Origin of the sequence: Marininema halotolerans, from assembly GCF_900116235.1 — a bacterium.
GTDB classification, from domain to species: domain Bacteria; phylum Bacillota; class Bacilli; order Thermoactinomycetales; family DSM-45169; genus Marininema; species Marininema halotolerans.
The window spans coordinates 1-57,671 of the sequence record NZ_FPAA01000013.1; the positions used below are offsets into that span (position 1 = coordinate 1).

55 protein-coding genes and 2 other annotated features (1 of these 57 running past the window's edge) are annotated in these 57,671 nt (G+C 44.7%); of the genes, 44 read left to right on the plus strand and 11 right to left on the minus strand.

What is annotated here, in order from left to right; genetic code table 11:
- The first annotated feature begins 159 nt into the window (after positions 1-159).
- The 9 genes from CHX35_RS14730 to CHX35_RS14775 all read left to right on the plus strand — a co-directional run bounded on the left by CHX35_RS14730 (position 160) and on the right by CHX35_RS14775 (position 8,238).
- A complete protein-coding gene (locus tag CHX35_RS14730; RefSeq protein WP_091838764.1) occupies positions 160-579 on the plus strand; it encodes a hypothetical protein in 420 nt (139 codons plus the stop codon).
- A gap of 334 nt (positions 580-913) precedes the next feature.
- The gene (locus CHX35_RS14735; protein WP_091838767.1) at positions 914-1,642 is read left to right on the plus strand and encodes a DUF1259 domain-containing protein; all 729 of its coding nucleotides are present in this window, start codon (positions 914-916) and stop codon (positions 1,640-1,642) included.
- 228 nt (positions 1,643-1,870) lie between these two features.
- Complete coding sequence (locus tag CHX35_RS14740) at positions 1,871-2,704, plus strand: DUF1259 domain-containing protein (protein WP_176392109.1); 834 nt, start codon at positions 1,871-1,873, stop codon at positions 2,702-2,704.
- 41 nt (positions 2,705-2,745) lie between these two features.
- Positions 2,746-3,588 (plus strand): DUF1259 domain-containing protein, encoded by an 843-nt coding sequence (locus tag CHX35_RS14745; protein ID WP_176392110.1) that lies wholly within the window; start codon positions 2,746-2,748, stop codon positions 3,586-3,588.
- A gap of 156 nt (positions 3,589-3,744) precedes the next feature.
- The gene (locus CHX35_RS14750) at positions 3,745-4,059 is read left to right on the plus strand and encodes an ArsR/SmtB family transcription factor (protein WP_091838776.1); all 315 of its coding nucleotides are present in this window, start codon (positions 3,745-3,747) and stop codon (positions 4,057-4,059) included.
- Between the two features lie 102 nt (positions 4,060-4,161).
- Positions 4,162-5,097: an NAD(P)-dependent alcohol dehydrogenase gene (locus CHX35_RS14755; RefSeq protein ID WP_091838779.1), complete on the plus strand. Its 936-nt coding sequence runs from the start codon at positions 4,162-4,164 to the stop codon at positions 5,095-5,097.
- A gap of 79 nt (positions 5,098-5,176) precedes the next feature.
- The gene (locus CHX35_RS14760) at positions 5,177-6,193 is read left to right on the plus strand and encodes an aldo/keto reductase (protein WP_245838863.1); all 1,017 of its coding nucleotides are present in this window, start codon (positions 5,177-5,179) and stop codon (positions 6,191-6,193) included.
- Positions 6,194-7,192: 999 nt separating this feature from the next.
- Positions 7,193-7,672, plus strand: coding sequence for a VanZ family protein (locus tag CHX35_RS14770; RefSeq protein WP_176392111.1), 480 nt, complete (start codon positions 7,193-7,195; stop codon positions 7,670-7,672).
- Positions 7,673-7,914: 242 nt separating this feature from the next.
- Entirely contained in the window at positions 7,915-8,238 is a 324-nt protein-coding gene (locus CHX35_RS14775; protein WP_091838786.1) for a DUF3969 family protein, read from the plus strand.
- Between the two features lie 365 nt (positions 8,239-8,603).
- Here CHX35_RS14775 and CHX35_RS14780 read toward each other — a convergent pair whose 3' ends face one another.
- The gene (locus CHX35_RS14780) at positions 8,604-9,821 is read right to left on the minus strand and encodes an MFS transporter (protein WP_176392112.1); all 1,218 of its coding nucleotides are present in this window, start codon (positions 9,819-9,821) and stop codon (positions 8,604-8,606) included.
- A 387-nt stretch (positions 9,822-10,208) separates the two neighbouring features.
- Between CHX35_RS14780 and CHX35_RS14785 the strand changes: the two genes are divergently transcribed.
- Positions 10,209-11,459 carry a tetratricopeptide repeat protein gene (locus tag CHX35_RS14785; protein WP_091838791.1) on the plus strand — a complete coding sequence of 417 codons (1,251 nt, stop codon included), beginning with the start codon at positions 10,209-10,211 and terminating at the stop codon, positions 11,457-11,459.
- 48 nt (positions 11,460-11,507) lie between these two features.
- On the opposite strand, the gene CHX35_RS14790 is transcribed toward CHX35_RS14785, so the two are convergent.
- Positions 11,508-11,744 (minus strand): hypothetical protein, encoded by a 237-nt coding sequence (locus tag CHX35_RS14790; RefSeq protein WP_091838794.1) that lies wholly within the window; start codon positions 11,742-11,744, stop codon positions 11,508-11,510.
- A gap of 276 nt (positions 11,745-12,020) precedes the next feature.
- Here CHX35_RS14790 and CHX35_RS14795 point away from each other — a divergent pair, with 276 nt between their 5' ends.
- Complete coding sequence (locus CHX35_RS14795) at positions 12,021-12,998, plus strand: beta-propeller fold lactonase family protein (RefSeq protein WP_091838797.1); 978 nt, start codon at positions 12,021-12,023, stop codon at positions 12,996-12,998.
- 29 nt (positions 12,999-13,027) lie between these two features.
- Here the strand turns inward: CHX35_RS14795 and CHX35_RS14800 are convergent, their stop codons facing one another.
- From CHX35_RS14800 to CHX35_RS14820, 5 genes are all read right to left on the minus strand, one after another.
- Complete coding sequence (locus CHX35_RS14800; RefSeq protein ID WP_091838799.1) at positions 13,028-13,321, minus strand: hypothetical protein; 294 nt, start codon at positions 13,319-13,321, stop codon at positions 13,028-13,030.
- A 3-nt stretch (positions 13,322-13,324) separates the two neighbouring features.
- Positions 13,325-14,188 carry a hypothetical protein gene (locus CHX35_RS14805; RefSeq protein WP_091838801.1) on the minus strand — a complete coding sequence of 288 codons (864 nt, stop codon included), beginning with the start codon at positions 14,186-14,188 and terminating at the stop codon, positions 13,325-13,327.
- Positions 14,181-15,635, minus strand: a complete 1,455-nt coding sequence (locus tag CHX35_RS14810) for a hypothetical protein (RefSeq protein ID WP_091838804.1) — start codon at positions 15,633-15,635, stop codon at positions 14,181-14,183. The genes CHX35_RS14805 and CHX35_RS14810 overlap by 8 nt, the downstream gene beginning before the upstream one ends.
- The gene (locus CHX35_RS14815; RefSeq protein WP_091838807.1) at positions 15,610-16,353 is read right to left on the minus strand and encodes an ABC transporter ATP-binding protein; all 744 of its coding nucleotides are present in this window, start codon (positions 16,351-16,353) and stop codon (positions 15,610-15,612) included. The genes CHX35_RS14810 and CHX35_RS14815 overlap by 26 nt, the downstream gene beginning before the upstream one ends.
- Before the next feature lie 78 nt (positions 16,354-16,431).
- Positions 16,432-16,644, minus strand: a complete 213-nt coding sequence (locus CHX35_RS14820; protein ID WP_091838809.1) for a hypothetical protein — start codon at positions 16,642-16,644, stop codon at positions 16,432-16,434.
- A 595-nt stretch (positions 16,645-17,239) separates the two neighbouring features.
- Here CHX35_RS14820 and CHX35_RS14825 point away from each other — a divergent pair.
- The 8 genes from CHX35_RS14825 (at position 17,240) to CHX35_RS14855 (ending at position 27,845) form a co-directional block, all read left to right on the plus strand.
- Positions 17,240-18,601, plus strand: a complete 1,362-nt coding sequence (locus CHX35_RS14825) for a LysM peptidoglycan-binding domain-containing protein (protein WP_091838812.1) — start codon at positions 17,240-17,242, stop codon at positions 18,599-18,601.
- Between the two features lie 24 nt (positions 18,602-18,625).
- The gene (locus CHX35_RS14830; RefSeq protein WP_091838815.1) at positions 18,626-19,768 is read left to right on the plus strand and encodes a phosphotransferase; all 1,143 of its coding nucleotides are present in this window, start codon (positions 18,626-18,628) and stop codon (positions 19,766-19,768) included.
- A gap of 330 nt (positions 19,769-20,098) precedes the next feature.
- Entirely contained in the window at positions 20,099-20,254 is a 156-nt protein-coding gene (locus CHX35_RS17635; RefSeq protein WP_176392113.1) for a hypothetical protein, read from the plus strand.
- A gap of 161 nt (positions 20,255-20,415) precedes the next feature.
- Positions 20,416-20,641, plus strand: a binding site (T-box leader).
- A gap of 46 nt (positions 20,642-20,687) precedes the next feature.
- Positions 20,688-23,348, plus strand: coding sequence for a valine--tRNA ligase (locus CHX35_RS14835; protein WP_091838817.1), 2,661 nt, complete (start codon positions 20,688-20,690; stop codon positions 23,346-23,348).
- A 75-nt stretch (positions 23,349-23,423) separates the two neighbouring features.
- Complete coding sequence (locus tag CHX35_RS14840) at positions 23,424-24,773, plus strand: bifunctional folylpolyglutamate synthase/dihydrofolate synthase (protein ID WP_091838820.1); 1,350 nt, start codon at positions 23,424-23,426, stop codon at positions 24,771-24,773.
- Between the two features lie 27 nt (positions 24,774-24,800).
- Entirely contained in the window at positions 24,801-26,177 is a 1,377-nt protein-coding gene (gene murC, locus CHX35_RS14845; protein WP_091838823.1) for a UDP-N-acetylmuramate--L-alanine ligase, read from the plus strand.
- A gap of 171 nt (positions 26,178-26,348) precedes the next feature.
- The gene (locus CHX35_RS14850; RefSeq protein ID WP_176392114.1) at positions 26,349-27,158 is read left to right on the plus strand and encodes a GNAT family N-acetyltransferase; all 810 of its coding nucleotides are present in this window, start codon (positions 26,349-26,351) and stop codon (positions 27,156-27,158) included.
- A 42-nt stretch (positions 27,159-27,200) separates the two neighbouring features.
- Entirely contained in the window at positions 27,201-27,845 is a 645-nt protein-coding gene (locus tag CHX35_RS14855; protein WP_176392115.1) for an SCO family protein, read from the plus strand.
- A 41-nt stretch (positions 27,846-27,886) separates the two neighbouring features.
- On the opposite strand, the gene CHX35_RS14860 is transcribed toward CHX35_RS14855, so the two are convergent.
- On the minus strand, positions 27,887-29,092 hold the full coding sequence (locus CHX35_RS14860) for an ABC transporter permease (protein WP_091838830.1): 1,206 nt from the start codon (positions 29,090-29,092) through the stop codon (positions 27,887-27,889).
- A complete protein-coding gene (locus CHX35_RS14865; protein ID WP_217895891.1) occupies positions 29,089-29,823 on the minus strand; it encodes an ABC transporter ATP-binding protein in 735 nt (244 codons plus the stop codon). The genes CHX35_RS14860 and CHX35_RS14865 overlap by 4 nt, the downstream gene beginning before the upstream one ends.
- A 151-nt stretch (positions 29,824-29,974) precedes the next feature.
- Here CHX35_RS14865 and CHX35_RS14870 point away from each other — a divergent pair, with 151 nt between their 5' ends.
- From CHX35_RS14870 to CHX35_RS14935, 14 genes are all read left to right on the plus strand, one after another.
- Positions 29,975-31,855, plus strand: a complete 1,881-nt coding sequence (locus CHX35_RS14870) for a terpene cyclase/mutase family protein (protein ID WP_176392116.1) — start codon at positions 29,975-29,977, stop codon at positions 31,853-31,855.
- Positions 31,856-31,963: 108 nt separating this feature from the next.
- Positions 31,964-32,602: a prepilin peptidase gene (locus tag CHX35_RS14875; protein WP_176392117.1), complete on the plus strand. Its 639-nt coding sequence runs from the start codon at positions 31,964-31,966 to the stop codon at positions 32,600-32,602.
- A 94-nt stretch (positions 32,603-32,696) separates the two neighbouring features.
- A complete protein-coding gene (locus tag CHX35_RS14880; RefSeq protein ID WP_091838838.1) occupies positions 32,697-33,755 on the plus strand; it encodes a hypothetical protein in 1,059 nt (352 codons plus the stop codon).
- A gap of 211 nt (positions 33,756-33,966) precedes the next feature.
- Entirely contained in the window at positions 33,967-34,578 is a 612-nt protein-coding gene (locus tag CHX35_RS14885; protein ID WP_091838840.1) for a Maf family protein, read from the plus strand.
- 68 nt (positions 34,579-34,646) lie between these two features.
- Complete coding sequence (gene radC / locus CHX35_RS14890) at positions 34,647-35,348, plus strand: RadC family protein (protein WP_245838865.1); 702 nt, start codon at positions 34,647-34,649, stop codon at positions 35,346-35,348.
- A 34-nt stretch (positions 35,349-35,382) separates the two neighbouring features.
- Positions 35,383-36,489, plus strand: coding sequence for a rod shape-determining protein (locus CHX35_RS14895; RefSeq protein WP_091838843.1), 1,107 nt, complete (start codon positions 35,383-35,385; stop codon positions 36,487-36,489).
- Positions 36,490-36,504: 15 nt separating this feature from the next.
- Positions 36,505-37,398: a rod shape-determining protein MreC gene (gene mreC / locus CHX35_RS14900; protein ID WP_091838846.1), complete on the plus strand. Its 894-nt coding sequence runs from the start codon at positions 36,505-36,507 to the stop codon at positions 37,396-37,398.
- 3 nt (positions 37,399-37,401) lie between these two features.
- Complete coding sequence (mreD, locus tag CHX35_RS14905) at positions 37,402-37,932, plus strand: rod shape-determining protein MreD (protein ID WP_091838849.1); 531 nt, start codon at positions 37,402-37,404, stop codon at positions 37,930-37,932.
- Positions 37,933-38,056: 124 nt separating this feature from the next.
- Entirely contained in the window at positions 38,057-38,734 is a 678-nt protein-coding gene (locus CHX35_RS14910) for a septum site-determining protein MinC (RefSeq protein WP_091838851.1), read from the plus strand.
- Between the two features lie 35 nt (positions 38,735-38,769).
- A complete protein-coding gene (minD, locus tag CHX35_RS14915; RefSeq protein ID WP_091838854.1) occupies positions 38,770-39,567 on the plus strand; it encodes a septum site-determining protein MinD in 798 nt (265 codons plus the stop codon).
- Positions 39,568-39,684: 117 nt separating this feature from the next.
- Positions 39,685-39,837 carry a DUF1540 domain-containing protein gene (locus tag CHX35_RS14920; protein ID WP_091838856.1) on the plus strand — a complete coding sequence of 51 codons (153 nt, stop codon included), beginning with the start codon at positions 39,685-39,687 and terminating at the stop codon, positions 39,835-39,837.
- A gap of 144 nt (positions 39,838-39,981) precedes the next feature.
- Positions 39,982-40,749: a M23 family metallopeptidase gene (locus tag CHX35_RS14925; protein ID WP_176392118.1), complete on the plus strand. Its 768-nt coding sequence runs from the start codon at positions 39,982-39,984 to the stop codon at positions 40,747-40,749.
- On the plus strand, positions 40,742-41,602 hold the full coding sequence (locus CHX35_RS14930; protein ID WP_091838861.1) for a M50 family metallopeptidase: 861 nt from the start codon (positions 40,742-40,744) through the stop codon (positions 41,600-41,602). The genes CHX35_RS14925 and CHX35_RS14930 overlap by 8 nt, the downstream gene beginning before the upstream one ends.
- 158 nt (positions 41,603-41,760) lie before the next feature.
- On the plus strand, positions 41,761-42,159 hold the full coding sequence (locus CHX35_RS14935) for a hypothetical protein (protein ID WP_091838864.1): 399 nt from the start codon (positions 41,761-41,763) through the stop codon (positions 42,157-42,159).
- 149 nt (positions 42,160-42,308) lie between these two features.
- Here CHX35_RS14935 and CHX35_RS14940 read toward each other — a convergent pair whose 3' ends face one another.
- Positions 42,309-43,181, minus strand: a complete 873-nt coding sequence (locus CHX35_RS14940; RefSeq protein WP_091838866.1) for an aminoglycoside phosphotransferase family protein — start codon at positions 43,179-43,181, stop codon at positions 42,309-42,311.
- A 262-nt stretch (positions 43,182-43,443) separates the two neighbouring features.
- Positions 43,444-44,682 (minus strand): MFS transporter, encoded by a 1,239-nt coding sequence (locus CHX35_RS14945; protein ID WP_091838869.1) that lies wholly within the window; start codon positions 44,680-44,682, stop codon positions 43,444-43,446.
- 358 nt (positions 44,683-45,040) lie between these two features.
- Between CHX35_RS14945 and CHX35_RS14950 the strand changes: the two genes are divergently transcribed.
- The 11 genes from CHX35_RS14950 to CHX35_RS14995 form a co-directional block, all read left to right on the plus strand.
- Positions 45,041-46,045: a hypothetical protein gene (locus CHX35_RS14950; RefSeq protein WP_091838872.1), complete on the plus strand. Its 1,005-nt coding sequence runs from the start codon at positions 45,041-45,043 to the stop codon at positions 46,043-46,045.
- A gap of 115 nt (positions 46,046-46,160) precedes the next feature.
- Positions 46,161-50,237, plus strand: a complete 4,077-nt coding sequence (locus tag CHX35_RS14955) for a non-ribosomal peptide synthetase (protein ID WP_176392119.1) — start codon at positions 46,161-46,163, stop codon at positions 50,235-50,237.
- 14 nt (positions 50,238-50,251) lie between these two features.
- On the plus strand, positions 50,252-51,493 hold the full coding sequence (locus CHX35_RS14960; protein WP_091838879.1) for an MFS transporter: 1,242 nt from the start codon (positions 50,252-50,254) through the stop codon (positions 51,491-51,493).
- A gap of 183 nt (positions 51,494-51,676) precedes the next feature.
- Positions 51,677-53,431, plus strand: coding sequence for an ABC transporter substrate-binding protein (locus CHX35_RS14965; RefSeq protein ID WP_245838873.1), 1,755 nt, complete (start codon positions 51,677-51,679; stop codon positions 53,429-53,431).
- Positions 53,432-53,560: 129 nt separating this feature from the next.
- Complete coding sequence (locus tag CHX35_RS14970) at positions 53,561-54,886, plus strand: helix-turn-helix transcriptional regulator (protein WP_091838885.1); 1,326 nt, start codon at positions 53,561-53,563, stop codon at positions 54,884-54,886.
- Positions 54,864-55,013 (plus strand): hypothetical protein, encoded by a 150-nt coding sequence (locus CHX35_RS17640; protein ID WP_176392120.1) that lies wholly within the window; start codon positions 54,864-54,866, stop codon positions 55,011-55,013. Before CHX35_RS14970 ends, CHX35_RS17640 begins: the two co-directional genes overlap by 23 nt.
- Positions 55,014-55,303: 290 nt before the next feature.
- Positions 55,304-56,158 carry a matrixin family metalloprotease gene (locus tag CHX35_RS14975; protein ID WP_091838888.1) on the plus strand — a complete coding sequence of 285 codons (855 nt, stop codon included), beginning with the start codon at positions 55,304-55,306 and terminating at the stop codon, positions 56,156-56,158.
- A 254-nt stretch (positions 56,159-56,412) separates the two neighbouring features.
- Positions 56,413-56,482 (plus strand) — a sequence feature (ribosomal protein L21 leader region).
- A gap of 13 nt (positions 56,483-56,495) precedes the next feature.
- Positions 56,496-56,807, plus strand: coding sequence for a 50S ribosomal protein L21 (rplU, locus tag CHX35_RS14980; RefSeq protein ID WP_091838890.1), 312 nt, complete (start codon positions 56,496-56,498; stop codon positions 56,805-56,807).
- 9 nt (positions 56,808-56,816) lie between these two features.
- Entirely contained in the window at positions 56,817-57,158 is a 342-nt protein-coding gene (locus CHX35_RS14985) for a ribosomal-processing cysteine protease Prp (RefSeq protein ID WP_091838893.1), read from the plus strand.
- A 14-nt stretch (positions 57,159-57,172) separates the two neighbouring features.
- The gene (rpmA, locus tag CHX35_RS14990; RefSeq protein ID WP_091838895.1) at positions 57,173-57,469 is read left to right on the plus strand and encodes a 50S ribosomal protein L27; all 297 of its coding nucleotides are present in this window, start codon (positions 57,173-57,175) and stop codon (positions 57,467-57,469) included.
- A gap of 122 nt (positions 57,470-57,591) precedes the next feature.
- Positions 57,592-57,671, plus strand: the start of a protein-coding gene (locus tag CHX35_RS14995) for a Spo0B domain-containing protein (RefSeq protein WP_091838898.1). The gene runs 640 nt beyond the window's last position; 80 of the gene's 720 nt are visible here — the first part of the coding sequence; the start codon lies at positions 57,592-57,594; its stop codon lies beyond the right edge, outside the window.

The window sequence follows — 57,671 nt, forward strand, 5'->3', positions numbered from 1 at the left end:
GACGACGGTTTAAGCTTGGATTTGATCCTGTCAGTCGATGGGAGCTTCCAAGAATCCCCCACCTCTTAGCGTTAGCGTAGGTGGGGGAGGTTCAAATCAATTAACCACGGGATGAAATAAGTGAGCTACGAATAGGCAGTGAGCAAGGGAGCCTATTTGATGAATATGAGAGCTATCTGTGAAATTGAGAAGGAATATTTCACGATGGATGTGTATGTTCCACTGGATATACATTGGGGAATAAGGCGCTATGGGAGACCGGTTAGCTATTGGAGAGTTAGAAGTCATAATAAAAACTCATTAGTTGAGTTCGGGTTCGATGCAGAAAATGGTGATCTCCGGTCTTTAACCATCCCAATGCTCGATGAAGTAACGGAATGTGATAGCATGAGCATCACGAATGAAGTGAAGGAAGGAATAGATGTTATTGTATGTGACCGCATGGATGTAAAGGATGCGTTAATGGACGGGAATCTGGTGTGGAGAGGGTTGCTCACTTTTGATGCGTCTTCAGATTATGCGATAGATGAAGTTGCTGACTTGACTATCTATCTTTCCCTTATTAAAAGACGAGATTGAAATCATTAGGGAAAGCCTAGCGCATCAAATGCGTTAACCATATGACATCGCTTGGGATGAATACGGCTAAAACCGCGATTGTAGAGACAATAAATCGCGGTTTTTAGTTATGTTCTTGGATGAATGAACGATTGAAACATAGTTTGTGCGATCTGAAATTGGAACAAGGAGGCTACAGGGGCCATTGATACAATCCGATGGGGTTGGTTTGTCATATTGTAATGTGTCATAGGAAAAGGAGGGTAATCAAATCGGTATAGCAGCGTCTTGCCAAGTACTGGCCGGTATTTTAAAGGGGAAGGCTTCTTCCCTATCGACACCAAACACCTGTATTGTGAGTAACCTTCGTACCTTTACTGTCAGGGTTTTTGGACGTAAGACCACCGAACCGATCAATAATCTTTTTTTAATGCAGCCGAATGTGAAAAATCCACTGAACCTGGGTTTCTTTGCTCTCTTGCCACGGGAAGTAACCGGGGTAGTTAATGCCCTTAGCCAACAGAAACTTCAGGTGACATCTATAAGCCCTTTTAGCTTATATGCTCACCCGAATGTGGTGAATGTGTACATTCAATCACAAGAATCAGCATTGATTTTTGCTAAAAAAGTAAGAAGGGTCTTAAATACGTTGACCATGTTAGTACCATCGATTCCTGAGCCACCACCACCACCTGCTTTTCGCCTTCTATGCCAAGCCTTTAGTCAAATTATCGGTGCGCAAACCGTAGGTATTATTGGCGAATCGTGTGAAGTGCTTCGTTTTCGCAACATTCCCTTTCGCGTAAACGGTAAACCGGTATCCACGGATGGGCTGAGCTACTTTAACCTTGGTTTTGAAAATGTCGACAAGCAAGGAAAGGCTTTATGTACAGGGACAGTCGGGCTTTTAAGACGAGAAGTGTCTCCCTTTATCAATGTGCTACGTAAGCAAAAAAGCATAAAGTATTCGCCTCTCTTTACACGTTACTTTACGAATCCCACTCTTCACTATCTAAATTACACAGCAGTTGAGCGTCCTTTGGATTTTGCAAAAATCAGCCGTCAAGCCATTTCTGTCTTATGAAAAAATCGATGGTCCATGTGCCTTATGGGTATTGCGGATAACTGCAATACCCGTTTATTTATTCAATGCTCAATGGAAGTGGATAGGATCAATGATATTTTCATAACAATCGGGGGAGGTACCTTAGCACGGCGATTCTATCACCCTCATAACATAATAAATACTTTCGATGGTAGATCGGCATGACGAATGCTGGCACTACATTTGATTTCATGGGGTGAGATGACGTTGAGAAATGGACAACAAGCCTTTGAGTTTTTGTGCAAGCGCTTTGGACAAATTATTGGTGGAGCGGGCTTTGGTGTGTTTAACGGGTTTTGTGATGCAGGAGTACAACGAAAGATCCCCGTCCGTGTTCTGGGTCGTTCAGCGACAGGGGCAGGGCAAGTAACAGGATCGTTCTTTAATTTTGGTAGTTTTGATAGACAGGGACGGGCACTAAATTTAGGTCAGATTGCGGTGCTACCCGAGGAAGTAAACCCGCTCATAAAAATTTTGCAGTCAAAAGGGGTCCTGATCGCATCGATCAACGATTCCTTTCTCTCGACGACACCGACGATGTTGGATGTAGGGGTTGTCCAAATTGAAAATCCGCTGATCTTTGCCAGGCATATTGCTGACGCGTTTCAAACGCTTTCCATTGAAACAATCCCGATCACACAAAAGAAATCAGCACTTTGTGATCGCTATGCCAATTTGATAGGGGCGACAAGCTTTGGTATCATTAATGGTTTTTGTGTTGCGGGTCGATTTCGCAATATCCCCGTTGAAATACTGGGTCGCTCGGCAAATGGAGGCAATGAAGTAACTTCCTCCTTCTTTGATGCAGGCCCGATTGACAACCAAGGAAGGTCTTTAAATATTGGTCAAATTGCAGTTCTCCCTCAAGAGGTCGACCCCTTCATTCAAATTCTCAAGTCAGTAAATATCCCCGTCTCAACGGTGGATACGCCCTTCATCTTTGCGAAACCGTTAATTCGCCTGGTTCGAGTCGAGGCCGTAGAAAATCCCCTTGTGTTTGCTAGGAAGATTGGCATTGCTTTTAAAAGATTGCTCGGTTAACGCCTTTCTTACAGGACAATTTAAAAAATGGTGAGATGAGAATGAGAAACCAACAAAAACAACAAAATATTGTGGGTCGGTTATGTAATCGATTTGCCCAAATCATTGGTGGTAGCAGCTTTGGGGTGTTTAACGGTTTTTGTGATGTCGGTGTACAACGAAAGATCCCCGTCCGTGTTCTGGGTCGTTCAGCTTCAGGGGCCAATATGGTTACAGGGACGTTTTTTAACTTTGGTAGTTTCGACAAGCAGGGTAGAGCCCTCAATTTAGGCCATATTGCTGTGTTACCCGAGGAAGTTAATCCACTCATTCGGATGTTACAGTCGAGGGGTGTGCTAATTTCTTCAGTAAATGATTCCTTTCTCTCTGAGACACCTTCAATTCTCGATATTGGTGTCCTTCAAATTGAACATCCATTGATCTTCGCCCGGCATATTGCCCATGCGTTTCGCGCGCTATCGATTCAACCAATGCCCATTGTATTTAAAAAATCAGCGCGATGTGATCGCTATGCCAAGCGTATCGGTGGGATAAGTTTTGGCACGGCTCAGGGATTTTGTGATATGGGTCGCTTGCTCAATATCCCCGTTAAAATATTGGGGCGTTCAGCAAGGGGAGCTAATGAGGTGACGTCGTCATTTTTTAACGCTGGCCCCGTTGATCAACAAGGAAAATCGTTGAATTTCGGACAAATTGCGGTTCTCCCTGAGCAAGTAAATCGGTTAATCAGCATTCTCCAGTCGGAAGGGATTCCAACCTCCACGGTGGATACGCCTTTTATTTTTGCAAAACCACTGATTCGCTTGGTTCGAATGGAAGTGGTAGAAAATCCCCTCGTGTTTGCCAATCAAATGGGATTCGCTTTTAAAAGGTTACTGAGTTAGCGCAAATTAAAATACGGACACCCTTGTCCGTGGTGTCATAGGAGACAAGCCTACAGAGATAAAAAAATTCCCCTCATGCTCTTGACATGAATACAAAACCATGATAATCTCCTATTTGTAAACGCGTTTAAAATTATCTACCAATGGAGGTTGCCCATGGAACCCTCGAATATCGACTTAAATGATACCAAAACGATCACCAAATTCTTTACCGCTCTGGGTGATCCCACTCGTTTGCAAATTGCGCAGTTCCTCGGCAATCATGGCAAATCCAATGTGAGTGAGATAGCCAGCCAATTTGATATCAGTCGGCCGTCGATCTCTCATCATCTTAAGATCCTCAAAGAAGCGCGCATTGTTGATAGCAAAAAGTCTGGTCAAGAAGTATACTACTGGCTCTTATTTGATGTCGTATCGGCCAATCTACAAGTGATTGCGGATGCACTCCGATCATTGAAGTGTCACGACTAATTTTTTTACGCAATAGATAGATAGGTTTAAAAATATCTAAATATAAGGATTAAGCAGGGCAGACGGGTCATATACTAAATCCGATAGAATGGAGTGTTGAAGATGAAAGCTGCATTTGTTGATGGGAACAAACAATTGGTGGTAGGGAACAAACCAAAGCCAAAACCAAAGTCCCATGAATTGCTCGTGAAAGTACAGGCAACCAGTGTAAACCCCTCGGATTGGAAAATGCAAAAGACCTTTTCTAAGCTGGGGCTCTCATACCGTCCTGGGGCAGACTTTAGTGGTGTCGTCGAAGAAGTAGGGAGCAAGGTTACTCAGTTTAAAAAGGGCGATGCTGTGTTTTCAATGAAAGGACCGGGGGGTGGCACGGCAAGTGAATATCTGACCGTACATGAAAAGCGTGTCGTTAAGAAACCCGACTCCGTATCCTTTCAACAAGCGGCGGGGGTTCCGACGGCAGGAATTACAGCCTGGCATGGACTCACCACTTATGGTCAATTGCAGCCGGGTCAAAAAGTTCTGATTGTTGGTGCATCGGGTGGTATGGGAACCTTTGCCGTACAGATGGCCAAAGCATTAGGTGCTGAGGTGACGGGGGTTTGTAGTACACGCAATGTGGACCTGGTTAAAGAACTTGGTGCCGATGCGGTGATTGACTATACCAAGGGGAGTGTGATTGATCCGGCTTTATTTGGTCAATTTGATTTAATTTTAGACACGGTGACCACAGACGGGTACAAAAAATACTTCCCTCTCCTTACGAAGAAGGGAGTGTATGTCACCTCTGTCACGACAGCGCACAATTTTATGGGCAAGATAAAGGGATTCTTTTCATTCGGTGGAAAACGGGCAACGGTGATTTTAGTCCCGTCGTTGGGGATCAAACAGCTTCAAGAAATTAGTCAGTTAATGGCCCAAGGCAAACTACAGACGCATATCGGGGAAGTATTTACCCTCGATAAAATAAAGGAAGCCTTTGAGCTAAGTAAGACAGGGCGAACAAGAGGAAAAATCGTCATACAAGTGTCTCCATAGGGTCTAGTTGTGAGTAGCTAATTTCTGGCTTTCCTAGGATTGTGTAAGATAGAAAAAAGGGAGGTGAATCTCCACTACGATGGGCAGGGTTTTTGGGAATGCTTCTCGTAGTGGACGATGTATGATACCAAATCGAAAATTGGGAAAATCAAGTCTAGAGATTTCGGCATTGGGACTCGGGTGTTGGCAATTTAGTAAAGGCAGTGGAATTGTGGGGAAATATTGGTCGGCCCTTGACGACCAAGTGATTACGGACATTATCAGAACGTCATTAGAAGGCGGAATCAATTGGTTTGATACTGCGGAAGCCTATGGGAAGGGAGAATCCGAGAAAGTACTGGCACGGGTTCTCAATGAGCTAGATAAAGAAGATGAAAAAGCGCTGGTTGCTACCAAGTGGTGGCCGCTATTTCGGGGCGCTACTTCCATTACAAGTACCATCGATCAGCGTCTTGCATGCCTTCAGAATCGCACCATTCACCTATATCAAATTCATCAGCCCTTCTCCTTTTCTTCAATAAGTAAGCAGATGAAGGCGATGGCGGAACTTGTACAGCAGGGGAAGGTTGTTACCGTAGGGGTCAGTAACTTCAATGCGAAGCAGATGCGTGAAGCGCATCAGGTTTTAGCAGAGTATGATATCCCACTCGTATCCAATCAAATGAAATACAGTCTTTTGGACCGGAAAATTGAACAAAACGGAGTAATGGAAGCCGCAAAGGAATTAGGCATCACGATTATTGCCTACTCTCCCTTAGAGCAAGGACTCCTAACTGGCAAATTTCATAAGAATCCTGAACTTTTGCAAGCATCCTCCCGAATTCGTCGGTTAACCAATCGCAAGAAGCTTAATAATCTCTCCCAAACGCAACCCCTGATTGACACCTTGGAAGAAATTGCAGATCAATATCAGGTCTCTGCTAGCCAAGTGGCACTCAACTGGCTGATTACGAACCATGGGGATACCGTTGTCGCGATTCCAGGTGCAACCAAGGTCCAACATGCGAAGGATAATGTAGGAACGTTAACCTTTACGTTAAGTGAAGATGAACGGGGTCAAATTGACCAGGCTTCAAAGCAAGTCCTAGGGATTTAAGCCATCCATTGCAATGATTCTCCTACTTCATCGAGAAGGTCGATATACAAAAGCCCTAATCTTTGTAAGATTAGGGCTTTTGTTATGGAGGTTTTCTTTATGTATTATTGCCAATACATTTTAGGTAAAATTAATGCATCGGGCTCCGAAACTTCAAGTACAAGCATCGGAAGGAATGGATGTTCAAGGCTTCTACCAGGGATATGTTTCCGATGAACCATCACAGTGGTTAAGAATACGTCTCTTCCTTCTGTAAGAGCATATGGAATTTTTATGTTAAACTCACGCCCGTATTCGTTTGCTAAAAGATCAGCAAAATCTTGTTCATGTCTGGGTAAATCTATTAGTCCCTTTAATTCATACAAATAAAGGGCTAACTTATAAAAATATATAGGATATTGGTAGTAAATCGGATCATTTTAATATAAAACAGAAGCGGGACAATCGGTTATTCCCCATTTATTATATAGCTTTACGTTTGCTTGAACAATACAACCGAAATACAACTCACCTTTCCGAAAAAAATCCTCCTGCATCGAATAGATTAATCCTAATGGATCAGTTGAACCTTTGATCCAAGAAGGCCCTTTTAATCGACTTTTTTCAAGAAATAAGGCCCTATTTTCATAAAAGTATTGCTTTGTTAATTCATAGTTGAAATACTTCATGGTGTAATCCCTCGCATATGTAAAATTTTTCATCAAATATACCTTATCATAGAGGTATATTTGAATCTGTCCATTCACTCTATAATTTGTTAGGTACCTCTTTTTTGTGTCCAAGCTGTATAATGAACTAAGAAAATAAGTCTCTTGTGCTCCCACGCCGTCTCCGAACCCCCCAACTTCTGGATAATCAACACGCGTGTTTGGAAAGAGGTGAATTAATATTCGGATAGAATTGAACTTTTCTATTATAATATTTTTTGTATTAATATTTTTCGTTTTTGAAATGAGAAAATATAGGAAAGGAAAGCGGGACCGCATTATTAATCATTTTATGAATGTTACCTTTTTTACTTATTGTTTATTATTCGTTAAGGTAGCATTTTTTCCAATTGATTTGGTCGATACTTCGATGGCGGTCGGTTTTAGACCTCATAACAATATCATTCCATTTACTAGCATGTGGGAAAGTGTAACTTCTTCCGTATCACCAACGGTCGCAATGAGGCAAGTGGGAGGGAACATCCTACTGTTTATTCCTTTAGGCTTTTATTTAAGCTTTTGGTGGAAACGAATCAATTGTGCTAGTAAGTCAATGGTGATGGGGATGGTATTTTCCCTAACCATTGAAGTAGTGCAATTCATTCTTTCATTACTGCTTAATGGGATCTATCGGGTATTCGATATAGATGATGTGATATTGAATACCTTAGGTTTTGTCATTGGATTTATCCTTTTTAAGATGGCCAGGCCTTACATTACGAATTCTTTTGCTAAGAAACAGTTGCTTAACAACAAGAATGAATCTAAATAAAATGGATCTGGGAATTCGTGGTATGGTCATGTTATTAGTTATTAGGTAATTCGGAGGGGATCATCAAATCGATGAAGAAAGAGACCACAAAACTCTCTATGAGGGAAGGACCCCTACGTTGTTTTCATGCATCATGAAGGAGATAAGAGTAATTGAATGCAAAAAAAGGCTACCCACATGAAAGAAAAAGTTCAACAACTCCAACGGACGTTATATCTTTGTACCATTAAAAGGAGAAATGGATGCGAATCGAAATTACTGAAAAGGTTGAGAGAGAGCAACTTACCTTAGTCCTTTGTATCGGGTTCTTGCATGCCTTACAAAAAGGGGCTTTAACGTTAGAAGAAGTGGAACAATATCTTTTTAGTCCCTATACTGCGACAATACTCGAAGAAATGGGATTGAAAAAAAGTATAATTGACCTGATCTGGATGGGGTGTGAACTCGAAGACATTCAAAACTTGATTCCTGAAAAGTTGGATGTAACGATGAGCGATCTGATCAATCAATCTGTTGCAGAGCTTTGCAAATTAAAGAAAACATCGCCCGAGAAATTATTAAGATAAGATATTTATGAAGCCAAGTGGTGAGGAGAATGAGCAATGAATTGGCTTGAAGAAATATATTATCCGAATCATCGAGATAGTGAGGGGCATTTGATTATAGCTTGCTAGACGATCCATATGATTTCACCCGGCTACATGATGAGTTTTGGAATGAGATCTTTTATGATTTGGAAACCGATACAAAAGTATTGGTTCTGTAAAGGATGAGAGACTGAATGGATGGGGTAGAGAATCGTGGTTGGGACTTCATTTAACGATAACAAGTTGTAAAGCCTTCCTCTTCTAAGAGGAAGGCTCTTTCCATGCATTCCAGAAAGATCATGCGGCTCATTCCATAAAGGCGATATGAAAAGAACGCTATTCTTCTATCCGGCTGAAGCTTCTTGTGAGGGTGCTTCTTCGGTTTTGCGAGCGTTCATTCGTGAGTATACCCAGTATAAGAGGAGACCAAGAAGGATCAACAGGGTGGTGGATAAGAACATGCCCCGATACCCGATGGCATTGGCGATAAAGCCAAGTACAAAGGCTCCCGATGCAATTCCCAAATCGGCTGATATAAAGTAGGTAGCTGTAGCGGCACCACGGCGCTCGGAGGGAACCGACTGGATGACCTTTGCGTGTAAGCTGGGTTGTATGGCTCCAAACCCGAGCCCGATCAATAAACCCGCCAATAAAAAGGCGATCATGGAGTGGGCTTGACTGAGCAGGATGATGCCGAGGATGCAACCAATCATGCCTGGGTAGATCACATAACTTGCGCCATATTTATCTGCGATTTTCCCTGTGATCGGTCGGGCGACTAGGATTGAGAGGGAGTAGACGGAAAAGAAGTAGCCAGCGATGGTTGCCATGCCAAGATCTTGAGCGTATAAGGAGATGAAGGAGACGATCCCGCCATATAGTGCCAACAATAGCATCGAGATGATGGAGATAAAAACCGCATTGGGTTCAATAAATTGACGCCAAGAGAAGGAGCGAGTTGTATTGGTCGAAGCGTTTTTGGTAGGTTCGTTATATTGAATGAGCGAACCGAGGAGCACACTGAGTGCGGCTAAAGTAGAGCAAAGGATAAACATCATCGAAAAATTGGATAAGTGGATTGCCCATAGACCGAGGGTAGGTCCAACCACCATGGCCATGCTGGCAAATCCACTATAATAACCAAGTCCTTCCGCTCGACGTTCGTTTGGGATGAGGTCTGCGACCATGGTTCCTGATGCAGTGGTTGCCATGCCAAAACTAAACCCATGCAGGAAACGTAGAATGAAAAAAAGTAGCAGCCCCTTCATACCCAGGTATCCGATCATAATGATCAGGAACAATAAACGACTCCATAAAAAGATTTTTTTTCGACCGATGGTATCGAGCCAACGCCCTGCGAGGGGACGCGAAAAAATTTGTGCGGTGGTAAAGAAGCCGATAATGAGACCCACTTGGTCTACGCTTCCTTTCAAGACTTTGACGACAAATATCGGCAAAGTGGGCAATAGCATATAAAAACTAGTAAACATAAAAAAGTTACTTAAGGCTAAGAGGATAAATTCCTTGGTCCACATGGGCTGGGTGTTTTCTCTACTTTTCAAAAAATTCTCCCCTTTTTGAAATTTAGTACTTGAAAAATATTTCCTGTCTAGTATAATATATCTTAAGTCGAATTGGTAGGAGGTGGCAACAATGATCAAGTTCTCCAGCGAAAACATGGTGATTTTGACCGCTGCTTTCCCTGCTTAATCCTACTACATAATGAATCCCCCACTATGGGGGATTTATTATTCTTAAGATGTACAAGCCCTCTAATTTTACATAATAAAAATATTAAACTTTTTACTCTATCAACGATTCCCTATTGATAGGGAAATCAAAGAGTTGAGTGATTATAGTGTATCCCACTGGGTTATGGCGTCCTCTCATGTGAAAAGGCAGTACCAGCAAGAAAATAAGATGAGATATCAGGAAGGGGTTGTAAGCAAATGACTTCAGAAAACGCCTTTCTTTCAGCGATCCTTCATCTAAAAGAGGTGGATCATCGTTCGAACATTTGGACAAAAAGTGTGACACGATCCTACGCATCGCACAATTTCAATCGAATACCCTATCATTTAGGGCAACTATTGGAGCCTTCGGTGTTACATGAAGTTTCTCATGAGACAGGGATATCGGTGTCGCAATTAAAAATGGTAGACTATGAAACCCAGGGGCCCATGCGAGAAATCCAGGATCGCATTGCGCGGCAGTCAGATCTGTCCCCTGTGGAAAAGCTGAATGTTGTCTACTGCCTGGTTTCCCTTTCGCGGTATGAACGAGCTGTTGATATTCTCTCTACGCTTCATCCAGATCAACTACGACAAGAGGACCAGATTTACCTTTCCTTTATTCAGTTTTTAATTAAAAACCGCTTAAGTCTTCCTTATCAATCGGACTTCATCGCGATGAGAGAAGCACTTGGGCAGAAAAACCTTTCTGATGTCATGCGACTAAAGGTATGTACCCAGGCGATCGTATGGGAATTAAAGCAAAAAGCATTAGGGGAAGAACTGTACACCTGGTTTGTGAATGAGGGCTTGAAAACGTGTGATCGTTTAAAAGAAAAGGAAGCTCTCTCTGAACAACTTGCTCTTTCTTCCTTTTATAGAGCCTATGCAATGATCCCTGCAGCAAAACAGCTGGTTAAGGAAACAAGAGAAGAAATGGAGAAGGCCCTCTATTTTGCAAAGGCAGCGAAGCCAAGCAATCCATTAGAATCCTGTCGGAAATTGGATGCAATGAAGACTTGCTTTGAATCAGAATTAAAAGAGCACTTATATCTATCAAAGGATTATGAGCAAGCCGAGCGGGCTGGCTTTGATCTGATTCAGACGGATCCGGATTGGAGTATTTCCTATCACGAGCTGGCCGAGGTGTATATGAAGGTGAATAAGTTGGAAGAGGCTCTCGCCATGTTTCAAAAATCAAAAGAGATCGGGTTGCCTCGCACCACTTTCACCCACTTTATGATGGGATATTGCCTTGGGGAGTTACATCGTGAGGATGAAGCGATTGATGCCTTTATTCATACACTAACCATTGATCCCACCAATCTTTCTGCAGGCATCAATGGCTATAATTTGGCGAAAAAAATAGGCCACGCTCAAGAAGACACATTTAAATCCTATCTGACAAAGTGGGAAGAAGCGGGAATCTTAAAGGATGAACATAAACAAGTCCTCAGCGCTGGCGTTTAATCAACGAGAGGACGAAATGAAAAAAGGTAGAAGCCTTTTAACAGGCTTCTACCTTTTTGTGGTTTGCGTATCATCTTGGCGAGGGGCAAGTCGATGTTCCATTTGGGTAATCCTTTGCTTCATCTGCTGAATTTCTTGATGGAGGGTTTCTATTCCTGGATCCATTTTAGGGGAATTCTTTCTCAACAGAGCAGCCAACAGCAAAATCACGCCTACGATTATGGCCAATACAAAAAGTACAATGACAAGTTGGGTAATCATCGTTCCAATATTGAAGCTTAACATAGGAATCCTCCGTAAATTTCCAACGTGGATGATCCTTATTAAAGTATCATCGTTGGTTGCAATAATCAATTAAAATTAACGTAAAATGCAGGTGCTTACCTTTATTTAGCCCCAGTTGCTCCAAAGTGCTTTGCGAAAAGGCCTCTCCCGATGTCAGTAATGAACGTAAAATCAAAAAAAGTTCATCAGGCATATTAATGGGTTATGATGATCTGTCGATTATACCATGTACATGGATGAAGTCGATGGGTCAATTGGAGGGGGAGTGGTTCGACGATGAAGAGAAAAAGGAAGGGGCATTCTAGAAAATCACGTGGGTACCGAGCTTACTTTACGAATTTCGGCGATGATACCATCTCCATCGTAAATACACGGACGGACCAAGTCACTGGTACGATCTCTGTGCGAGATCAACCGGATGGGATTACTACCAGCCCGATTAAACCAACGGCCTATGTATCCAATACCAATGATAACTCGGTCTCGGTTCTCGATCTCATTCGGAATACGGAAATCAAAACCATCCCGGTTGGGCAAGGCCCTGTGGGCATTGCGACTCTTCCTAGTGGGAAAAAAATATATGTTGCTAATTTTGATGACCAAACGGTATCGGTGATCGATGCCTTGACGTATCAAGTGAATCCTGTTGAGGTCGGGATGAACCCTTTTGATATCGCCTTTAGTCCAGATGGAAAAAAAGCGTATGTGTCGGTAACGGTGAGCAACTATATTGCCGTGTTAAATACCTTGACAGATGAGATTATCACGACGATCCCCATCACAAACGGACGTTTTCCCCGGGATCTTGCTGTGACACCCAATGGGAAAAAACTTTATGTCGCCAATCGAACCAGTGTGAATGACCCGAGTACAGCTTCTGTCATTGATACGACGCAAAATACGGTCATTGGTTCGATCAATGTGGGGATTCGGCCCAATGGTGTGGCCGTTACCCCGGATGGAAAGAAAGTGTTCATTACCAACATTGGGAGCAATAATGTGACGGTGGTGAATGCCCATACCGATACGATAATTACAACGATTGACGTGGGGGAGGGTCCAACGGATGTTGCTGTCACTCCAGACGGAAAAAAAGCGTATGTGACCAATTACTATTCAGGAAATGTGTCCGTCATTTTAGTAGCGAAAAATAGTGTGATTACGGCGATCCCCACTGGTACACAAACCAGCGATGGGGACATTTCCACCTTTCCTTTTCATAAACGAATCAAGCCAAAAGCGAATAGAGCATAGCTTTTGGCTTGATTCTCCTGGTTACTATATTATTTGCTGTTTGTTTGATCAGGTTTGGTGGGAAGGATCTTCTGGATCAATCCTATCACGATAAATGAAATAAGGAATACACCGATGATTACAAGAAAATAGGTGGGCGAAAAAGAGAAAGCGAGTTGTTTCGTATTTGAATTTGCGGAGACATGAACGGTCTTAAAGATGAAATCCTTTTGGCCATTGGTTGTAAAGGAATAGTAGAAGAGACAGGCGATGGTATAGAGAGGGAAAATAGCGATGCTGATGGTACTGGATAGGATGAGGTTACTGCTTAAGGAACGTTTCATACATTACCCTCCCATTCGGTTCACAAGGATTTGTTTAACAACGGATTTACCATCCCCCATGAAGGGGAGGAGATACATAAGATGTAAGGCAAATGCGGAAGAGATGACCATGAGACTATCGGTGAGAGTGGGGTGGAGTGTGGTCATTTGAAGAAGCAGAATTCCTAATAATCCCATTGTACCAGGTATGGCAGGACCTAAGAAAGTTACCCAGATTAATTTAAATGGATAGGGACTGATGGTGGGTCGTACCAAGCGGATGGAAAGAAGATCCGCCGCGACAAAACCACTTCGGTCGGGAACCATCCGTCGATAGATATAGACATGGATGGTCTCATGAAGGGCGGAACTGACGATGAGGCCCCCATACAACAACGTGAAGTAGTAGGCGAGTTGGTAGAAAAAAGGATTGGGGATGAATCCATAGGCAAGGCTATCCATCACCATAAAAAGAGCCCAGAAAATAAATAATTTGCGTAGCGTGATCCCCATCATCTGTCGGAGTAACGTAAAGAAATGGTTACTCGATAGATTAAATCGCTCATGATACCCTTTTCGGTATTGCATGAAGAATGAAAGGAGTAGGCTTATCCCACGGTTCTTTCCATGATAGGTATAGTTGAGTACATAATGTTGATTCAGATGATTAAAAAGCTGCCCTGTATCGATGGAAAGTCGCTCTTCCCCAACGGAGAAAGTTTGGTCTAAGCGGGTGACGATTGTACCCATATCCCGTTGCCCATCAACTTCTTCAATCATTTTTTTACCCACATCATTGACTGGAATGACAGCGTCAAGATGCTCATCGTAAAGACCATCTTCATGAATGTGTACACCGGATGGCAGAACAGGAACCACTTTAATCATGGCCAAACCTCCACTCCCCAAGAGTTAAAATGATGAGGCAGATAAGAAGTTCTCCTCCCAATGTCAACATGATTTTAGGGAGCAGGGTAAGATCCGTGACGGTTGATTGTAGGATGTAGGTGATGGGGATGAGTAGGATAATTAGAAAAAATATCGCCAGAAAGGCTGCTTGTGTATTTTTTTTGTGCACGGGAATGGTTAGTCCTGTGACATAAAGTATCGCCGTTGAATTTAAGAGAATGAGGAGAATATAGACAAGTGATGATAACGTATCAGGGAGAAAAAGCGTGATCCCACTATAGAGAATGACTTGGATGAACGCCAATAGTGACAGACCGCCGAATTTGGCAAGGGAAATACTTTTAGCGCCGATCAGGTAGGTTCGATATAGGGGAGCAAATTTCAAATCATTCCCGAAGGAATTTAGAGCGACAAATCCAGATAAGCCTGCAAATCCCATGAGGATCATGTTGTTTCCAGAGAAATGAAAGTGCAGCTTTGCCAAAAAGGTAAGGATGATGATCAAGAGTAGGCTCAATAAATTTTCCTCATCCCGAGCTTGGGTTTTTATCTCCTTCACTAAAACCGCACCCCACTGACTTGTTGGCATGGGGATGTTGCGGAAAAGGGTGGAGGATTTTTTAGTTCGGGAGGGTTGAGTCAAAAAGAGAGCGGCAAAGGATAAGAAGAGACCCCCCAATCCGATGCCGAAAAGGAGAAACACGTTCACATTCATTGAGGAAAGCTTTCCCGATAACCACAGGGGTAAGGGAGAGAGGAGATAAAATAGGTTATAGTCAAAGTCGGATGCATTTGCAAGGACATCCTCTATACTGATGGTCTCCAATCCGTAAAAGAGGATCGAGACGAAGAGAAGGATCAGTGTAAGCAATTTTCCGTAGGGAAGATTGCTGAAAGCGAGGATGGCGTTTGACAGATTATAGATGAATTCCAAGAGCGATACGATAAAGAGTGACTGCAAAATGAGGCCAAGGAAAAATGAAAGGGTAAACGTAAAACCGGCTTCTTCTAATAGAAAGGCAGGTAATAGAATGATGGAGAAGATCAACAGATTGATCCCAAGGATTTGCAACGTGAAGGGTAAAAAATACCCTACATTCTTCTCAAAGGGGGTAACTGGAAACCAGCTCAATTTCACAGAAAGCTGATCGCGATCCGATGTGAGTACTTTAAATATAATGAAGAGAAGACAGGTGAAGATGGAAGCATTTAAAAAGTTTCCAATGGTAAACACCAGGGTCGAATCTTTCATCATCGTGTGAAAATACATGCGTGTAAAGGTATATCCTGCAATTGATCCGAGGATGAGAAGAGAGAGAGAAATCAGCAAAGCCGATAGTTGTTTAGTACGGGTATCAAGGGTTTTTAATAGTTCCTTGCGCCAGAGAGTAAGGATTAACTTAGAAATGGTCAATGATTTTTTCAAATCGTTCCCTCCGCTCCCCTAACATGGACACTTTCATAAAGACCTCTTCTAGATTTTTGCAATCATACTGATTTTTTAATTCATTCGCATGCCCCTCCGCTACTTTCATTCCTCGAGATAGAATGGCGACCCGATTACACATCGCTTCTGCAGAGAGTAAATCATGAGTGGCTAATAAGATACTGCCACCTTTTTCTGTGTATTTTTCCATTAATCGTTTTGTCATAATAATGGCCTCAACATCAAGGCCGCGAAAGGGTTCATCTAATACGATGATCTGGCTGTTTAACATAAAGGCGGCAATGAGTTGTGTTTTTTTCTTCATTCCATGGGAGTAGGTTTCGATGGGCTTCTTGAAAGCGTCTTGCATATCGAATAGCTCAATGAGATCCTCCGTTTTTTTACCTGACTCCCTTTCGTACATCCGATTGACGAATTGAATATATTCAATCCCCGTCAAAGCATCAGGGAGAAGTAATTCATCAGGAACATAGGCCATTCGTTTCTTAAATTCCTTTGTGTGCTGTGGAAAGTCATCCAGGTGGATTTCCCCGTTAGTCGGAGAAGTAATGCCGAGTAAACAATTGATGATGGTTGTTTTCCCTGCTCCATTGGGTCCAGCTATGGCAACGATCTCATGGGGCTGAATCGTTAAGTCAAATTGGTTCACCACAAAGTTCTGATCAAATTTTTTAGATAGCTCTTGGATGGTTAGCATCGATTTTCACACTCTTTCAAAATAAAAATGGTACCTTATCATACGAGACCGTATGATAAGGTACGAAGAGATCAAAAATTAATCGCACTCAATGTTGACTTTCAAACCGTTTTCCCACTGAACTCCACCAGTGAAGTGCTTACCATGAGCATAGGCAAGGCACCATACTGCAGCACCTAACACGAGAGTTGCGCCGAGCGCGAGCAGAACTGCGACAAACACGAGGAACCACGCTTCATCATTGACCGTTTTGACAGACGAAAAATCAGCTTGAGGTGCAACATACTCCATCCAAAATCCCTCCTAAAATAGTAAAAATAAAATAAAAAATCAGAATAGAAAGTTACCTATTGCTAGGCGGAGTAGATTGATTAATGCCAATGGTAGAGCGATGAAGTGAGGTGAACTGTTTCTATTAACACCATAGTAATAAGAGTTTACCAGAATTGTCAACACCATAAATATTTTGATATTATTAAAATTACATGGATATATTTTGATGGATCCTTTTCTAATAGTGGATATTTTTATGATGATGGGAATAATTGAAGTAAATATTCAGATTTATCTTTATAAATAACGGGATGATACTAAATTAATTTTTTAAACTTGCAAATTATGTATTTTTACGAGATTGATTGAAGGGGTGCTTGTCGGAGTCCTTATCTTACTGGGTTCATGGACGTGCTTGGGTACTATCCGTCCAGACGGTGGCATAAGGTTACAATACAGTCGTAAACCTATGACTTCCCTCTCACGCCCCCGCCGGCGTGAATCGCACCCCGGATCGGCGGAGGCGAAGGGAGGAGTATTTGATTAACGCCTGCCGGAGGTTTCGGGAAGTTAGGGTTTCTTCGGTAACTTGAGTCCTGAGGGGGGATCTTTGTTGACGGCAAATTATAATCAACTCCGGTTTGATATTTTGGAGAAGGTCCGTCTCCATCCCCAGAAACCGGGGATCGGGACACTACTGGAGTTGGATTTGTATCCCGATGTGGAGATCGAAGACCAGGGAAGTCATCTGAAAATCGAAGGGTACCTTCGTTTAAATGGTACCTATCTCTCTGGTCATGGTTATCTTCTTCCTGAAGAGGGGGAAGGTGAGGCTTCTTCCCATCCTAATGGAATGATTTCTTCCCCGCCGCCACAAAAAGAAGAGATTGCGTATGTCATTCCTGTAGAAATCACTTTACCGGCAGAACGAGCGGATATTGATCATATTGCTTCAGAGATTGAGTCCTTTGACTATAAGGTCTTGTCTCCCTTTGAATTGCACATTGAGGCAGTTCTTTCGATTGATGGTCTACTGAATGATGAGCAGTCAGAGGAACCCTCTGCCGATTATGAATTGGTTGATCCTGAAAGTGCAGAAGAGCCTTTGTTACCTGCACAAGCGGAATCTCAGGAAGATCTGGAGGAAGCGATGGATTCGCCTGAGGCTGCTGAGGAAGCTCAAGAAGAGGTCAGCTTTATGGATGAGAGAAGACAAGAAGAAGATCTATCCGCGTCCGATTCATCGGATATGGAAGCATCCAATCACGAGTCAGAAACGGAGAATTACGATTTTGTACATGTTGCCCGTTATGATGGCATTGATGATTCACATGGTGTACTCCATTCTCAATCTTTCCATGATGAGGAAAGTGAAAGTCCTGAGGATACCGTTTTTCAAACCCATGAGACACCTATAGCGGAAGCATCACCCGATGTAGAAGAAGAGGTTACTAGCGAAATGGAAGCAACGAGAGCAACTGAGGCCGAATCTGAATTTGAAAAAGAAGCGGACCCTCCGCCATTATTTTCCCATGATCGAAGAGGGTGGGGAGATAATCGATATTTACGACATCCGCATCATGGTGAATTTGATTTCCAAGAGTTGGACACGGATGAACGACAAAAGTTTGGAATTGAACATTTGTCAGAAATGGCACAGAACGAAGAAGCAACGAAGGGTCAGCAATTTCTAGAGGAACGCCAGGCGAGCGATGAACCACCGTCTGCTACCGAGACCAATCAATCGGATGAGAAGAATGAAGGGAAGCCGGCTCGATTGGATTGGGCGCGCTGGATACTGGGTGATGAAGAAGAAGAGTTTGTCAAAGTACGAATGGTGATTGTCCAGAAGGAGGATTCGCTGGATACGATTGCGGAGAGATATGAGGTGTCAGCTAGCAAAATTCTTCACCTTAACCAATTGGAAAGTAACGTGTTAGAACAGGGACAAATCGTATATATCCCTCGAAGTTAACTACACGGTGACAAGAGGTCGTAGATGAAAGGAGATGAAACCATGAAGTTAGATCCGATGTTAGATGGACCGGTACTTTCAGAGGTTTTTGATCGGTATGGATGGTCCCCCAGTCGTGTTCGCTATATTCAGGGCGTGCTGCAGGTGCGTACCGAAGAAGGGGAGTTTTCGCTAAAAAAAACCGAAGCCCCTGTCGCCAAACTACGCCTTCTGAACCAGGTGAGTGAGGCATTAATCGAAGAAGGCTATGAGCATCTTCTCTCTTTTGTGAGGACCAAAGGCGGAGAGCCCTTCGCGGAGATGGAACGAGGGAATTGGTATGCCTATCCCTGGTATGGTGAGCCCTTAGGAAAAGGAGAACCGCTCTCTTCGTTGGAGCTGATGCGACAACTTGCCCGTTTTCATCGCTTAAGCCAACCTATAGTAAAAAATGCATCGATTGAAAAAGGGAAATCCTTGCCTGTTCAATCCGAGCGATGGAAAGAGTGGCAAAACCACCTTGCGGAGTGGCGGGAGATGGCAAATGAACGTGAATTTACCTCTCCCTTTGATCGAACTTTTCAAGAGCATTATGATTTTCTGGATAAATCCTTTCAATTTTCTTTACAAGGGATGGATCGGATTGCTTCGATCAGTGGCGGGGCTTTGCCGCAGCAAACCTTAACCCATCAGCGTATTCACCCGCAAAATCTGCTTGTTGGCGCAGAAGGGTGGCGCTGGATTGATTGGGACCATTGTGCGGTGGATCAGCCTGTCACGGATATTGCAGCATTTCTTCGCCGTTTCCTCGAGGTAGAGGAAGGAGAGGTTGTTGATCCTGCTGCGCTACTCGAAGCGTATGATAAAGAGTGGACCCTGTCACGGAAAGAAAAGAAGATTCTCGCCTTAACGCTTGCCTGTCCAGAGAGGCCTCTTCGTATCTTGCATGCCTATTACCAAAAGCCGCGTCGTTCGGAGGAGTCGGTTTCTGTGCGCCGATTGGAAGAAGAAGTGGATCGGCTACAGGTTTTTCAAGATTGGATTCGCTCAGAGTGGAAGCCAAGTGCCACAGGGCAAAAGAGTGGGAGCAGCAGGGGGCACCGAACAGGGAGCAAAACGGGTGCGCGTTCAAATGCGCCCCAAAAGAATCGCCGACGAGGGAACAAAGCTAAAAAACAGAAGATCTAAGCCATAGAAAACACCGGAAATCCGGTGTTTTCTATCGTTTGCGATACCCTCCAAGCCAGGTTCCAAAGGCTTTTACAGGGAGATAAAGGGCGGCTGAGAAGCACAAAGCACGTATCCATTCCATTGTTCACGACCCCTTTGTAGTGTTTTGCATATATGCAACATGTTTGCTATTGATCAAATTATATGCGCAACTAAAAGTTTGGTGTACGGACTCAGCAGAATGGGTGCTTAGAATAACAAAAAAAAGAAAAGGGGTGGACAAGATGCTAGGAAAAGAGCAAAATATACGAGAGACAAAGCAGGGGAAGTTAGGAGGACGTTAGAAGCATGGTGAAATCGACGGCGAGAAGTATGTACCGTGGTCTTTTGATTATTCTTATACTCAGTTTCTTACTCTTGAGCACGGTGCTGTTGTTGGCTTTCCTAGCGGATCCACAATTGATGTGGGAGAGCGTACAACAAGCCTTTGGAATGATTCGTTAAACAGACGATAACGATCCACTTATGGACGAGATTCTTTTTATGTTGCAACCATGCCATTATTCACCACAGTAATCGGAGTGCGAACCCATAGGGGTTCGCCTTTTTTGTTCATAAAATTTGACTCTCACCCTTCAGCAGTATAAAATAAATACACAATTATTTAAGAAGCGATGATAGGAAGAGTAGTCGGATGTGGTTCGTTAAGAGAGAGGCTCCCTGGCTGGAAGGGCCTTCTTACCTATCTGATGAACGTCACCCTGGAGCTTTTTACCTGAAATGGAGTAGGGTAAAACGCGGCCCGGCGTTACTGGGGATCCCAAGCGCATCAGTTTGCCTATGTAGGCACGATGAATAAAGGTGGTACCGCGGAGCCCATCCGTCCTTTGGATGAGGGCTTTTTTTGTTTTCTGCGGAAATGTAAAGGAGGAGTACGATGGCTGATCAGCAAAAGGAAGGGTTGCCCACTTCCTATGATCCAAAACAGTCTGAAGAAAAATGGTATCAATACTGGTTAGAAGGAGATTTTTTTAAAGCAGGTCAAGATCCTGAGAAAGAGCCCTTCACAATTGTGATTCCCCCGCCCAACGTTACGGGAAATCTTCATATTGGTCACGCATTAAACTGTACCCTGCAGGATATTATGACCCGAAGTAAGCGCATGCAAGGCTATGATGCCTTGTGGCTTCCAGGGATGGATCATGCGGGAATTGCGACCCAATCCAGGGTAGAAGCAGGTTTACGGGAAAAAGGAATTAGCCGTCATGATCTTGGACGAGAGAAATTTGTTGAACAAGTGTGGGAGTGGAAGGAAAATTACGCTGAAATCATTCGGGAGCAATGGCGTAAAATTGGGGTTTCTCTCGATTATTCCCGGGAACGATTTACGATGGATGAGGGGCTTTCCCGTGCGGTTCGTGAAACCTTTGTCCGTTTATACAAAAAAGGGCTCATCTATCGTGGTAAATATATTATTAACTGGGATCCTGCTGCTCGTACGGCGCTTTCGGATATCGAAGTGATCTATAAAGAAGTGCAAGGAAAGCTATACCATATGGAATATCCGTTGACGGATGGAAGCGGAAAAATTCGAGTGGCTACCACCCGTCCAGAAACCATGATGGGGGATACGGGTGTAGCCGTCCATCCTGAGGATGAACGTTACCAAGGGTTGATCGGTAAAACGGTGACGTTGCCTGTGGTCAATCGGGAAATCCCAATCATAGCGGATGAACATGTTGACCCTGAATTTGGGAGCGGTGCAGTTAAAGTTACTCCAGCGCATGATCCGAATGACTTTGAAATTGGAGGGCGTCATCAACTCCCTCAGATTCTCGTCATGGATGAATCAGGCACCATGAATGAAGAGGCGGGGATCTATCAAGGGCTTGACCGCTTTGAGTGCCGCAAAAAAATCGTGCAAGATCTTCAAGAGGCAGGTATCTTGATCGAAATTGAGGATCATGTTCATTCTGTTGGTCACAGTGAGCGTTCGGGTGCAGTTGTCGAACCGTATCTGTCTACTCAGTGGTTTGTTGCGATGAAACCGCTGGCTGAAGCCGCGATCAAACAGACGCGTTCGGGAGAAGGCGCCCGCTTTGTCCCTGAACGTTTTGAGAAGACGTACCTTCATTGGATTGAAAACATTCGCGATTGGTGTATTTCTCGTCAGCTTTGGTGGGGGCATCGGATTCCTGCTTGGACCTGTGAGAAATGTGAGGAGGTAGTGGTTGCAGTTGATGAACCAACGACCTGTCCTTCATGTGGTGGGCAATTAGCACAGGATGTAGATGTGCTGGATACCTGGTTTAGTTCAGCCCTGTGGCCTTTTTCAACCCTGGGGTGGCCAGAGGAAACCGAGGATTTCAAACGGTATTTCCCAACGAGTGTATTGGTTACGGGTTACGATATTATTTACTTCTGGGTTGCACGGATGATTTTCACCGCCTTGGAGTTTACCGGCGAGAAACCCTTTAAAGATGTGCTGATCACAGGCTTGGTAAGGGATTCCGAAGGCCGGAAAATGTCTAAGTCCCTTGGCAATGGGGTCGATCCGATGGAAGTGATTGATCGATATGGATCCGATGCGATGCGTTTCATGCTTTCAACGGGGTATACCCCTGGGAACGACCAACGCTTCCGCTGGGAACGGGTAGATGCCGCGCGCAACTTCGCAAATAAAATTTGGAATGCATCTCGGTTTGCCTTAATGCATTTACAAGAAATCCCAGATGAAGACCTTCAATTTAACCCGGCGGATCATTTCTCCACAGCGGATCGATGGATTCTTCATCGCTTGAATGAAACGGTAGAAAGTGTGACGCGAAGTCTAGATCGGTATGATTTTGGAGATGCTGGGCAAACCTTGTATCAATTCATTTGGAATGAACTCTGCGATTGGTATATTGAATTTGCTAAGCTCCCACTTTACGGAGAAGACGAGGCAGCGAAGGGGACGACGCGCAGGGTTTTGGTATATGTTTTGGATCAATCGATGCGTCTATTGCACCCCTATATGCCCTTTATCACCGAAGAAATTTGGCAACAACTTCCCCATAGCGGTAAGAGTATAACCGTGGCAAAATGGCCGGAGGTAAAGGATTCCTTTATTGCGAAAAGTGCGGTTGAGGAGATGGAAGTATTGATTGCCACCATCCGTGCCGTTCGTAACATTCGTGCTGAAATGGATGTCCCCCCGAAAAAAGAGATCGACTTACTCATTCGCGCTGAGGAAGATACACAGGCAGCCTTTAAAAATAATGAGCCGGCTATTCGTCGCTTATGTGGCGTGGGTAGTTTATCGGTAGATACCCAGCTTGATCGTCCAGCACGTGCAATGACGGCGGTTGTTTCAGGAGCAGAAATTTTCCTTCCCTTAGAAGGATTGATCGATATTGAGCAAACGATTGCCCGCTTGGTTGCGGAGAAGAAGAAGTTGGATCAAGAAGTAACACGGGTAGAAAAGAAATTGGCAAACCAAGGGTTTGTCGCAAAGGCTCCTGCACATGTCGTCGAGGAAGAGAAGAAAAAGGGCGACGACTATCGTGAAAAACGGAGGAAAGTAGAGAATCGTTTGCAGGAGTTGCAAGGAAATTAAAAGGAAAAAAGGGACGGGCGATTCGCCCGTCCCCACTTTTGACGAATATGATAAGATGGTGGATGTGAGTGGCCTGTGGTGGATAGAAAGGGACGAAACATGATGGTAGAGGCAGCAAAATGTACAACAGCAGAAGATGTTTTTCAGTGGATGAAACAAGGATGTTCAGAGGGAATTCATCCTGGGCTCGAGCGGATGGAGTGGATGTGTGAGCATCTTAATCACCCTGAACGCCGATTAAAAACCATCCATATTGCTGGCACCAATGGAAAGGGATCGACCTCGGCGATGGTTGCGTCGATCTTGAAGGAAGCAGGTTATCCGACGGGAATGTTTAGTTCACCGTACCTTTCCCATTGGAGTGAGCGTATTACAATGGATGGCGAACCGATCCCAGAAAGTGAGTTTGTCCGGTGGGGGCGAGAAGTGGCTCTCTTAACAGAGGAACGAGCTGCACAGGGGTTGGATCGAATCACCGAGTTTGAGTTTTGGACATTGGTTGCCCTTCTTTATTTTGCTCGTGAGGCTGTGCCTTGGTTTGTCGTCTGGGAAACGGGTTTAGGTGGTCGCCTTGACTCGACCAATGTGGTAATTCCACTCGTATCGGTTATCACGAATGTGGGACACGACCACCAAGGATTCCTCGGTGACACCCTTACAGCGATCGCAAAGGAAAAGGCGGGGATCATAAAACCCGGTGTACCTGTGATAAGTGCTTCCGAGGATGAATCCGTCCTGGCCATTCTGAGAGAGAAAGCGAAGGAAAAGAAAAGTCGCTTTTACCAGATGGGGCAGGACTTTCAAACAATAAAGCGTTCGGATGAGAAAGACGAGGGGACTTCCATTGATTTTCAAGGACCCTACCGTCATTTGAATGATTTATTTATCCCTCTAGTTGGGGAACATCAGGTGAAAAATGGTGCGACCGCACTGATGATATGCGAAGTATTGCGCCAATTTTATGCTACAGTGATAGAGGAAGATCGGATACATGTGGGATTAGCGGGTACAAAATGGCCTGGCAGGCTTGAAACCATCGCTACTAAGCCGCGTATCCTCCTGGATGGTGCCCATAACCGTGAAGGTGCCCGGGCACTTGCCAAGGCATTTGCATCCTATAAGTATGAGAAGCTTCACCTTTTGTTTGGCGCAGGGACAGACAAGGAGATCAAAGAAATGCTGTCACCACTGTTGCCCTATGTTGATACGGTAACCGTGACCCAGGCGGAACATCCTCGGTCTCAAACCGTTTTTTCCTTGGCTGATACAGTGCGATCCATCCAACCGGAATTGGAACCACAAGTTATAGCGGATCCAATAAAGGCAGTTACCCAATTACAAAACGAAGTGGGTTCACAGGATATGATCGTTGTCGCGGGTAGTCTGTTTTTAGTCGCAGAGGTTCGACGCAGTTTAACAACGTAGAAATGGGATAAAAGGTGGGTGTGTGGGTTGCTTAAACAAGAGCACGTACATTTTGTTGGCATCGGTGGATATGGGATGAGTGCGATTGCTCGCGTGTTGCTGGAAATGGGACATCGGGTAACGGGATCCGATGTTGCTGCCAATAAATTAACAGAAAGCTTGGCATCACGTGGAGCGGAGATTCATCTTGGTCATGAAGCCTCCTTGATTGAGGGAGCCGATCGAGTGGTGTACTCATCGAGTATCCATCAAAATAATGTTGAACTGGTAGCTGCACGAGAGGTGGGCATTCCCGTATTGCATCGATCCCAGATGCTTGCTACCCTGTTGAATGACAAGAAGGGGATCGCGGTGGCGGGTGCCCATGGAAAAACCACAACCTCCTCGATGATTGCACAAACCCTTGAAGAGAATGACGTAGATTCCACGTACGTCATCGGTGGTGAGGTGGTCGGTCTTGGAAGTAACGCCAAGGCGGGTAAGAGCGAATTTGTGGTTGCTGAAGCGGATGAAAGTGATGGAACCTTTCTTGAATACTATCCGCATATCGCGGTGGTGACCAATATTGAACCGGACCATCTTGAAAACTATGAAGGTGATTTTGAAAACCTGAAAAAAGCGTATCGTCAGTTTTTACGACAGGTTAAAGAAGATGGAGCGGTCGTGCTGGGTTGGGATGATGCATACTTACGCGAGATCGCCAGCGAATCCAAAGCGCAGGTGATCACTTATGCGGTGGATCGATCCGCAGATTATCAAGCGGTCGATATACGTACACGACTCAATCAAACGCGCTTTACAGTGAAAAAAGGGGAAGAAATCCTAGGGGATGTGGAGATCCAAGTTCCTGGACGGCATAATGTTGCCAATGCCTTAGCTACTTTGGTGGTCTGTCTGGAGGCCGGTCTTACCTTTAAGCAGGCATCCGATGGCTTATCCCGCTTCCAAGGAGCGAAACGACGCTTTCAAATCATTGGTGAAGTCGATGATATTCTCGTCGTGGATGATTACGCCCATCACCCAACAGAAATTCGCACAACCATCGATGGATTGAAGGCGATGAATCGCCGGATCGTTGCCGTGTTTCAACCGCAACGATACTCACGCACCTACCATCTAATGGACGAGTTTAGTCGAGCCTTTGGGGATGTCGATCATTTGATCATCACCAGTATCTACTCCCCACCTGGCGAAGCGCCTATCGAAGGGGTGACTTCCGAACGTTTAGTGGAGATGGTTAGGGAAAATAGTAATCCAAGTGCGCTATTCCTCGATACAAAGGAAGAAGTAGAGGCCTATCTACTCAAATATACGGAGCCAGGCGACCTCGTGATCACCATGGGTGCTGGGGATATTTGGCGTGTGGCACATAACCTTGTGCCTGCGTTGGAGAAGAAGGACTAATGGCAAGTCGATCAATCGCCGGATGAAATTATTCCATTATATTGTTCATGGCAGGAATCGTTATTTTCATAATTCGATTGTAAAAAACCCTGGTTAACAGGGTTTTTTTGTTGCTTATTAGTATAGCTTCCATTATAATAGATAAAATTTACGTTAATGCAGGTGATGAAGATGACGGTGCGTAAACTCGGGGAAGCCGATCGCCAAAAAGCCTTTACTTTTTTAGCAAGAGAAAGTGCACTGAATCTCTTTTTTCTCGGTAATATACACAATTATGGGATGGAAACGGACTTTTTTGATCTATGGGGGGACTTTACAGAGCAGGGTGAGTTAAGGGGAGTCCTTCTTCGTTACTTTGGCAATTGGATTCCTTATGCTCCCGGTGAATTTGATGTGGATGGTTTTGTTGCCATCATGGAAGACCATGGGGAATGGAGTGAGCTTTCTGGTGCCGATCATATCATCGAACAGTTTCGCCCATATAACAGTCTTTCTCTCGATTGGGGAAGCAAAAGAATGACGTACTTCGCTGAAATGACAAGGGAAAGTTTCCGACCGCCAGGGGGGAGTGCTACCCTTCCATCGCTAAAGCGGATGACGGTACAGGATGTGAAGGCCATCATAGAACTTACGCGCGGAATTGAGGAATTTACGGTTCGACCACAATCGGAGGGAGCATTACGCCGATCCTTGGTCTCTGGGGAATCAAGGGGATACCTTGCAGAAGAGGGGGGCCAAATGTTCAGTATGGCGCGAACTGCGGCGGAGAATCCAGCATCTGCGATGATTATTGGCGTGGGGACCTTACCCGGATATCGTGGCCAAGGTGTGGCTACTCATCTCATGGCACGCCTTTGTGAGGAAGTACTTGCTGATGGAAAAACATTGTGTCTATTCTATGATAATCCCAAGGCAGGGCAGATGTATAAACGACTTGGCTTTTGTGATATTGGTTTTTGGACTATGATGAGTAAGAAGTAAGTTGCATCGATGCATGGTCAAATAAAAAGGAGTTTGATAGGAATGAAAGGAACACGGTTCGGCGTTCTTGTAAAGGGAATGTCGATGATGGTACTCGTGGGAATCCTTTTGACAGGATGTGGCGTGACACCCGTTGATCAGGATGAAAAGGTGTCAAGCACTCCCAAGAAACAAGAGCCCCTTGGTTGGAATGTGCCTCATTTTACATTTACGGACCAAGATGGGAAGCCCTTTGATTCGAAACAATTGGCAGGAAAGCCCTATCTCGTTGATATGATTTTTACACGTTGTCCGGACGTTTGTCCCCCGATGACAGCCAATATGGTACGTCTACAGAAGCAAATGAAGGATGAAGGTGTATCCATTGACATCGTCTCTTTCAGTGTGGATCCTGCTTATGATCAACCAAAACAGTTAAAAGCCTTTGCCAAACGTTATGATGCAGATCTTTCACAGTGGCATTTTCTCACGGGTTATCCACAGAAAGAGATTGAAGATTTTGCTCGCCAAGGGTTTAAAAGCCCCGTGATGAAGCAGAAAAAGTCCACGAAGAACAGTGTCATGGTCAATCACTCCGTTTCCTTCTTCCTGGTGGATACCAATGGCAAGGTGTATGAACGCTATGATGGACTTAAGCCGGACTATGATCGGATTATCCGTGACCTGAAACAGGTGGATAAGAAATAGCAAAAAACTCTCCTCATTGAGGGGAGTTTTTTTGCTATCCATTAATGCTTTTTTGGCAGCCACACACATCCAATCAGCCAGGCCACCCCTGAACTGAGTAAAAGTAAAGGGAGTCCCCAAGTAAGTGGAAAGTACCACAACTGGGGTTGAATGAGTAGGACCAAGAAGGATTGACTGATTAATAGGGTTCCCATCAGTTTGCCTAAATCCGTTCGTTTTTGTTGTTCGGGACGAGGATAGAGGCGAAACCAGGGCTGGAAGTTGTGATGGTGTCGAATCCACGGGAGTTGAATGCCTGTCCCAAGTAACATCACTAGCAATACGATCCAAGCAGGAAGCCACGATGGCTGAAAAACCAATAAAATCACCGCACCGACAAGGGTTAATCGAAGGCTGGCGCCGAAGGGTTCGCTATATCGAAGAAAGGTGCGTAGGTATAAGTATAGATAGGTGTTTTTTGTCTGTTTCGGCACAAATTTTTCTACAAAGGATACCCACTTGCGAATACGGATTTCATTGCCTACCTGGGGAACTTCGATGAACTGACTGGCAAATCGGTAGTAAGTCGATACAGTCTGACGTTCTCGTGAAATCCATTCCTCCCAGGGAATCAGATGAGCAGGCGGGGTGTGACGTTGGTAATGGAAGAACAATAGTCCCATCCAGATCAGAGCAAGGGGGATTAACACGATAAGATATCGTCCGTCAAATAGCCACATTAAGATGAGAAGATTACTTCCTCCTCGTAACCAGCCGGAAAAGGTGGGAGTGCCACTGATTATCGCCAGACGGAATAGAATCAAATTCCATCCTTTCAGGAGAAGAATCAAGACGATGGCAAGGGTGAATTCACTTGCTTCCCCGATTTTCACGAGATAGAGGGGCGAGAAAAAGAGCATCCATAAAAGGGTTTTTCCAATCTCCATGATGAGATTGTAGCGAAAGGCTTCCCGGAAATATTTTTGCACCACGGCACCGGCAGGGAGCAGGAAGTAAGGATCTGCTGGTTGCGCAAAGGTGCGATGCTTTGTCTGTGTGAGTACCCCGGTAAGTAAGATGGCCATAAGTAGAGAGGCTGGAAAGTCGGCAGGCATCCATTGAAGAAAGGCTTTATACCCGAAGTAGAGCAACAAAAGAGCAAAGAGCGGGAAGACCTGGAGGGTTTTCGCGATCAGAGTAGCGTAGCGAAGTCCTTTTTGCCAGGCATGTTTTCGTCGATGGGAAAAAAGCTGCTCTAGATCCTTCATAGACCGTTTTCCTTAGCAACATGGACAAAGAGGTCGTCTAATGAAGCGGTAGGGAGCCCTGCCTGAGTTTGCATTTCACTGAGGGTGCCTTGAAGAGCAATCTGTCCTTCTCGGAGCAAGACGAAGCGATCGGCATGTTTTTCAGCAGTGGCTAGAACATGGGTACAGAGGAGAATGCCTGTTCCTTGGTTTTTAAGCGTGATCATATGGTTTAACAAGGAATGAATTGCTAAGGGATCCAAGCCGATAAATGGCTCATCCACAATGAGTAGTTTGGGTTGAATAAGAAAAGCACATAAAATCATGACTTTTTGGCGCATTCCCTTTGAAAATGTAGTGGGATACCATTCCAGGCGCTTGGTCATCTGAAACTCTTCAAGTAAGGAATCCATCCGGGGTCGCCATTGTGATTCCTCCAAGCTATAAGCCATCGCGGTTAATTCCAGATGTTCACGCAACGTTAGTTCTGGATAAAGGTAAGGGGTTTCTGGTATGTAAGCCAGATGCCTTTTAAAGCGATCTGGATCCTCCTTTAGGGTAAGGCCATCCACTGAAATGGTGCCCGAGGTGGGTTGGAGAAATCCGAGGATCTCTTTGATGGTTGTACTTTTTCCTGCTCCATTTAGCCCGATTAAACCCACCATCTCACCTGGCTTAACCGAGAAGGAAATATCGTGGATCACAGGATGTTGGGGAGAGTATCCTCCGGTTACGTGTTTAATATCCAGCAAAAAATAGCCCTCGCTTTCTCAACAGGTTCCCTTCTGTATAGGACATCTTATCCCAGGAGTCCTTTGATGTCTAGGCGCAGGTTCAGCTGATACATATGAGAGATGGAAAGCCCATAAAAGTAAAATGAAGGAGTGGAAGGGGGAAGAGGCGGTGACTGAGGGTAGATGGATGGAAGTCGTTAAAATGGAAATCGGACGGTTAACCGAAACCCTGATCCAAAGCCAACAACCAGATGGCCGCTGGTCATTTTGTTTTGAAACGGGTGCAATGACAGACGCCTATGGCATTTTGTTATATCGACTTTTTGGTCGACAGGAAAAATATGTGCAAGGAATGGCGGAGCGGTTATTAAATTTACGGGATGCAGATGGGCTATGGCGACTTTATCCAGATGAGAAAGAAGGAAGCCTTTCGTCAACCATTGAAGCATCATTAAGTTTGATGGTAGCAGGAAGAATGGATCCCAGTGGAGAGGACATCCGACAAGTGAAGGAATGGGTTCGTCTTCGAGGCGGGGTTACTAAGGCGGGTTCTCTTACGAAAGTGGTGCTTTCGCTAACCAACATCAAACGATGGTCCGATCTTCAGTCTGTTCCCATTGAGTTGTTCCTGTTGCCACGTTGGTTTCCCATCAATTTTTGGGACTTGGTCGGTTATGCACGGGTACACGCCGCACCGATTATGGTTGCTGCCCACCAACGTTTCACTGTCAAGATCCCTGGAATCCCTACTAACCTAACAGAGTGGGGGGAGGTTGCACAAACCTCTGAGGAAAAGGAACGCGGACTTGCCTTGTCAGGAATTGTAGATAAATTTCTACGCCCCTATGGCCCACGGGCATGGTTATCGAATCGCTCCCTCCGTTATGGCGAAAAATTTATGATTGAGCGTGTGGAACCGGATGGAACCTTATACAGTTATTTCACAACGACTTTTTTAATGGTTTTTGGATTGATGTCATTGGGGTATCCCAAAGAACATCCAATCATTCAAAAATCATTGCAGGGAATGGACGCATTTTTATATCCACTGCAACAGGGTCTACATATGCAGGAAACGACGTCAACGGTATGGGACACGGCTCTGATCGCCGGAGCGTTATTAGAGGGGGGAGTGTCAGCTGGACATCCCGCTCTATGTAAAGCGGCTACATACCTACTCACACGCCAGCAGGATCGCATCGGGGATTGGGGAATTAAAAATCCGGAAGGAATACCCGGGGGATGGGGATTTTCCGATATCAATACGATCAACCCTGATTGTGATGATACCGCAGCGGTTCTTCGCGTGCTGTCTCCTTTTGCCGCAACGTATCCCACGGTAATCGGACACAATTGGCAGCGGGGTACCCAGTGGCTTCTATCGATGCAAAACCAAGATGGCGGTTGGCCCGCATTTGAAAGGAACACGTATAAGCGGTGGCCTTTAAAATTTCTCCATCAGGATGCAGCTCCCGCATGGATCGATCCGTCTGCAGCGGATCTGACAGGGCGTGTACTCTATTTTCTTGGAAAATCGGGTTGCAACTATGCCCACCCGGCGGTATCGCGTGCCCTCGATTTTTTGGTTCGTGACCAGGAAAAAGAGGGATGCTGGTTTGGACGCTGGGGGATTGCTTATCTGTATGGGACATGGGCGGCATTGACAGGGATGACGGCTGTAGGCATTCAGAGTGAACACCCAGCAATAGCCCAGGGAGTGAAATGGTTATTGTCCGTTCAAAACGATGATGGGGGGTGGGGGGAGTCTTGCCGTAGCGATGTGGAAAAGCGTTATGTCCCCTTGCATGTCAGTACACCCTCACAAACGGCTTGGGCATTGGATGCACTGATAGCGGCCTCGGATACCCCTACACCAGCGATTCAGGCAGGGGTGAAGCGACTACTGGAGTTGATTCGGGAAGGCAATTCCACGACCCAATATCCAACGGGTGCGGGTCTTGCAGGACAGTTTTATGTTCATTATCACAGTTACCAGTTTGCTTGGCCATTAATCGCACTCGCACATTATCGCGAAAAGTTTGGAAACTAATTTTTCATTCTTTTTAAACAAATGATTTCCTTTTTGTGTATAATAAGAGGGGTTATTTACAATAGATGTTTTGCAATGAGGAAGGAAAGGAAAAGTGGGAGAAGATCTATGAACGAAATCCTCTGGTTTGCGGTCATTGGGTGGATTTTGGGTCGAAGTATGCATCGGATGGCTAATGGTGTACTCGGTCTAGGAGGAAAAGTTGTGTCCACGCCGACTCGGTTATGGGCTTCATCCCTTTTATTAGCGGTTAGTTTTGCAGGTGTGGTGTGGACCACTTTGAACCCTTGGGATAAGGTAATCGGATGTTTGTTGTTTCTGGTTCTTGGTGTTGCTGTTTGGACCGACCTCTCATTCAAGGTAATACCCAATCGCCTGACAATACCCGCGGGCGTTCATTTCTTAGGGTTATCCATTATCAAAGGGGAGGGTTGGGCAAGCCTGATGAGTGCATTGGTCTGTGGTGGTTTTTTACTATTGATCGCGCTCCTTTCCAAAGGGGGAGTAGGTGGAGGGGATATCAAATTAGCCACCGCAGCGGGAGCAGCCTTAGGTTTTCCCAGTGCCTTAGCGGGGCTCTTTAGTAGCTTGTTTTTGGGAGGGTTGGCTGCTGCAATTTTTCTTCTTATTGGACGAGTCGGTAAAGGATTTGCCCTTCCCTTTGCGCCTTTCATTCTAGGAGGATTTGGGAGTAGTTTTTTTGTCGGGGAGATGTTGGTTCAGGGGTATCTCTCTTTTTTTGATTAACTCTATCAGTTCCTTCTCTATCATTCTAGGTTCTACTTGTATCTAGTAGGACATACTCATGATAGTAATTGATGGGAGAAGGGGACGATCGATCATGGAAAAAAGCCGGATCACTGTTCGACTCAATGGTTCAATTACAGGTCCGAAACCGGAGCAGACATCGAAACTTTCTAGTTCCCTGACAAATCATGAGGGAAAGCAATCCTCCCTTGATACGAATAAGAAAGGGATTTTATCCTGGCCCGTGCGTGAAGTGGATGAGGATGGGATTGAGTGGGGAAGCCCATATTCGCGTAAGCGAACGTCATCCGGAAAACGGGGGAAGGGAGCACTTGCTTTATCCGTAGGTGCTGCCGTGGTGATTGGTACACTGATGGGTGTGGTTATTCTCTCTCTCTTCTTTCCGAATGAGAAGAGTCCCACAACGGGTACGATTGATTCCCATGTAAGAACGGTACCAAGTCAACCAAAGGAAGCTCAGACCCCGAATCAAACCTCATCCAAGCCACCTGCGAAGAAAGCAGAAGCAACAATGACGCTGCCAAAATTAGAGGCGGTTCTAATTCAACGCGGCATATTTAAACAAAAATCAGGGGCAAGCAAAACCGTGATGACTCAACGAACACAAGGGCTTGCAGCAGTCATGACCGACGAGGCTCCCTATCACATTTACCAAGCGGTCGCTCAGGACCAGAAAAGCGCGAAGGAACTTGCTGCAAGCTTAAAAACAAAGGGTGGCGACTTAGCCTATAAAGCGATCAAGATCAATCAGTCGATCCCTGTTCCAAAGGAACGGTCTACGAATTGGAAAAAGTCTCTTCCTCTCGCTATCAAGGAAGGAAATCATATTTTTCAGATCATGGTAACCACAACGACGAAGGGGGTTTCTTCGAATGCATCCCCTACCCATTTTAAAGAATCGCGTACCCAGGTCAATGAAGCTTATACGCGATTTACAAAAGTACGGGGTGATGTGGAAAAAGAATTACCTACGTCGTTAAAAACGGAGTGGAGTGAGATGGTACGGGGAATGGACTTAGTTGTACAAAGTTCTCAGACAGATACGCCAAACAGAGCCATGTTTTGGCAAATGCAAGAAGGCCTTGTTCGATATGTGCTCGCTTATCAGAAATTTGTCGAGGCGTTAAGTTGACAGGGATTGTTCCTTGTGGCGGAGTTTCGATTTTGCTAAACTGGAAACTGTCGAAGGCACTGTGACCTTATTCATATAGAGTGAGGGTTCGACCCATTGTGGGGGCTTTTCTTGTCACTTCACTAATAAAATCGGTTGAATTTCTTGAACACGCACAATATATGATAACCATTTATAAACGTAGCTATAATCATGAAGGAGGTTGGGACCCATGCATCCGGAACTCGTACTCGCTTCCGGGTCCCCGCGACGGAGTGAGCTCTTGCGGTCGTTGGGCATTCCCTTTTCTATTCATCCTAGTATGGTGGCAGAAGATGTACCCGGTCAGCCTTCTCCTGGCGAACTGGTAGAAATCCTTGCTGCTAAGAAAGCACTAGCGGTGGCTCATTCCAAACGGAATGCTCTAGTAATTGGATCGGATACGGTGGTTGCTCTCGGCGGAGATATCATGGGGAAACCTGTGGATGATGCTGATGCCATCCGAATTTTAGAGCGACTTGCTGGGCAGGCCCATCAAGTGTATACAGGTATTGCCTTGGTAGAGGTTGATGAGAACGGAATCGTAAGGCGCCGATTGGTTCGGCATCGTATGACTGAAGTAATGATGCGCGATTTAGACCGAGCAGAAATTGAATGGTATGTCGCCACGCGTGAACCGATGGATAAGGCTGGCGCTTATGGCCTTCAGGGAATCGGATCACTTTGGGTAGATTGGATTGATGGCTGTTATACCAATGTGGTAGGCATGTCGTTACCACTTCTCTACGATATGTTACAGACGATGGATTATCCCATGGTCAATCCCTTACCTTTTCCCGAATAATCTAAGGGAGCACTTCAGTGTCTTACAGCTAGACCTCCTTATGGAACGGGATACCCTTGGAGGTTGTTATGGCATTTCACTATGAACCGATGATGATTCGTGATCTTCCCGCGGAAGATCGTCCTCGTGAACGATTAATGAAACGCGGGGCTTCTTCGTTGTCCACGCAAGAGTTGGTGGCGATTTTGTTGCGCACGGGGACAAAATCGGAATCGGTGGTATCGCTTGCTCAACGTATCCTCATTCAGTGTAACGGACTTCGCGGGATGGCATCCGCTGATTATCGAGATTTAGTGAGGGTGCATGGCGTTGGAGTAGCGAAGGCGTTACAAATTATTGCTGGAATCGAATTGGGGCGCCGTGTATCCCGTGTGGCACCTGAAGAGCATGTCGGTATTCATACACCCAAGGATGCAGCAGAATATGTGATGGATGAGCTGAGTCGTTTAACGCAAGAACACTTTGTCTGTTTGTTTTTGAATACAAAAAACAGGGTAATCGATAAGCAATGTTTATTTGTCGGCACGTTAAATTCCTCTGTTGTTCATCCTCGAGAAGTGTATCGAGAAGCCATTCGACGCAGTTGTGCAGGCGTAATTTGTTTACATAACCACCCAAGTGGGGATCCAACCCCGAGTCGAGAAGATATTCATGTGACCGAACGGTTGTACGAAGCAGGTCGCATCGTTGGGATTGAACTATTGGATCACATTATTATTGGGGATCAATGTTTTGTCAGTTTGAAGGAAAAGGGACGATTCCCTGGATAGAGCGACACTACTAGCAGAAGGGCTGAGACGGAAGATGCGATTCTGGTTTGGAAGTAAAGGAAAAGAAGAGGGAAATGAAACCATCTTCCAAAAATTTGGTGGATTCACACGGGATATGGGGATTGATTTGGGAACGGCGAATACCCTGGTCTACTTAAAAGGTCAGGGCATTGTTGTTCGAGAGCCCTCTGTGGTTGCGCTGGAAACAGGAACGCAAGATATTAAGGCCGTGGGTGAAGAGGCTAAACGAATGATTGGGCGTACACCGGGAAATATTGTTGCCATTCGTCCCATGAAGGATGGCGTGATTGCTGACTACAATACAACCGCCACAATGCTCGAGTATTTTATCAAAAAGGCCCAAAACCAACGGGTGTACCTACCACGTCGTCCCAATGTGATGGTCTGTGTACCTTCTGGTGTGACACCCGTAGAAAAACGCGCAGTGGAAGAGGCGACACGTGCGGCAGGAGCGAAGGAAGCGTATACGATTGAAGAACCCTTTGCTGCTGCTATCGGTGCAGGTCTCCCTGTTTGGGAACCAATGGGGAGTATGGTCGTGGATATCGGCGGTGGAACCACAGAAGTGGCAGTCATCTCCCTAGGTGGTATTGTGACAGCAAAATCGCTACGGATTGCTGGCGATGAGATGGATGAAGCCATTATTCAATATATTAAACGGCAATACAACTTGATGATTGGCGAACGATCCGCTGAAAATCTGAAATTAGAAGTTGGTTCGGCAAAGGTGATCGAGGAAAAAGAGGAGACGCGTCAATTGCGGGGACGTGATCTCATTTCAGGCTTGCCGAAGACGATCCACATTTCATCCAAGGAGATTGCTGAGGCCCTTAATGACACCGTACAGTCAATCATTGATTCTGTAAAAATGACATTGGAGCAAACCCCTCCTGAACTTGCAGCGGATATCATGGATCGCGGAATTGTATTGACGGGCGGAGGCGCTTTATTGCGTCATCTGGATCAGCGGTTATCCGAAGAAGTTGACATGCCTGTGATAATTGCTGACAATGCATTGGACTGTGTAGCAGTGGGAACGGGGCAATCCCTTGAAAATATTCATTTATTTACTTCGGGTGTAGGGATTTCCTCCACTAATCGCTTCGGTCGGCGGTCGTGAAGAGGGGTGTGAAGGATGTTTTTCCGGCTGTTTGCTAATCGACGACTCTTTGTGTTGTTGTTATCCGTCATTCTACTCACGGTGACAGTAGGAATGACGCGTGGTGAACGGGATTCGTTCACCTGGCCACAGGCTATCGTGAAAAATAGTATTGCCTTTGTGGATTCTCTATTTGCAACGCCTGTCTATACGCTTACCAATTGGATTTCCGAGTTAGGGAATGTCGGAAAGTACAGTGAAGAAAATCGTCAACTGAAAAAAGAAGCCAATGGTGTGCAGCAATTAAAATCACAGGTGGCTACACTCCAAGAAGAAAATAAGCAACTAAAAGACCAAGTCAATTATGTGGATCGCAATCGTGCAAAGACCATTACCGCAAAAGCGGTGGCGAGAACACCAGACCGTTGGAATGATCGGATTGTGATTGACCGTGGCACAAAGGATGGGGTTGCTAAGGATATGCCAGTTGTGACCGATAAAGGGCTGATCGGACGGGTAAAAGCCGCAACGGGTCATATGGCGGATGTCCAATTGTTGACGGATACTGGCAGTGGGCCAGGAATTGCTGCTCATGTTAAATCCGGGAAAGAAGAGTCCTTTGGTCTCATTGAGGGATATGATCCAGATAAAAAACGCCTCCTCCTTAAAAAAATATCCCCCAAGGCGAAGTTGAAAAAAGGTCAGACGGTCGTTACGTCAGGATTGTCAGATATTTATTCAGGCGATCTTTTAATTGGGACGGTGGAGCGAGTTACCCCAGGAGAATTTGGTGTGGACCAAATGGCTTATGTGAAACCTGCCGCTAGTATCGAGCATTTGAGTTATGTCATGGTGGTACGCGATCCAACTAAGTTACAATTAAAAGTTCATCGCAAACAAGTGGATAAGGAAGAGAATAAGGGGGAGTAAACGATGGTGTTTTGGATTCTCATCGGATTCCTCTCCTTTCTTTTTTTGTTGGATGGAACCGTTCTTCAGCCTTTTTTACCCCAAGCATGGGGAAGTGATTTTGTTTTCATTCCACAACTGATGGTCAGTGGGATTATCCTCCTTTCTTTGCATCGTGGTCGCAGGGTGGGGCTGTTGTATGGCTTTTTCTTTGGACTCTTATATGATTTGTCTTATGGCAGTACAATCGGAGTATACGCTTTTTCTACAGCCGTAATCGGATATATTGCGGGTCAAATTTCCCGACAGTTTGTATCGGGTCCGATCATGGCGTTGTTGACTACAGGGATGGGACAAGCGATCCATCTTCTTATGGTATACAGTTGGTATCGATTATTTGAATTGACGCAGGTGGGTGCACATGATGCATTCATGTATCGCATGTTCCCATCGGTTCTTTTTAATACGGTGATTGCTTTTCCTATTTATCATGGAATTCAGTGGATATTCCGACGATATTCTCCTCGTTTTGGTAGTTTGTTCGGAAAACGATAAGGGAGTTCCTTATTCTTTGGATAAAAATCATCGCATTTAGTTGATTTCCCTTTTATCAAAAGAATATAAGGAGGAAATCGGGGTTTTTTGCCGAATTTAGAACACTGAGGCGGGTGACAACCATATGGGTAAAGTGTTAAAGCCGGGCGTGACCATCAAGGGGTCCAAGGATGGACTTCATTTCTTTTTGGATGAATCGCGGCCGTTTTCCACACTTTTGAGTGAATTGCAATATAAATTGGAGAACGCCTCGACTCTTTTTGACGGACCGGATACGAATATATACATCAAAATCGGAGACCGCAGAATTACTCGGGAGGAAGAGAAAGAATTGCGGGCTCTTTTCGCCGTTCGAAAGAATTTGATCATCCGTTCCATTGAAGCTGCGGATGGGAAGCCGTACTTGATCGATAATGAGGATGGGATTCATCTTTTGGCAGGAACCGTGCGTTCAGGACAAGTATTGGAGCATCGTGGAGATCTACTGCTATTGGGGGATCTAAACCCCGGAGGTACCATTCGATGCACAGGAAGTATTTATGTCGTAGGTGCTCTACGTGGACTTGCTCATGCGGGTTGCGAAGGAGACGAGCGGGCAATCTTGGCAGCTTCTCAGTTAAGACCAACTCAGTTAAGGATATCCGATGTGGTCTCACGTCCACCTGATGAGTGGGATGAATCAGAAATATCGGGGATGAATTTTGCGTATCTTCTGGGAGGTCAGATCGCTGTTGACAAAATGCATCATCTTAGCCGAATTCGTCCTGAAATGGAGTGGAAAGAGAATCGTTTCCGCAAATGACGCTTGCGGGTTTTGTCCGAGAGGAGGAGTAAGCGTTGGGTGAATCGATTGTAGTAACTTCTGGCAAAGGCGGCGTGGGAAAATCAACGACTTCAACAAATCTCGGTACGGCTCTCGCTCTCAGCGGAAAGAAAGTGGTTCTGGTGGATACAGATATCGGCCTTCGCAACCTCGATGTATTAATGGGTTTGGAAAATCGAATCGTATTTGATATCGTGGATGTCGTTGAGAAAAAATGTCGAATCAAACAAGCGTTAATCAAAGATAAACGTTGTGATGATCTTTACTTACTTCCTGCGGCGCAAACAAAGGATAAATCCTCAGTCTCTTCCGAACAACTGCGCTGGTTAGTGGCGGAATTGAAAGAAGAGCATGATTTTGTCATTATTGATTGTCCGGCGGGGATAGAAATGGGTTTTAAAAATGCCATTGCAGGCGCGGATCGATCGATTGTCGTTACGACACCAGAAACCACTGCGATTCGAGATGCGGATCGGGTGATTGGTTTATTAGAAAAAGAAAAGCTGGGCTATCCACCCAAGTTGATCCTTAATCGATACCGTCCCCACTTGGTAAAAGAGGGCGGGATGATGGACGTTGATGAAGTGATCTCTGTCCTTGCTGTTGATTTGTTAGGAGTGGTTCCTGATGATGAAGAAGTAATACGGGCAGGGAATGAAGGTGAGCCCATCGTTTTACATAACCGCTATTTAGTTGCAAAAGCCTATCGAAATATCGCCCGACGCATCCAGGGAGAGACGGTTCCCCTCCTCGTTTTGGAAAAGGAACGTCCATGGAAAGCGCGTATGAAAAAATGGCTCGGGTTTGCATAAACCATCGCTCACTTTCTAATTAGAAGGTGAGCGATTCTTATAAACGGCAAATCCCTCATATTGGGTTTATAACCTCTCGAATTGTTGTCCATACTGATGATAAGGGAGGGATGATCTATGCCAAAAGGCGTCCAATGTGAAGTAGATACCTGTACCTATTGGGCTTCAGGCAATATGTGCGACGCAGATCAAATTATGGTTGTGGGTCACACCCAAAAGCCCCATGACTCTGAAGAGACTGATTGCGATACGTTTGAAGCGAAACACTAAATCGCCAAACTCCTGAAAAAAACCCCCTTCATATATAGAGGGGGTTTTTTTCAAACAACCCATCGTTCATCAAGGACAAGTCATACGAAGATAAGACAGGTCATAAACTTGTACAAACGAATGGCAAGGCGGGTGAGCGATTTCATGAGGGACTGGAACCAAGGGATACAAAAACGAAGAGAAGAGCGAATGCGAGCCATTCGAATGGGAAAACCTGACCCCTTCGCTTATAGAGATCCTGTGTGGAAAAAGGATTCCTCAGGTCGATCAGAGGAACTTCCTTGGAATCGTCCACAATGGATGGCAGGTGAAGGGAAGCGAAAGAAAGAAGGAAAGTTACTTTTGCAGTTTTTTGTTGCATTTATTCTATTTACAGGGACCTATTTAATTTTTCAATCCCAAGCCCCATCTGGAAAAACAGCGCAAGCTTATATCGCTGAAGTCATGGAGCGGGATTATAATTTTGCGGGTGTTGCACAATGGTACGAAAACACCATTGGGGATTCACCATCCATTCTGCCAGCTTTTTTAAATAGTGGGAGTCCCTCGAATACAAAAGAAACGTGGATGTCTCCTGTTAAAGGAAAGAAAGTTACAACCTACAGCAAACAAGATCGTGGTGTCTTTATTCAAACGGCAAAAGGAGCCCCTGTCGTTGCAGTAGCCGAAGGTTGGGTAATCAAGGCCGGTACTGAAGAAGGGCTGGGTAAGACTGTGATTATTCGGCATAAAGATGGGCGTGAGACATGGTACGGTGGCATGGATACCTTACGTGTCAAGGAAAAGGATTGGGTAAAATCGAATCAACTCTTAGGGGAGACAACGGATAAAAGTGACGAATCACTTCTCTTCTTTGCCCTGAAGGAAAAGGGGGGATTCGTTGATCCGACGGGAGTGATCTCCCTTGACTAGGATCCAGCTCCATGGTACATCCCTTCGGATTCATTCGTTATTTTGGGTGGTTATCCTCTTATCGGTAGTGACTGGCCGGTTTATGGAGGTAATCACCTTGTTCGTTTTAGTACTCATTCATGAGTTAGGTCATGTAACAGCGGCTACATCATATCATTGGCGGATCCAGTCCATTGAGCTCCTTCCCTTTGGGGGAGTTGCCCGTACAGATGAATGGGGGACAGTGCCTGCTCGTGAAGAAATCGTCGTTGCCTTAGCTGGGCCCTTTCACAACATCATTATGATCTTGTTTGGTTATTTCTTTTTTAAAATGGGTTGGTGGTCCGCAGAGTGGACAAATTACTTTGTCCAGGGGAATGCATTTTTAGCAGGATTTAATTTGTTACCGATCTACCCATTGGATGGTGGGCGGGTTCTGCAGGCGTTGTTATGTTATCTCATGCCTTTTCGGCAGGCGGTGCGTATTAGCATTGGGATTGGGATGATCGGTGCGGGTGTCCTATTATGGATCAGTGTTTTAGGTTCAGAACTTCATTTGAATCTTGCCGCAGTTGCCCTCTTTCTCCTTTATTCCAATGGGATTTCATTAAAACACCGCAAATACCAATACATGCGTTTTCTAATCCACCGTAAAGAAAATCACGTTCCCGATGGTGCTCGGATTATTCGTTTAACGGTTCGGCCAGAGGAGCCTCTTTCCGTTGTCTTAAAGCGGTTACGAAAAGAAGCGTATCATGTGCTAGAAGTACAGGAACCTGGGGGCAAGAGACGAATGGTTCCAGAAGAGGTACTGTTTCAAAGTTATTTTGGCGAAAAACGGACCCGTGGGATTATTGCAGATCTGATCGCTTAATAATCCAAGTTGGAGGATGGAGGACGAGTGGTAACATGAGACTTGCCGTTGACGAGGATGTAAAATTGAAGGATCAAATTATTCGCTAGATCAGTGACAACAGGTTATTACACCTGTGCTTATTCCAGGTGACTAAGGGATAAGGGGGTACCTAGGCGATGAAACAATCCCTCCACTTTGCACGAAGCTGCTATCAACATTTGGCTGGGAAAGTCAGTGTCGCGTTATGTGAACGATTCATTGAACAAAAATGGGTAATTCTAAGTGACGAGGGTTCACCTCTACTCACGAAAGCAGGCATTGATGGCTTGAGGAGTATGGGCATGGATGTGGTGTTCTTGGAGAAGAGCAAGCGATCTATGCTTCGCTTTTGTTTGGATGGTTCAGAGAAGAAACCGCATCTTGCAGGAGAAGTGGGCAACCGCCTCTTGCGTTTCTTTTTAGATGAGGGCTGGTTTCAACGCGAAGGAACCAGTCGCAAGTTAGTGCTGACTGACAAAGGGGAGCGCTTGTTAAACAAAATGGGTGTATCTGGGGTACAAGTCCCCTCTCAATGACCCATTTGTAGTGTTAATGGATTCTTTGTAATAAAGCCGATTTACCAAGATCTCATTTATTTTTGGCTCCTTCGACATACCAGAGGGCGGATGAGTTACAACAGAATCAATACGATTGTCAGCTATGTTTTACTCTTAACTTCACTGAATTACTTTTGAACTAGTACGAGGTCTAGCCAGGATTTCGCCTCATTGTACAAAATTGGATTGTTTTGCGGCGTGTAGTAGGTAAGGATTGCAACTGCCTGTGATACGACCCAACCGCGGGCCCTTGCCAATGTAGCATCGTCCGTACGGATAGCATCAAGGAACACATCGCGCGCCTCTGGCGAGTGCAACTTCCACGCGACCATTACATCACACGCAGGGTCACCTATGCCCATTGTCTCCCAATCAATCACACCGCTGATACGCTTATCACGTACGAGCCAGTTACGTACATCTAGATCGCCGTGATGCCAAACAGGAGGACCGTTCCATGGAGGTGCAGCAAGAGCTGACTCCCATATAGCAGACACCGTGGGATCGCCATTAAATCGTGCTAGCCAATATCGGAAGTCCTTGTCCCGTTGGGCCAAAGGAATGCCGCGTCCTAACGGCCCTCCCGTTGGATCGGCTTGTTGCAGTGCTAGGACAAACCCCGCGAGATCGCGTGCTGCCTGAATCTCGTCAATCGCCTCTATCGGCATCGTTTCACCCCTCAGCCACGAATGTATCTCCCAAAACCATGGGTATTCGTTATTGGGGCGCCCCTGAGCGATAGGTACAGGGATTTCAAGCGGAACTAATGGCACGAGTTTTGGTAGCCATAAGAACTCGCGTCCTCCTGGTGTCGTCGGTCCTTCCCTTCTCGCTAGCCGAATGGAATATTCGTCACCAAGTCGGAAAATGGCATTTACCGTTCCAACTGGCTCTACTTTACGAAGGGGCAACTCTGCCCAGTGGGGGAACTGATCGACAAGCATACGACGCACAAGTCGCTCTTCAATTTCCAATTCGTCAGCATGCATCTTCTCGGACATCGTATGATCTCTCCTTGGTAGCTCTACCATAAACTTATCAAAAAGCCACACTTTTTCATTATAAAATGCAGTCACACCTTAAAAAATTAACTTCTCTTAATTTATTTAATTATAACACAAATCCTATAGGGGTTGTGTTACATTACTATCAACCTAAGATGAATTTATACCTATAATTTATAGAAACCGTTATTATGAAGCCGATTTAATTCGATGTCTCCTTCGAGGGGTGAGGGTATTTGCTCAGACAGTGAATCCAGGGCTACGTTTCATTAAGGGGAAGTTTGCGATCGTCGGACGGGTGGTACGTGGTTGCCTCAATTTTTTTGAAAAAGATGGTTTGACCCAAGCCACCGCAAAACAAACATAGAGCGACTAACGCAAATAATAGGGGATATCCCTTTGTTCCGATAAGAAGGGAACCGAATAAAGGACCGATCATTCGCGAAAGGTCCCAATGCATTCCATAGATAGAAAAGGCACGTCCGCGATGGTGTAGGGGTGCGATTTGTGAGAGCGTGGTTTGTAAACGCATCAGCCCAAGTGTTTCTGCAGTGGCTAATAAAAACTGAGCCCCAAAAAGTAAAAAGAGGGAGGAGCCGTATCCATAGAGAAGGGCGACACCCCCAAACAGGAAGTACGAGGCCAGGATGACTGTACGACTCGGGTACCGAGCCGTTTTTTTGACGACTGCGAGTTGTATGAGAATCACGGCCACACCATGCAATGTGGCTAACCAAACCATAAGGGATGGTAGCTTAGGATAGGACTGTTTTAAGATAAGCGGGAAGTTGCTTTCGATTTGAGCATAAAAAAAACTGATCGGGAGTGCCAAGACCATATAGCTGATGATGTTTTTTAACTGCCACCAATGAAAGGGTTGGGGCATTTTTGTATGGTTGGAGGTAAGAAGATGAGTACTGGGGATACTTTCTGCCACTTTCCAGCGAAAGAGGAGAAGATAGATGAAAAGACCCAGTGAGGACAGCGCAAAAAAGAGCCTTGGATGATGGATGATCAGCAGGCCACAAAATGGGCTGATTACGACTCCCATCGTGGCGATGACGTTCAATAGTCCATATACTTCTGCGAGGCGATTCGGTTCAACAATGTCAGCAATTTGCGCTTTGGATGCCGGAATGTAGAAGGAACGACCGACACCATTAATCATATTGGCAATAGCGATCAACCAGAGGTGGGTGGCCAATAGATAACCCACCATAGCGAACAGCTGCAGGCTAAGAGCAAGCATCATGATGGGCTTTCTACCGAATCGATCCGTAATATTTCCCCCGATCAGTGTAGAGAGAATATCGGCAAAGGGTTGTAAGCCGATAATGAGCATGGTGAGGGTGGGGTTTTTAATGATTTGGTCTTGATAGAGGATCATAAAGGGAGCAATCGCGGAGCCAGTTAAACAGGTGATGAATTCGCCTAAAAGACGAACTTGGATCGTCATTGAATAGCTTTTAATCAGCGAAGGTAGTTGGTAAATAAGCATGGAATCCCACTTTCTGTCTGTCAACGATGGATATCGCTGATTGTACAGGGGGGACTCCCGGCAAAAAAGTGTAGAGTTTAATGAAAATCACTTCGTCTTTTTTATCATGGTTTTTTTATCTGGAACGGGAATCTCAGGTAATACAAAACGTCTAGAATTGTTGGAACAAAGTATTCCATGAATTTTTTCATAGAAATAGAAGCAAGATGATGACGTAGGATATTCAATCTTCCCAGGGAGGGCGTTATAACAACGCATAACCTTAACATATGGAGTTGCTCGAAGGATTTACTTTCTACTCATTAATATAATATAATTCATTAATAATATAATATTTTAAAAATTCGGAGGCGAATACATGACGACTCGTTTGGGGCTTTCGGTGGATATTGCTTTTACGGACAATGATAGAGATTACTTAAAAGAATGTTTTTTACAGATAACGACCAATCCTTATACGGATTATGATCAATTTCAAGAGAAGATAAAGGATTTAGCGGAGAATGATGCGAGGGTACAGGAAATCATGGCGATCTTACGTCCCTATAAGGATCGTGATTTACATGAGCACCCCTTTTTCACCTTAACAAATTGCCCAATTGATGAGGATCTTCCTGTATTTGATTTTAAGGATCCAGTCAACTCCAAATATGAATTGAAAAAGACGTTTGTTGCTGAGGCGTTTTTACAGTGGTTTGCTTATATTATGGATCAACCTGCGATTGGCTATGTCAATGTGAATAACGGCGACGTCTTCCAAGATATCTATCCGATGGAATCGCTACAAGAAACCCAGTCCCAAAAAGCGATCGTACCCCTTGGTTTTCACAAAGACTTAGCGAATCACTTTGTTCGACCGGATTTTGTGAATATGTTAGGCATGCGTAGTTTCCATGGCAATCAAATCTACACAACCTTCGTCACGAATAAAGAGCTTCTCGCCCATATGAGCCCCGAGGAACAATTCATTTTGAAGCAGGCACTTTTTTATACCCCCTTTGACGATTTGAGTGTGTATGGGAATAAAAAGAAACTGGGCCGTGCAAAGGATCATGCTATACTGATTGACAATGATGATCTCGCATATTTTGAGAATCGTACAGTGGGAACCACTGAGGCAGCACAGCAGATTGTGGACAAAATTAATCGACTATTACATCAACTAAAAGTATCCCATTTAATGAAGCCGGGTGAATTGATTAGTGTCGCAAATAATCATTCCCTACATGGAAAGGATGTTCTATCCGTTTCAGATCCAGAGCAACAAAAAAAGAGGTGGACGATTAAGACCGTTAATGTTTTTCACCTCGATAAACATCAGGAACATTTTTTAGAAGGAACGAAATGCATTGTCAACGGTTAGGGAGAACCCTACCCAGTAGGGAAGTTGTAAAGGCAAACCGATGGGATACATAGGATCAGCGAATGGACATGAACTCATGTCCATTCCTTTTTACATGGATAAGGTGGTGCAACCAATGAAGGTAGTAAAATCAAGGTCTTTGATCCAGCAACCCATCGAGACAATGTCAAAACAAAGGCCACAGAATGAAGCGATTATTGATGGAGATCGGAAGATCACCTATCGGGAGTTGGATAAAAAAGCAAATGGGATTGCCCGTCAATTAATGGCGTCAGGACTACAAAAGCAAGAACGGGTTGCCCTTTTGCTGGAGCCCTCAATTGAGTGGGTGGCGGCCATGCTCGGTGTGTTAAAGGCGGGAGGGGTTTATGTACCGCTTGATCCATCCTATCCAAAACAACGTATCCATTTTTGTTTACAGGATAGTGGGGCGAGCTTTGTCTTATCCAACGGTGAGGGCGGGGGTCTTGTCCAACACGTGTTGGACATAAGTAAGATCGATGAAGCTGATAATTTTATACCGATTCATGAGATAGATCCTTCTGATCCAGCTTATCTGATGTATACCTCAGGGTCTACCGGTCACCCCAAAGGGGTGTTCATTCCCCACCAGTCCGTATCCAATCATATGGAGTGGATGAACAATCAATTTGGTTGGGAGACGAGGGATGTTTTTCTGCAAAAAACCTCGGCCAGCTTTGATGCATCGGTGTGGGAATTTCTTGCCCCCTTATGGAAAGGCGCAAGGATGGTGATTCACAGGGGCGATCCCTTGGAGGTTTGCCAAACGATTCGAACCCATCGCGTGACAGTGGTTCAATTTGTGCCATCGGTGTTGAAGTTGTTAGTCGATTTTGAGGAATTTAAAAATTGTCCATCCCTACGCTATGGTTTTGTGGGTGGAGAAGCTTTGCCAGTCTCGTTAGTTGAACAATTTCACCAACAGTTAGCGATTCCATTGGTTAATTTATATGGCCCCACAGAAGCCACGATCGATACCACTTATCGTGTATGTGAACCTGGGCACAAGATCGAGGGGGATGTGGTCCCCATCGGAAAGCCGATTCAAAACGTCTCCGTAAAGGTCGTTGATGAAAACCTACAACCTTGTGCACGCGGAGAAGAAGGAGAATTGGTGATTGCAGGACTGGGGCTAGCTGTAGGCTATCATCGTCGAGAATCTTTACAGGCGGAAAAATTTGTTCAACTTCCCTGGGATATGAATGAAATGGGTTACCGGTCAGGAGATAGGGCAAAAGAGCTTCCTTCAGGGGAATGGATGTTTTTAGGAAGAATCGATCAACAGATCAAGTTGCGTGGGTTACGAATTGAACTGGGCGAAATTGAATCGGCTCTGTTAAGGCAATCTGCAGTGAAGGATGCCGCTGTATGCTTGAGAGAAGGTGAGTGGTTAACTGCCTTTGTGGTGGGAGATCCGACCTGGAATAAGGAAGAATGTATAAAGGAGTTATCGAATGAATTACCCAGTTATATGGTTCCCCATTTTTTCGTTCTCTTAGAAAGGATGCCGCTATTACCGAATGGAAAGCTTGATCGAAACCAACTCCAGAACCATCGGATGGACTTGGAACAACCGATGGAGCGGAGGGTGTATTCCGAGTGGGAAGAGAAGGTGCGTCGTTGTTGGATAAAGATCTTCCCTGAGGAATGGATAGGAAAGCATGACTCATTTTTTGCGTTGGGTGGCGATTCCTTGAAGGCCCTTCGTCTAGTGAGTGAATTAAGCCAGTTGGGAAGGAAAATACCCGCTTCCTTCGTGTACGATTATTCAACGATCAGTGAACAAGCACAGCAACTAGAAACGGAAACCTACTGGGTAGAAGGAACAGCGTTGCAGAAGAGGGAAGATATCACACCCGAGCATGTTCATAGGGAAGCTCCTCTTTCCTTTGGTCAATTAGGCATCCATTTCGCAGAAGAATGGAGTAAAGAGCAGGCTTATCAGATCCAGTTGCGGTTACAGTTTCACAAGCGTGTGGATCCCAATCGGCTATCTTTTGTTCTTGGAGAGATCACACAAAGGCATGTAGCGTTACGTACTTGGATTGAAGAGAAAGAGCCTGGTGAATTTTGGCAATATCGTGATCCAAACCCTCATGTAAACGTTCAATTGTGGAAAACAGAGAAGGCATTTTCCAGAGGAACATCTGAGGTTCGTCACCATACTGAAAAGCCACAATTTGATTTTATCGAGGAGACTGGGCAACTGATTATTCGTATGCATCATGTGATGGTAGATGGGTGGTCAATCCGTCTTTTGCTGCAAGAACTCGATGAAAGGCTTCAGGGAAGGTATGACTGTTCGTTCTTAGAGGATCCTTCCTTCTATCAATTTGCATCGGAACAAGTCAATCAGAGTCACGTAGGGATAGGCACCTGGGTCGATTATTTAAAGGATGTACCCGCCACTTCTCGTCTCCCCCAATCCTGGAGAATTGGAAGTGAACAAACTTCTCGAGGTGCTCAAGTGAAGCGAAGAATGGATGGCAGGCGGTATGAAGCTTGGCAACAACTTTCTAAACAATTGGGAGTGACTCCGTTTTCCCTCCTTTTGACTGCGACGCAAATCTTCTTGGCACAAGCCAGTGGACAACAGGATGTGGTGATGGGTGTACCAGTGGCAAACCGAGAGGATGAACGATATCAACAAACGATTGGCAATCTGGTTAACCTACTGCCCTTTCGATTACAGGTGAAGGATCCATCTACTTTTTCTCAACTGGTTAAAAGAACCTTTCGAGATCGAGCTGCCTTGAAGGCGGTGGAGTCGGTTCCTTTTGAACACATCCTAGCTTCTATTCAAGTGGAACGAGGAGTTCATTTCCATCCGCTTTTTCAAACAATGGTGGTCTACAATGAATACCCCTTGATGGATCAACCTGTGCTTTTTGATTGGAAGGAAGATTTTCTAGGAACCACCAAATGTGATGCGAGTTTTCAGTTTTATAAGGGTGCTAACCATTTGGATTTAACGTTGGAATATTGTACGGATGTATTTTCTCATGAGATTGCAGAGGACATCCTGGATCGGTGGGAGCGGAATCTAGATTCATTGTTACATCAACCGGATCAGAAAGTGTCGGTGGGGTCGGGTGAAGGGAAACCGGCGCAAATGACAACAGCAGTGGTGATCGAGGATGGTAAGGAGGGTGATGAAAGCCGACTGGTTCAGCGGATTAAATTATACTGGAGTCAGATATTAGGGGTCGAAAACCTAAGAGAGTCCGATCGCTTTTTTGATCGAGGAGGTCACTCCCTGTCTGCGATGAAGATGGTGGCGTTAATTAATAAAGAGATGGGTAGCCAGCTTTCTGTAAAAAGTATCTTTGAATTTCCCTCCCTTGGAGAGTTCGCCGATGCAGTCGGAAGAGAATCTCAGCATATGAAAGAACCCGAAGCGATTGTCACCTTACAAAAGCATCCTCAGGGAACACCCGTCTTCTTTATTCATCCAGCAGGTGGAGCGGTGTGGTGTTATCGGGAAATGGCGGAGGTTTTTCATCATGGCCCTGTATACGGGATCCAGTCAGTCAGGGATGAAATGTCAGGTGACTATGAAGTTGAAATCCCCGTGCTGGCTCGTCGGTACAGAAATTACATCAAAGAAGTCCAACCAGAAGGCCCCTATGTAATCTGTGGGTATTCCTTTGGGGGCAATGTTGCCTTTGAGATAGCTTGTCAGATGGAGAAGGCAGGAGATGAGGTCGCGTTGCTAGGATTAATTGATTGTCATATGAGTCACCCTGCACCGTATCGGAAAAGTGAGTTCCTATTCTCCTTTGCACAGAAGTGTGCAGAGGGAGAAAAGATTGAGCTCACAGAAAATGAACTGATGGGGATGAATGAAAATGAACGGTTAACCTACCTCCTACAATTGGGGAAAGAGAGTGGGCACTTACCAGATGATGCAACCGTGGATCGTTTAAAGGAAGATGTAGCCATGTGGCAAGCAAATAATCAAGCGATTCGTTGCTATGTGATGGAGTCAAAGTATCGTGGAAGAACCCTTTTCTTAAAAGCGAGGGAAAATCAAAGCGATTCAACGAAGGGGTGGACGGATCGGCTTGTTGGTAGCTTAACCATCAAAGAAGTCCCTGGACACCATTTCTCGATCTATAAAGGGGAGAACGCAAGGGAAGTTGGCAGACAGATTATTGAGGCGATGGCGTAATGGGGTGAAAAGGGATGGCAGTTGTATTGCGTTGGCGGTTAGCAGGGGAGTTTATTCAAAATATGATTTTTTGGTGTATCTTCCCCTTCATGGCGCTTATTCTTACCCAGTGGATCGGGGTAAGTAAAGCAGGATTGTATCTGGCACTTTCACAAGTTTTTGCGGTAATCGCTGGTTTAATCGGGGGGACCCTCGCGGATCGTTGGGGACGTAAATCCGTTATGACGTTGACCTCGCTAGGATTTGTTGTAGCATTGGTGATCTTCTTAGTTGGAAGTTGGTTTCAGTCGGTGGTGTTATATTGGAGTGCTTTTACCTTGCTCAGCGTGTGTAATGCCCTTTATGTACCAGCAAGCCGGGCCATGGTATCTGATTTGGTGCCGATCCATGAGCGAAATCAGGTATATGCTCGCTTCTATACCTTTTTTAATATCGCTGTCATTTCTGGTCCGATTATTGGTAGTCTGGTATTTTTTCGTTACCCCCTTCCTTTTTTCTCCGTGGCAGTTGTATTAGGATGGGTCATTGTTTGGATAACGCTTTTGAAAACCACTGAGACGCGTCAACTTCAAGATAACGCGCTGCCAGGGGAGAGAAAAAGTTTTTGGTCGGATAATCTCTCCGCTTATCGTCAGGTTGTGAAGGATCCGGTTCTCTTTTTATTTATTTTATCGGGAGTCTTTGTTGCTCAAGCTTTTATGCAGCTGGAGATTCTCTTTCCGTTGATGGTGAAAGAACGCTTGGCGGTGGGTACTTTTGCAGGATGGGAAATTCAAGCCAATGACTTTTTCGCATGGATGCTTTCATTGAATGGAATTCTTGTCGTCTTGTTTACGAGTGGGATGGCAAAATGGATGAAATCGATGCCACAAAAATGGGTGTTTATAATTTCAAGTTGGTTGTATGGCTTGTCAATCCTTGTCTTTGCCGAGTCGAAGGGATATATGATCGTGATCATAGGGATTGTCATCTTCACATTAGCAGAATTAATGATTGTGAGTGTGCAAGAGGGATTTGTCTCCGAAATTGCACCGGATGATCGAAGGGGAACCTACTTTGCAGCGGCGCAATTGCGTTTTGTATTGGGACGGTTGATCGCTCCGCAATTTTTAATCCTACTTCCACTTCTGGGCATGAAGGGGACGTTACTTGTGATTGCTTTATTCCCCATGGTAAGTGGGTTTTTATATGGGGGGATGTTTTCTCTCTGGACAAAAAAGAAACAAGGAAAGATCGATGAAACATTCGTTGGGTAGAGGAAAGGGGTATGTGTGGATTAGAAAGCGGATCCACACATACCCCTTTCCTGTGAGAGGGTTACGTACGAGTCCTTTTCAGATCGTTTTCTCGACGGTAAGATGGTTGTGAATGAGAGGAATTAAAAGAGAGAATAAGCTTCTTTGGAAGGGCTTGTTTTTGGGGAGGTGCTCTTTTTGAAAGTGCAGCGTCAAGTGGATCATTATCTACGTTTATATAAGGGGATGAACCAACCGCGTTTGGGGATAAAACGAGAGACGACCTTGAACCAAGTTACTAAAATCCTTTGTTGTACACAACGAAATACGCAACTGATTGTTCATAAGTTACGTGCATTACATTGGATCACTTGGCTGCCAGGACAAGGACGGGGAAAGTGTTCTCATCTTACTTTTTTGATTGATCCAGAAGATTTACTGATGCGTATTGCGATGGAGTATACAAGGGAGTGGGATATCAAAGGAGCGACCACCTTTCTTTTGCAATATGATCAAGGGTTTCCTTCTATTCGAGAACGGTTTGAAAGGGAGTTGGAGCCTTCCCTTCGCTTGGTGCATTACAACAAGAAACGAGCCCAACAAAAAAGTACTCTTCGTTTTACATATAACAAGCCCCTGAGACAGTTGGATCCGGCTCATGGGTATCTCCGTTCAGAACGCCATATGATTAAACAATTGTTTGATCCCTTAATTACTTATCACCCTATAAGGGATGCCTTTGAACCCCATCTTGCTCATTATTGGGAGAAGGATGCGTCAAAACGGCAGTGGCGATTTTATCTCCGAAAAGGGGTATTGTTTCATCATGGGGTTCCGATGGTAGCAAAGGATGTCGTTTACTCCTTCAATCGATTGCGAAAGACTCCTGTCAGCTGGATGACTAACCCTATCACTTCGGTTGAAGCTTTGGATGATCATACGGTGGATATTTGTTTAAAAGAAGAAGACACGCTTTTCTTGCATCTTCTCAGTCACGAATCCTTCTCCATACTCCCTGCGCTGGATAGGGAGAGACCACAGAAGTGGGGGGCTTACTTCCCTAGGGGAACCGGTCCATTTAAGCTTGTGCGGAATGATCAGAACATGGTGATCTTCGAAAAATTTGATGCGTATTTTCGTGAACGGGCACTTCTTGACCGCATTGAAATCATCATCGATTCGAAGGAGGTGGACACCCCTTTCAATGAACATCATCAACGATGGCGATTCGATTCCAGCACAGAGTCGAATGTGATGATGCTGATCTTTAATGGTAAGAAGGACGGGTTATCTTCCAATCCCCATTTTCGCGAAGTGCTTGCAAGGATATTGGATTCAGGCAAAATGATCGAAGAACTTGGTGGCGCTCGCGGTAGAGAAGCAAAGAGTCTAATTGATGGTGATCACGAGAGTGAATCAGGATTACAAGATGCGCTGCCTATAGAGAGACTTTTAGAGGCGTTGCCCTTTCAAGAGGAGCCACTTCACCTGTATTCCTTTGATGATGAGGACCATCGAGAGGATGCTCGTTGGATCCAACAACAATGTGTTGTACTCGGCATACGCATCCAGCTTCATTTGGTGCCTGTGGAAGAGTTGATTCGTGTAGAAACGATGCAAATGGCAGATCTAATCCTGGATGAGACCACTGTTGGTGATTGTATGGAGTTATCCATGTTGGAGATGCTCTATCATGAGAAAAGTTTTTTTAAGCATACGCTCTCGGATGAGCTTCAATCGATTATCGATCGTGATGTGGCGAAATTACGCCACATCACCAATCATACAGAACGCCAGCAAGTCTTGTATGCGATTGATCAAAAATTGCAGGAGGAGAAAGTCTATATTAGTTTTTATCGAAATTATAAGCGGACGTTGTCTTCTTCGACAGTAAAAGGCAGTTCAACGAATGCCGAAGGATGGGTTTCCTTTGAAAAACTGTGGATACAAGGGCAATGATCAAGTTGTGTGGGTCAGGAAGATAGGGGCGTAAACGTTTGTAAGGCGGTATACTTTGTTCACCCCCATAAAACGTCATTCTAGTGTAAAATAAATAATAATGAAGGATGTCAGAAAAGGAGTGTCTCAATGGAACTTTCGAAAATGAGAAATATTGGGGAAGCCATCAGAAGAGTGCGAAAATCCAAAGGGCTTCGGTTGGAAGATTTAGCAGATGACAATATTTCACCAGCAACGATTAGTAATATTGAGCGAGGCGTTTCCCATGTCAATAATGCCAAAATCGATTATATCGTAGAGAAGCTTGGATTAAGTATGGGAGAGCTCCCTTCTGTTCTGATGGAACAAGAAGAGGAATTGAGTGAGTTGCGATTTAGTCTATCCTCTGTTGAATTATTAGTCGATCTAGGAAAGAGTAGAGAGGCATTACAACAATTGGATCAACTCCATTTTGAGGATAGCCATGCTTATGCGGCGCTCTTTCATGTACTCAAGGGTAGAGCCTTCTTGTCGCAGAAAAATTGGAAACGAGCAGAACGGTCCTATTCAACGGCCATTAGCTTATGTGGGCAAAACAGTAACGAAGAAAACTTGGAAGCGACCTCCTATCTAGATTTGAGTTTGTGTAGTTACGAGCAGAATGAAATCGAACGAGCCCTTGAATTTACCGATAGTGGGTTAGATACTTTCGTTGAAGGGAATGGACGGGACTATGTTAAATATGCACTCATTAGAAACAAGGTAGTCTTTCTCATTCGACTCGGACGCAACATCGAAGGACTCAAAGTGATTCAGGATGTTTGGGATCAGATTGATCATATGGAAGATACCGATACGGTGTTAGCTTTTTATGAGACAAGAGCGGATCTTTTGCGAAAAATGGGTCTGTACGATGAGGCGATTCAATTTGCGTCAAAGGGATTGGAGTTAGCAAGAGTCAACAAAAACTACCAATTCATTTTCGATATATTGATTACCATGGGTAGCCTTTATTCTTCGCAGAAACAATTTAAAAAAGCGGAAGATTGTTTTAACACTGGCCTCGCGTCAAAGGGACTGTTAACGAACGAAAAAGTTTTGACCGATGCCTATATTGGGCTGGGTAAGCTATATGTAAAGTTGGGTAAAACGGATGAAGCCCACCAATTATTTAAACAGGCCATTGCCAATGCAGAAAATTACGATGATGCACCGAATCTTACATACGCATTACGGGTCATGGGCGATTTCTTAAAATTAGGTGGCAATAAACTTGAAGCGGTCACCTACTATGAAAAAGCGATTAAAATCACTCAAAAATTTCATTATCAAAAAGCCGAAAGCCAATTACATATCCGCATCTCCCAATGCTATCAAGATAGCAATCAAAAGGAATTTGAAAAGAGTCTACTGAATATGTATAAAGCACAGGTCAATTTAAGAGGTGGGGATAATGAAATCTTTGAAGAAGATTAACCCTGTGCTGCTGATCATCATCTTAACAATGGCATGGGGATCGACCTCATTCTCTCATGCCATCGATAACGAAGGAAATCAACCCATCGTCCAGCCATTGAGCGATACAGAGCCACGACATGGATAACAGGCTTGCATTTCATAAACCGTCTGCGGACGGTTTTTATTATGGGTGTAAATATCTTTAATTGAATAAAAATTTAAGATAGAGAGTGTATTGATTACTGGATATTCGGGAGTAGTTACACTAATAAGGGAGTATTCGAGGGTATAACGAACCTTTCGTATTACTAAATTTTTAATATAATATAAATAATTATTTCTATATCATGAATTTGGTGATATAATGTGAAGGTAAAGTTGGAAGGGTTACGCTAACTTTCGTTTACAATCGAATTTTAAAAGGAGAGATCTTTCATGAGTGGACCCACATTTAACGGTACAAGAGTAGGAAAGCTTCCGATTGGGATTACAATTGCCCCCTTTTCTAAACGGTTAAAAGAAATATATAGTACAAGTGACTATAAAAAATTGTATGGCGATGTGGATATTGTTGGTCTAGAAAAATTACTGATTAGTATAACAACAGAGGCTGTAAATCAGTGGAACACGTTGTTAGAGAGGCAAGTATTTGAATTTCAAAAACCAGTTGAACCTAAACCAAACTCTCCTGAAGTAAGTGATTGTGGTGTGATGAAGAATAACGTAATCATCTATCCTGCTATCATTCCAGCCGAAATTTTCAAGCTGGGTGGTACATTTATGTATTATATAGATGAGAATGGGAAATCTTTTAATTCAAAATTAATGCAAACCTCACAACCAATTGATAATCCATCTCTGGTCAATTGCGGAACAATAAGAATGAATTTTAGCGCCCTAGAAAAAAAGGTCTCAAAAATAATAACTGCTTCTGAAATATTCAAACTTAAAGCATATATTGAACATCTCAAGAAACAAACAGAAGATTCGGGTGAGAAATTCGATATAACAAAGTATGATATTGCTTCTGAGGATGACATTGAAGCTACGGTAATAAAAAATGTAGGTAAGGATGATATTGTTATCAATCAATTTAATTATCTTTTTTCGATTACCCATGAGTTGGGGCATGTACTGGGTTTAGATCATACAATAGATATGAATTCGATTATGTATCATGGGTTGAATCATAGGGTAGCAAAATCGATGTCTGAGAATAAGTGGAAAATAGGGAAATCAGATATTGCGGCGATTGTAGCGCTTTATCAAATGAAAAAAATGACGGTGTAATAATCCAACCTTTCAGGCCTGATACAAAAGGAGGAGGAGGGCCTTAGCCTTTCTCCTTTTTGATTATTCAGTAAAACCAAGAGATACCCTTGAGCTCATTAAGATAAGAGTGATCTCCATCATAGGATTCGACCATGGACTTTTGGTCACAGCAATTCCACCAGAATCAACCCGTGAACCCTTACCTACATTGACACTGGCTCATTGCTATGATATGATTTCGGTTGTGTAATCTGAGCTTGCTCTCCGGGAGCAAGGCAGTACCGCACGGATTGGGTTATAAGGGCTTATGCCCACCCATATTCGGCGAGTCTTCACACAGGAGGAGGTCCCGGCTATGTATGCATTGATTGAAACCGGCGGAAAACAGTACCGCGTAGAGGAAGGCCAAGCTATCTACGTGGAAAAACTAGCCGCTGCTGAGGGAGAAAGCGTTACGTTTGACAAGGTGTTGCTCATTGGCAAAGAGGGTAACACCACCGTGGGTGCTCCGCTTGTATCCGGTGCGAAAGTTACGGGTAAAGTGGACAAACAAGGTAAAGCTAAAAAAGTCGTTGTATTTAAGTATAAGCCGAAGAAGAACTACAAGCGGAAGCAAGGGCATCGTCAGCCTTTCACCAAAGTCATCATCGAAAAAATCGAAGGTTAATCCGGCGATATGATTCGAGTAACACTCACCCGTGATTCACGGGGGCGGTTGGAGCGAGTCGAGATGGATGGGCATGCAGAATTCGGTGAGTATGGCCAAGACATTGTCTGTGCAGCGGTGTCTGGCATAGCCATCGGATTAGCTAATGCGACAGAAACGCTCCTCGGGGTTCGCATTTATGGTGAGGTGGATGCAGACTCAGGAGGCCATTTAGACTGTCAGCTACCTAAGGGGTTAGCCCCTGATGTAGAAGAGCGAGTCCGCCTTTTGATGGAGGCGATGGCCACGTCTCTCCAATCGGTCGCTGATGAATATAGTTCTTATGTAAAAATTACGGAAAACACTCGTTGAAGGAGGTGGATTCCATGTTGAAAATGAACCTGCAATTCTTCGCTTCGAAGAAAGGGGTTGGCTCCACAAAAAACGGCCGTGATAGCATTTCTAAGCGTCTCGGTGTGAAACGTGGAGACGGTCAAGAAGTAAGCGCTGGGAGCATTTTGGTTCGTCAGCGGGGGACAAAAATCTACCCGGGAACCGGTGTTGGTCGCGGCGGCGATGATACCCTTTTCGCCAAAGTGGACGGCGTTGTTAAATTTGAGCGTATGGGTCGCGATAAAAAGCGAGTCAGCGTTTATGCGAAAGTCGCTACGGAAGCGGTTTAAGCAAAAGCCTCGATTTCTGGGGAGTCACGACCCTGGCCGTTTTACGGTCGGGGTTTTTTCGTGGATGGGTTTCCATTACAATAGGATACGCGGAGGTTTGAACCGGATAGGAGCGGTTAGTGATGGGAAGTAAACAAGTCTCTTGGGCACCTGGAATGGGTTGGATCGCGTGTAGTATCCTGATGATGGCCATACAGCCTTG

Coding starts and splice junctions, on each gene's coding strand:
- CHX35_RS14730 (WP_091838764.1), top strand. CDS start 160: ATGAATATGAGAGCTATCTGTGAAATTGAGAAGGAATATTTCACGATG.
- CHX35_RS14855 (WP_176392115.1), top strand. CDS start 27,201: ATGAAAGGAACACGGTTCGGCGTTCTTGTAAAGGGAATGTCGATGATG.
- CHX35_RS14830 (WP_091838815.1), top strand. CDS start 18,626: ATGAAAGGAGATGAAACCATGAAGTTAGATCCGATGTTAGATGGACCG.
- CHX35_RS14775 (WP_091838786.1), top strand. CDS start 7,915: ATGCGAATCGAAATTACTGAAAAGGTTGAGAGAGAGCAACTTACCTTA.
- CHX35_RS14985 (WP_091838893.1), top strand. CDS start 56,817: ATGATTCGAGTAACACTCACCCGTGATTCACGGGGGCGGTTGGAGCGA.
- CHX35_RS14960 (WP_091838879.1), top strand. CDS start 50,252: ATGGCAGTTGTATTGCGTTGGCGGTTAGCAGGGGAGTTTATTCAAAAT.
- CHX35_RS14860 (WP_091838830.1), bottom strand. CDS start 29,092: ATGAAGGATCTAGAGCAGCTTTTTTCCCATCGACGAAAACATGCCTGG.
- mreD (WP_091838849.1), top strand. CDS start 37,402: ATGGTGTTTTGGATTCTCATCGGATTCCTCTCCTTTCTTTTTTTGTTG.
- CHX35_RS14925 (WP_176392118.1), top strand. CDS start 39,982: ATGAGGGACTGGAACCAAGGGATACAAAAACGAAGAGAAGAGCGAATG.
- CHX35_RS14940 (WP_091838866.1), bottom strand. CDS start 43,181: ATGTCCGAGAAGATGCATGCTGACGAATTGGAAATTGAAGAGCGACTT.
- CHX35_RS17640 (WP_176392120.1), top strand. CDS start 54,864: ATGAAATCTTTGAAGAAGATTAACCCTGTGCTGCTGATCATCATCTTA.
- CHX35_RS17635 (WP_176392113.1), top strand. CDS start 20,099: ATGGTGAAATCGACGGCGAGAAGTATGTACCGTGGTCTTTTGATTATT.
- CHX35_RS14920 (WP_091838856.1), top strand. CDS start 39,685: ATGCCAAAAGGCGTCCAATGTGAAGTAGATACCTGTACCTATTGGGCT.
- CHX35_RS14875 (WP_176392117.1), top strand. CDS start 31,964: ATGAACGAAATCCTCTGGTTTGCGGTCATTGGGTGGATTTTGGGTCGA.
- CHX35_RS14880 (WP_091838838.1), top strand. CDS start 32,697: ATGGAAAAAAGCCGGATCACTGTTCGACTCAATGGTTCAATTACAGGT.
- CHX35_RS14885 (WP_091838840.1), top strand. CDS start 33,967: ATGCATCCGGAACTCGTACTCGCTTCCGGGTCCCCGCGACGGAGTGAG.
- CHX35_RS14770 (WP_176392111.1), top strand. CDS start 7,193: ATGAATGTTACCTTTTTTACTTATTGTTTATTATTCGTTAAGGTAGCA.
- CHX35_RS14795 (WP_091838797.1), top strand. CDS start 12,021: ATGAAGAGAAAAAGGAAGGGGCATTCTAGAAAATCACGTGGGTACCGA.
- mreC (WP_091838846.1), top strand. CDS start 36,505: ATGTTTTTCCGGCTGTTTGCTAATCGACGACTCTTTGTGTTGTTGTTA.
- CHX35_RS14800 (WP_091838799.1), bottom strand. CDS start 13,321: ATGAAACGTTCCTTAAGCAGTAACCTCATCCTATCCAGTACCATCAGC.
- radC (WP_245838865.1), top strand. CDS start 34,647: ATGGCATTTCACTATGAACCGATGATGATTCGTGATCTTCCCGCGGAA.
- CHX35_RS14805 (WP_091838801.1), bottom strand. CDS start 14,188: ATGATTAAAGTGGTTCCTGTTCTGCCATCCGGTGTACACATTCATGAA.
- CHX35_RS14975 (WP_091838888.1), top strand. CDS start 55,304: ATGAGTGGACCCACATTTAACGGTACAAGAGTAGGAAAGCTTCCGATT.
- CHX35_RS14760 (WP_245838863.1), top strand. CDS start 5,177: ATGGGCAGGGTTTTTGGGAATGCTTCTCGTAGTGGACGATGTATGATA.
- CHX35_RS14955 (WP_176392119.1), top strand. CDS start 46,161: ATGAAGGTAGTAAAATCAAGGTCTTTGATCCAGCAACCCATCGAGACA.
- CHX35_RS14950 (WP_091838872.1), top strand. CDS start 45,041: ATGACGACTCGTTTGGGGCTTTCGGTGGATATTGCTTTTACGGACAAT.
- CHX35_RS14835 (WP_091838817.1), top strand. CDS start 20,688: ATGGCTGATCAGCAAAAGGAAGGGTTGCCCACTTCCTATGATCCAAAA.
- CHX35_RS14895 (WP_091838843.1), top strand. CDS start 35,383: ATGCGATTCTGGTTTGGAAGTAAAGGAAAAGAAGAGGGAAATGAAACC.
- CHX35_RS14815 (WP_091838807.1), bottom strand. CDS start 16,353: ATGCTAACCATCCAAGAGCTATCTAAAAAATTTGATCAGAACTTTGTG.
- CHX35_RS14745 (WP_176392110.1), top strand. CDS start 2,746: ATGAGAAACCAACAAAAACAACAAAATATTGTGGGTCGGTTATGTAAT.
- CHX35_RS14970 (WP_091838885.1), top strand. CDS start 53,561: ATGGAACTTTCGAAAATGAGAAATATTGGGGAAGCCATCAGAAGAGTG.
- CHX35_RS14850 (WP_176392114.1), top strand. CDS start 26,349: ATGACGGTGCGTAAACTCGGGGAAGCCGATCGCCAAAAAGCCTTTACT.
- CHX35_RS14755 (WP_091838779.1), top strand. CDS start 4,162: ATGAAAGCTGCATTTGTTGATGGGAACAAACAATTGGTGGTAGGGAAC.
- CHX35_RS14790 (WP_091838794.1), bottom strand. CDS start 11,744: ATGTTAAGCTTCAATATTGGAACGATGATTACCCAACTTGTCATTGTA.
- CHX35_RS14785 (WP_091838791.1), top strand. CDS start 10,209: ATGACTTCAGAAAACGCCTTTCTTTCAGCGATCCTTCATCTAAAAGAG.
- rpmA (WP_091838895.1), top strand. CDS start 57,173: ATGTTGAAAATGAACCTGCAATTCTTCGCTTCGAAGAAAGGGGTTGGC.
- CHX35_RS14945 (WP_091838869.1), bottom strand. CDS start 44,682: ATGCTTATTTACCAACTACCTTCGCTGATTAAAAGCTATTCAATGACG.
- CHX35_RS14935 (WP_091838864.1), top strand. CDS start 41,761: ATGAAACAATCCCTCCACTTTGCACGAAGCTGCTATCAACATTTGGCT.
- rplU (WP_091838890.1), top strand. CDS start 56,496: ATGTATGCATTGATTGAAACCGGCGGAAAACAGTACCGCGTAGAGGAA.
- CHX35_RS14820 (WP_091838809.1), bottom strand. CDS start 16,644: ATGGAGTATGTTGCACCTCAAGCTGATTTTTCGTCTGTCAAAACGGTC.
- CHX35_RS14910 (WP_091838851.1), top strand. CDS start 38,057: ATGGGTAAAGTGTTAAAGCCGGGCGTGACCATCAAGGGGTCCAAGGAT.
- CHX35_RS14750 (WP_091838776.1), top strand. CDS start 3,745: ATGGAACCCTCGAATATCGACTTAAATGATACCAAAACGATCACCAAA.